General features: G+C 63.9%; 50 protein-coding genes and 1 tRNA gene (1 of these 51 running past the window's edge). 35 read left to right on the forward strand and 16 right to left on the reverse strand.

Going from position 1 to position 57356, the window contains the following annotated elements:
- Window positions 1–184: 184 nt before the first annotated feature.
- Window positions 185–838: an ABC transporter ATP-binding protein gene (locus RLN94_RS01040; protein ID WP_350168365.1), complete on the reverse strand. Its 654-nt coding sequence runs from the start codon at window positions 836–838 to the stop codon at window positions 185–187.
- Window positions 839–846: 8 nt separating this feature from the next.
- Window positions 847–2316, reverse strand: coding sequence for a sugar transporter (locus tag RLN94_RS01045; protein ID WP_350168367.1), 1470 nt, complete (start codon window positions 2314–2316; stop codon window positions 847–849).
- A gap of 83 nt (window positions 2317–2399) precedes the next feature.
- On the opposite strand from RLN94_RS01045, the gene RLN94_RS01050 reads away from it, so the two are divergent.
- On the forward strand, window positions 2400–3221 hold the full coding sequence (locus RLN94_RS01050) for an ABC transporter permease (protein WP_350168369.1): 822 nt from the start codon (window positions 2400–2402) through the stop codon (window positions 3219–3221).
- Here RLN94_RS01050 and RLN94_RS01055 read toward each other — a convergent pair.
- Window positions 3211–4227 (reverse strand): glycosyltransferase, encoded by a 1017-nt coding sequence (locus tag RLN94_RS01055; RefSeq protein WP_350168371.1) that lies wholly within the window; start codon window positions 4225–4227, stop codon window positions 3211–3213. The genes RLN94_RS01050 and RLN94_RS01055 overlap by 11 nt on opposite strands.
- Before the next feature lie 268 nt (window positions 4228–4495).
- Here RLN94_RS01055 and RLN94_RS01060 point away from each other — a divergent pair, with 268 nt between their 5' ends.
- Both RLN94_RS01060 and RLN94_RS01065 read left to right on the forward strand, forming a co-directional pair.
- Complete coding sequence (locus RLN94_RS01060) at window positions 4496–5941, forward strand: site-specific integrase (RefSeq protein WP_350168373.1); 1446 nt, start codon at window positions 4496–4498, stop codon at window positions 5939–5941.
- A 60-nt stretch (window positions 5942–6001) separates the two neighbouring features.
- Window positions 6002–6172 (forward strand): hypothetical protein, encoded by a 171-nt coding sequence (locus RLN94_RS01065; protein WP_350168375.1) that lies wholly within the window; start codon window positions 6002–6004, stop codon window positions 6170–6172.
- Window positions 6173–6950: 778 nt separating this feature from the next.
- On the opposite strand, the gene RLN94_RS01070 is transcribed toward RLN94_RS01065, so the two are convergent.
- The 4 genes from RLN94_RS01070 to RLN94_RS01085 form a co-directional block, all read right to left on the reverse strand.
- On the reverse strand, window positions 6951–7490 hold the full coding sequence (locus RLN94_RS01070; RefSeq protein WP_350168377.1) for an ImmA/IrrE family metallo-endopeptidase: 540 nt from the start codon (window positions 7488–7490) through the stop codon (window positions 6951–6953).
- The gene (locus RLN94_RS01075; protein WP_350168379.1) at window positions 7487–7843 is read right to left on the reverse strand and encodes a hypothetical protein; all 357 of its coding nucleotides are present in this window, start codon (window positions 7841–7843) and stop codon (window positions 7487–7489) included. The genes RLN94_RS01070 and RLN94_RS01075 overlap by 4 nt, the downstream gene beginning before the upstream one ends.
- A 274-nt stretch (window positions 7844–8117) precedes the next feature.
- On the reverse strand, window positions 8118–10796 hold the full coding sequence (locus RLN94_RS01080; RefSeq protein WP_350168380.1) for a DEAD/DEAH box helicase: 2679 nt from the start codon (window positions 10794–10796) through the stop codon (window positions 8118–8120).
- Between the two features lie 2 nt (window positions 10797–10798).
- Window positions 10799–12367, reverse strand: coding sequence for a site-specific DNA-methyltransferase (locus RLN94_RS01085; RefSeq protein ID WP_350168382.1), 1569 nt, complete (start codon window positions 12365–12367; stop codon window positions 10799–10801).
- Window positions 12368–12566: 199 nt separating this feature from the next.
- Here RLN94_RS01085 and RLN94_RS01090 point away from each other — a divergent pair, with 199 nt between their 5' ends.
- The gene (locus tag RLN94_RS01090; protein WP_350168384.1) at window positions 12567–13355 is read left to right on the forward strand and encodes a hypothetical protein; all 789 of its coding nucleotides are present in this window, start codon (window positions 12567–12569) and stop codon (window positions 13353–13355) included.
- Window positions 13356–13740: 385 nt separating this feature from the next.
- The gene (locus RLN94_RS01095; protein WP_350168386.1) at window positions 13741–14607 is read left to right on the forward strand and encodes a hypothetical protein; all 867 of its coding nucleotides are present in this window, start codon (window positions 13741–13743) and stop codon (window positions 14605–14607) included.
- Window positions 14608–14627: 20 nt separating this feature from the next.
- On the opposite strand, the gene RLN94_RS01100 is transcribed toward RLN94_RS01095, so the two are convergent.
- Entirely contained in the window at window positions 14628–14966 is a 339-nt protein-coding gene (locus tag RLN94_RS01100) for a hypothetical protein (RefSeq protein WP_350168388.1), read from the reverse strand.
- 214 nt (window positions 14967–15180) lie between these two features.
- Here RLN94_RS01100 and RLN94_RS01105 point away from each other — a divergent pair, with 214 nt between their 5' ends.
- From RLN94_RS01105 to RLN94_RS01115, 3 genes are all read left to right on the forward strand, one after another.
- Window positions 15181–16464 (forward strand): MobA/MobL family protein, encoded by a 1284-nt coding sequence (locus RLN94_RS01105; protein WP_350168390.1) that lies wholly within the window; start codon window positions 15181–15183, stop codon window positions 16462–16464.
- A 192-nt stretch (window positions 16465–16656) separates the two neighbouring features.
- Window positions 16657–17049, forward strand: coding sequence for a DUF7673 family protein (locus RLN94_RS01110; RefSeq protein WP_350168392.1), 393 nt, complete (start codon window positions 16657–16659; stop codon window positions 17047–17049).
- Window positions 17050–17564: 515 nt separating this feature from the next.
- Complete coding sequence (locus tag RLN94_RS01115; protein WP_350168394.1) at window positions 17565–17933, forward strand: hypothetical protein; 369 nt, start codon at window positions 17565–17567, stop codon at window positions 17931–17933.
- A 153-nt stretch (window positions 17934–18086) separates the two neighbouring features.
- Here RLN94_RS01115 and RLN94_RS01120 read toward each other — a convergent pair.
- Window positions 18087–18173 (reverse strand) — tRNA-Leu (locus RLN94_RS01120).
- A gap of 148 nt (window positions 18174–18321) precedes the next feature.
- Between RLN94_RS01120 and RLN94_RS01125 the strand changes: the two genes are divergently transcribed.
- Window positions 18322–19311 (forward strand): complex I NDUFA9 subunit family protein, encoded by a 990-nt coding sequence (locus RLN94_RS01125; RefSeq protein ID WP_350168396.1) that lies wholly within the window; start codon window positions 18322–18324, stop codon window positions 19309–19311.
- Here the strand turns inward: RLN94_RS01125 and RLN94_RS01130 are convergent.
- Window positions 19308–20111, reverse strand: a complete 804-nt coding sequence (locus RLN94_RS01130) for an undecaprenyl-diphosphate phosphatase (protein ID WP_350168398.1) — start codon at window positions 20109–20111, stop codon at window positions 19308–19310. The two genes, RLN94_RS01125 and RLN94_RS01130, sit on opposite strands and share 4 nt — an antisense overlap.
- 228 nt (window positions 20112–20339) lie before the next feature.
- On the opposite strand from RLN94_RS01130, the gene RLN94_RS01135 reads away from it, so the two are divergent.
- The 14 genes from RLN94_RS01135 to RLN94_RS01200 all read left to right on the forward strand — a co-directional run bounded on the left by RLN94_RS01135 (window position 20340) and on the right by RLN94_RS01200 (window position 39286).
- Window positions 20340–21776: an NAD(P)-dependent oxidoreductase gene (locus RLN94_RS01135; RefSeq protein ID WP_350168399.1), complete on the forward strand. Its 1437-nt coding sequence runs from the start codon at window positions 20340–20342 to the stop codon at window positions 21774–21776.
- A gap of 115 nt (window positions 21777–21891) precedes the next feature.
- Window positions 21892–22641, forward strand: a complete 750-nt coding sequence (locus RLN94_RS01140) for a hypothetical protein (RefSeq protein ID WP_350168401.1) — start codon at window positions 21892–21894, stop codon at window positions 22639–22641.
- Between the two features lie 4 nt (window positions 22642–22645).
- Window positions 22646–27178 carry a glutamate synthase large subunit gene (gene gltB / locus RLN94_RS01145; protein ID WP_350168403.1) on the forward strand — a complete coding sequence of 1511 codons (4533 nt, stop codon included), beginning with the start codon at window positions 22646–22648 and terminating at the stop codon, window positions 27176–27178.
- 233 nt (window positions 27179–27411) lie between these two features.
- Entirely contained in the window at window positions 27412–27783 is a 372-nt protein-coding gene (locus RLN94_RS01150; protein WP_350168405.1) for a DUF4189 domain-containing protein, read from the forward strand.
- A 60-nt stretch (window positions 27784–27843) separates the two neighbouring features.
- Entirely contained in the window at window positions 27844–28575 is a 732-nt protein-coding gene (mtgA, locus tag RLN94_RS01155; protein WP_350168407.1) for a monofunctional biosynthetic peptidoglycan transglycosylase, read from the forward strand.
- Window positions 28576–28634: 59 nt separating this feature from the next.
- The gene (gene fzlA, locus RLN94_RS01160) at window positions 28635–29300 is read left to right on the forward strand and encodes an FtsZ-binding protein FzlA (protein WP_300893793.1); all 666 of its coding nucleotides are present in this window, start codon (window positions 28635–28637) and stop codon (window positions 29298–29300) included.
- An 81-nt stretch (window positions 29301–29381) separates the two neighbouring features.
- The gene (gene queG / locus RLN94_RS01165) at window positions 29382–30440 is read left to right on the forward strand and encodes a tRNA epoxyqueuosine(34) reductase QueG (RefSeq protein ID WP_350159184.1); all 1059 of its coding nucleotides are present in this window, start codon (window positions 29382–29384) and stop codon (window positions 30438–30440) included.
- 44 nt (window positions 30441–30484) lie between these two features.
- Window positions 30485–32482 (forward strand): hydantoinase/oxoprolinase N-terminal domain-containing protein, encoded by a 1998-nt coding sequence (locus RLN94_RS01170; protein ID WP_350168409.1) that lies wholly within the window; start codon window positions 30485–30487, stop codon window positions 32480–32482.
- A gap of 55 nt (window positions 32483–32537) precedes the next feature.
- A complete protein-coding gene (locus RLN94_RS01175; protein ID WP_350158532.1) occupies window positions 32538–33656 on the forward strand; it encodes an HPP family protein in 1119 nt (372 codons plus the stop codon).
- 153 nt (window positions 33657–33809) lie between these two features.
- On the forward strand, window positions 33810–35006 hold the full coding sequence (locus tag RLN94_RS01180) for a glycine C-acetyltransferase (protein ID WP_350158531.1): 1197 nt from the start codon (window positions 33810–33812) through the stop codon (window positions 35004–35006).
- Window positions 35003–35926: a PLP-dependent cysteine synthase family protein gene (locus tag RLN94_RS01185; protein WP_350158530.1), complete on the forward strand. Its 924-nt coding sequence runs from the start codon at window positions 35003–35005 to the stop codon at window positions 35924–35926. The genes RLN94_RS01180 and RLN94_RS01185 overlap by 4 nt, the downstream gene beginning before the upstream one ends.
- A 16-nt stretch (window positions 35927–35942) precedes the next feature.
- Window positions 35943–36965 (forward strand): L-threonine 3-dehydrogenase, encoded by a 1023-nt coding sequence (tdh, locus tag RLN94_RS01190; RefSeq protein ID WP_350158534.1) that lies wholly within the window; start codon window positions 35943–35945, stop codon window positions 36963–36965.
- Between the two features lie 13 nt (window positions 36966–36978).
- Window positions 36979–37971, forward strand: coding sequence for a GlxA family transcriptional regulator (locus RLN94_RS01195; RefSeq protein ID WP_350129764.1), 993 nt, complete (start codon window positions 36979–36981; stop codon window positions 37969–37971).
- Between the two features lie 364 nt (window positions 37972–38335).
- Window positions 38336–39286 (forward strand): DMT family transporter, encoded by a 951-nt coding sequence (locus RLN94_RS01200; RefSeq protein WP_350129761.1) that lies wholly within the window; start codon window positions 38336–38338, stop codon window positions 39284–39286.
- A gap of 8 nt (window positions 39287–39294) precedes the next feature.
- On the opposite strand, the gene RLN94_RS01205 is transcribed toward RLN94_RS01200, so the two are convergent.
- The 5 genes from RLN94_RS01205 to RLN94_RS01225 form a co-directional block, all read right to left on the reverse strand.
- Window positions 39295–40632 carry an NAD(P)/FAD-dependent oxidoreductase gene (locus RLN94_RS01205; protein WP_350129758.1) on the reverse strand — a complete coding sequence of 446 codons (1338 nt, stop codon included), beginning with the start codon at window positions 40630–40632 and terminating at the stop codon, window positions 39295–39297.
- Window positions 40629–41444: an ABC transporter permease gene (locus tag RLN94_RS01210; RefSeq protein WP_350129755.1), complete on the reverse strand. Its 816-nt coding sequence runs from the start codon at window positions 41442–41444 to the stop codon at window positions 40629–40631. The genes RLN94_RS01205 and RLN94_RS01210 overlap by 4 nt, the downstream gene beginning before the upstream one ends.
- Window positions 41445–41550: 106 nt before the next feature.
- A complete protein-coding gene (locus tag RLN94_RS01215; RefSeq protein ID WP_350129752.1) occupies window positions 41551–42441 on the reverse strand; it encodes an ABC transporter permease subunit in 891 nt (296 codons plus the stop codon).
- 3 nt (window positions 42442–42444) lie between these two features.
- Entirely contained in the window at window positions 42445–43569 is a 1125-nt protein-coding gene (locus tag RLN94_RS01220) for an ABC transporter ATP-binding protein (RefSeq protein WP_350129749.1), read from the reverse strand.
- Between the two features lie 69 nt (window positions 43570–43638).
- Window positions 43639–44724, reverse strand: a complete 1086-nt coding sequence (locus tag RLN94_RS01225) for a polyamine ABC transporter substrate-binding protein (RefSeq protein ID WP_350129746.1) — start codon at window positions 44722–44724, stop codon at window positions 43639–43641.
- Window positions 44725–44870: 146 nt separating this feature from the next.
- Here RLN94_RS01225 and RLN94_RS01230 point away from each other — a divergent pair, with 146 nt between their 5' ends.
- The 4 genes from RLN94_RS01230 (at window position 44871) to RLN94_RS01245 (ending at window position 47802) form a co-directional block, all read left to right on the forward strand.
- Window positions 44871–45578: a GntR family transcriptional regulator gene (locus RLN94_RS01230; protein WP_350129743.1), complete on the forward strand. Its 708-nt coding sequence runs from the start codon at window positions 44871–44873 to the stop codon at window positions 45576–45578.
- A 90-nt stretch (window positions 45579–45668) separates the two neighbouring features.
- Entirely contained in the window at window positions 45669–47066 is a 1398-nt protein-coding gene (locus RLN94_RS01235; RefSeq protein ID WP_350129740.1) for an aspartate aminotransferase family protein, read from the forward strand.
- 158 nt (window positions 47067–47224) lie between these two features.
- Window positions 47225–47470, forward strand: coding sequence for a ribbon-helix-helix domain-containing protein (locus tag RLN94_RS01240; RefSeq protein WP_350129737.1), 246 nt, complete (start codon window positions 47225–47227; stop codon window positions 47468–47470).
- Window positions 47467–47802 carry a type II toxin-antitoxin system RelE/ParE family toxin gene (locus tag RLN94_RS01245; protein WP_350129733.1) on the forward strand — a complete coding sequence of 112 codons (336 nt, stop codon included), beginning with the start codon at window positions 47467–47469 and terminating at the stop codon, window positions 47800–47802. The genes RLN94_RS01240 and RLN94_RS01245 overlap by 4 nt, the downstream gene beginning before the upstream one ends.
- Before the next feature lie 52 nt (window positions 47803–47854).
- Here RLN94_RS01245 and RLN94_RS01250 read toward each other — a convergent pair whose 3' ends face one another.
- Window positions 47855–49039, reverse strand: coding sequence for a M24 family metallopeptidase (locus tag RLN94_RS01250; RefSeq protein ID WP_350129730.1), 1185 nt, complete (start codon window positions 49037–49039; stop codon window positions 47855–47857).
- A 179-nt stretch (window positions 49040–49218) separates the two neighbouring features.
- Here RLN94_RS01250 and eutB point away from each other — a divergent pair, with 179 nt between their 5' ends.
- The 8 genes from eutB to RLN94_RS01290 form a co-directional block, all read left to right on the forward strand.
- Entirely contained in the window at window positions 49219–50226 is a 1008-nt protein-coding gene (gene eutB, locus RLN94_RS01255; RefSeq protein WP_350129727.1) for a hydroxyectoine utilization dehydratase EutB, read from the forward strand.
- Window positions 50223–50801, forward strand: coding sequence for a flavodoxin family protein (locus RLN94_RS01260; RefSeq protein WP_350129724.1), 579 nt, complete (start codon window positions 50223–50225; stop codon window positions 50799–50801). Before eutB ends, RLN94_RS01260 begins: the two co-directional genes overlap by 4 nt.
- Window positions 50791–51783, forward strand: coding sequence for a cyclodeaminase (locus tag RLN94_RS01265; protein ID WP_350129721.1), 993 nt, complete (start codon window positions 50791–50793; stop codon window positions 51781–51783). The genes RLN94_RS01260 and RLN94_RS01265 overlap by 11 nt, the downstream gene beginning before the upstream one ends.
- The gene (locus RLN94_RS01270; RefSeq protein WP_350129718.1) at window positions 51780–52538 is read left to right on the forward strand and encodes a nitrilase-related carbon-nitrogen hydrolase; all 759 of its coding nucleotides are present in this window, start codon (window positions 51780–51782) and stop codon (window positions 52536–52538) included. The genes RLN94_RS01265 and RLN94_RS01270 overlap by 4 nt, the downstream gene beginning before the upstream one ends.
- A gap of 6 nt (window positions 52539–52544) precedes the next feature.
- Window positions 52545–53036 carry an Lrp/AsnC family transcriptional regulator gene (locus RLN94_RS01275; RefSeq protein ID WP_350129767.1) on the forward strand — a complete coding sequence of 164 codons (492 nt, stop codon included), beginning with the start codon at window positions 52545–52547 and terminating at the stop codon, window positions 53034–53036.
- Window positions 53037–53160: 124 nt separating this feature from the next.
- Entirely contained in the window at window positions 53161–54636 is a 1476-nt protein-coding gene (locus tag RLN94_RS01280; RefSeq protein WP_350129715.1) for an NAD-dependent succinate-semialdehyde dehydrogenase, read from the forward strand.
- A 78-nt stretch (window positions 54637–54714) separates the two neighbouring features.
- The gene (locus RLN94_RS01285) at window positions 54715–56085 is read left to right on the forward strand and encodes an aspartate aminotransferase family protein (protein ID WP_350129712.1); all 1371 of its coding nucleotides are present in this window, start codon (window positions 54715–54717) and stop codon (window positions 56083–56085) included.
- Between the two features lie 231 nt (window positions 56086–56316).
- Window positions 56317–57356 carry the 5' portion of an ABC transporter ATP-binding protein gene (locus RLN94_RS01290; RefSeq protein ID WP_350158529.1) on the forward strand. It continues 64 nt past the right edge of the window, so only the first 1040 of its 1104 coding nucleotides appear in the window; the start codon lies at window positions 56317–56319; its stop codon lies off the right edge, out of view.

The following is a 57356-nucleotide window of genomic DNA, read 5'->3' on the forward strand; positions in this document are numbered from 1 at the left end:
CCTCGATATACTGCTGAAACCGCGCACGAAGCGCCTTCGGCAAAGGTGCTGACATGATCCGATCCTCCCAGGGAGAGGGAAGCACAATCAGCGTCTTCTGGGAATCCCCGGCGATTCAGGTTTTCATAGAAACGCTCTAAACGTGAAAGGCCGGCTGGCGCAACCCGCGGGCGGGTTTGCCGGGTCACTTCATCGTTTCGGTATGATACTCGATCGCTTCCTCGAGATCTTCGAAATAGGTGACGCTTCCGTTCTCGAGCACGAGGCCCGAATCGCAGAAGCGACGGAGCCCCGGCATCGAGTGGTTCACGACGATGGCGCTGGAATGGGACATCCGGGCCTGGAAGACCTGCGCGCTCTTGGCCTTGAAGCGGGCATCGCCCACGGCGGTGACCTCGTCGACAAGGTAGGTGTCGAAATGAATGCCCATGGAGGCGCCGAAGGCGAGGCGCGCGCGCATGCCGGAAGAGTAGCTGCGCACCGGCATGTTGAAGAAATCGCCGAGTTCGGAAAACTCCTCGACGAAATCCATCAGCTCTTCGGTGTCGACACCGTAGATGCGGGCGAGGAACTTGACGTTCTCGGCACCGCTGAGCTCGCGGTGGATGGAGTTGGCCTGGCCCACGGGCCAGGATATCGACCCGTCGGTGACGATGCGCCCGCTATCGGCGCTCATCGTGCCGGCGATGATCTGCAGGAGGGTCGACTTGCCGGCCCCGTTGCGCCCCAGTAGGCCGAGGGAGCGGCCGCTGGGAAGCGTCAGGTTGAGGTTGTCTATGACGACCTTCTGCTTCCCCTTGATCCAGAAGCTCTTGCTCAGGTTCTCGAAGCGGATCATGGCGGCGCTCAGGACCGGTCCCGGATGGAGTAGTAGACCAGCGCGAGGATTGACCAGAAGAGCAGCAGGAAGAGCGCGGCCAGCCCCGTCAGTATCAGCCTTTGCGGGTATTCGGACGCCTGTGCCAGCGTCGGCTTGATATAGGTGGCGAGGTAGCGGCTCTGGCGGTTGGCCTCGTCGCGGGCGGTCTCGAGCGCGGTCAGCGCGGCGGTATAGGCCTGCTCGGCATACTGGCGGTCGACCGTCAGCCTTTCGAACTCGGCGATCAGCGAGGGATAATCCTGGCTGACGCCGCCGGTCTCGGTGCTGGAGGAGGCGAAGTTGCGCCGTTCGGTGGCGATCCGGTCGCGGATCACCTCGATGCGTTGCTGGGCTTCGCGGAGCCTCGGGTCGTTCTCGCTCGAGGTGCCGCGCAGCAGATCGTGTTCCACGAGCACCGAGGCCAGTTGCTGTTGCAGGCTGGTCATCACGCCCATGCGGGTCTGGATGTCGGTCTCGGGGTCGACGATCTGCGACCTTGTGCGGAACTCGGTCATGGCTTCGCGGGCGTTCTTGAGGCGTTCGAGCGCATCGTCGAGGTCGTCCTGGGCATATCCCATGGCATCTTCGCGAGCCTGCAGGTTCAACTCGTTGATGCGGGCCTGGCTGATTTCGACGATCTCGCGCGAGATTGTCTGGGCCATCTGGGAATCGAACGCCTTGACCTGAACCTCGATCAGGCCGGTCGATGAATCGTAGGAAATTCCGACCATGCGGTTCCAGTACCAGATCAGGTCTTCCTGCGTGGCGTCGTTCCAGATGGCGAAGACCCAGTCGTTGGGCCAATGTTGCGAGTAGTGCGCGCGTAGGTCGACGTCTTCGTTGACGGCCTGCACCATCTCCTGGCTCTGGATGAACTCGTAGAGGATATCGCTGTCGGAGGCGGTGGAGGCGCCGGCGAAATCGGCCAGACCGCCAAGCAGTTCGTTGGCGCCGCCCTGCTCCTGGCTGCGGACGGTGAAGCCGGCGATCGAATGATACTGGTCCTCCGCCACGGTGTAGAGATAGGCCACGGTGGCCACGAAGGGGATGACCGCCAGGAACAGGAAGGACGTGATCAGGCCCCAGTGCCGCTTCTTCAGCTTGGCGGGCCCGGCCACGGGGCGGACCTTTGGCTGGGGCTGCTCTGCGGACTTGTCGGGGGCGGGCTTGGCGTTCTTGCGGCCGGACGGAGCAGATTTCGGGTTACCCTTTCCGGCCGCGGGTTTCGACCTGCCCTGCGCGGGGCCGGACGCGTCGGCGGTCACCGGACGGCGGATCGGAGCGGGATCGTCGGCGGGTTCCGGCTCGGCCCCGCGGCGGGTCGCGAAGGGCATGGCATCGCCATCCGCGCCGCCGCCGCCCGATTGCGCATCGCCTGCGGTGTTCGGGTCGTCGGACTTGCCCGGCTGGCCCTCTTTTGCGGCCGCATCACGGGCCGCTGAGCTGCGATTTGTCATTATTGTATGATCCAGGCCTCAAGCCGTTTGCCTCGTGTCTAGCATACTAATCGCCGAAATCACCAGAGCAACCGTGGTCCCAGATGGCGTTTACAGGCTCGGCGGGTCAGCCGGAGAACAAGGAAATCGGGCGGAGCCATGTGCGCTACTCGGTGATCCGCAATATTCTTGCGCTCATGCTGCGGGAAATGTCCACGCGTTATGGACGCACGCCGGGCGGGTATATCTGGGGTGTGGTCGAGCCGTTGGCCGCGATCATGTTTCTTGCGATCGGCTTTTCGCTGTTGTTGCGGACACCGTCACTCGGGACAAGCTTTATCCTGTTCTACGCGACCGGATACGTGGTCTTCAACCTGTACCAGGTGATCTCGAAAAGCACGTCGATGGCGATCAACTTTTCGAAGGCGCTGCTGAGGTTCCCGGCGGTGAACTGGTTCGACGCGATCGTGGCGCGGTTCGTGCTCAACAGCCTGACAGGCATCATGACGAGCATTATCCTGTTGACCATCATCCTCAACATCGTGGAGAACCGGACGGTTCTCGAATTGGGGCCGATCGTCGAGGCGTTCGCGCTGGCGATGTTGCTCGGTCTGGGGGTGGGGGTTCTGAATTGTACGCTGATCGGGCTGTTCCCGGTCTGGGACATGATCTGGGGTATCATCACACGTCCCTTGTTCCTCGCGTCCGGGATCATCTACATCTACGAGGACCTGCCGAAGCTGGCGCAGGATATCCTGTGGTACAACCCGCTGGTGCATATCACCGGCCTGACGCGGACCGGGTTCTACACGACCTATTCGCCGACCTATATCGACACGGTCTACGTGTTCTACGTGAGCATCACGCTGCTGTTCTTCGGGCTCTTGCTGACGCGGCGGTACAGCCGGGAGATCCTCAACCGCTAGGCCCGTCGCCCTGGTCGCCTTCCGGCCCCGTCATCCGGAGGATCGTTTCGTGGCTGACATCGAGGTGATTGAACAGGCCGTCGGCGATCGCCCGGCCCATTAGGCGCAAGAAGGCGCGGCGGGAGCCGGAATGGTGGCGGACCTTGGAGAACCATTTTGGCAACACGATCAGCAGGACCGGCCAGAACAGCCAGCCGGCGGCCATGCGGTAGAGCAGGAGCAGGTTGCGGTGGTGGTAGTAGACCTTCCAGAGCGGGCGGAACCTTTGCCCCTTGGCCGCGCCGGAACCGCCGAAGGTGGTGAAGTCGTGTTCGAAGGCGATCTGCGGCAGGAAGGCGATGCGCCCGCCCGCGCGGGTGAGGCCGAGGGTATAGAGACCGTCGTCGCCGTAGAGGAAGAGGCGGCCATCGGGATAGCCGGCCATGCCCAGTGCCCGGCGGGAGACGAAGAAGCCGACGAAGGAGGTCACGTCGATCTCGCAGCCGTCCTTGGCGTACTCGTCGTGCGCGATATGGAAGCCGTTCCGCCCCTTGCGAAAGGTCCGCAGGAACAGGCGCCAGTGCCAGAACGGGTTGCGCGAGGGGCGGTTCATCTCGCAGATCCGGCCATCGGGGAAGTAGACCGCCGCGGCGATGGCATCCCAGTTTTCGGGCGGCAGGGCGTGAAAGGCCGCAAGCGCGCCGGGCAGCGGTCGGGCGTCGTCGTCCATCACCACGAGCCAGTCGGGATCGTGCCGCGCGACGGCATGCCGCATGCCAGTCTCGAACCCGCCGGCGCCGCCGAGATTCACCTTGCTGGTGACGATATCGAGCCGCGGATTCGTCTGGGTCGCGAGCCAGTCGGCGGTGTCGTCGGTCGAGGCGTTGTCGACGATGACGATGGCGGAGAGGTGCGAAGGCCCGGAGGCGAGCAGGCGGTCGATGGTCGGTCCGAGCTTGTCGAGCCGGTTGTGGGTGACCACGACGGCGACCAGTCGGCGGGATGTAGGCGGTGTCTGGTCCGGCACTTGGTTCTGAAACCCTTGCATTGCTGGGTCGGGGAAAGCCCACACTTGACGCGTGATGTCAAACCGTTTGGCGGCAGCGGGGCCCGTCCAGGCCAGAGTTTGCAAGTTTTGGGGAATGGTGCCCAGGAGAGAACTCTTGGCGGCGGAGACGCGATTTCCGCCGCCCTGAAAAAGTTCCCAACTTGTAGATACTTGGAGCCTGAACGGGTCGGAAGAACAAAAGCCACCCGCGGCTCCGTTGTGTGGCAACCTGTGGAGCACCTATTCTATGAACCTATCTAAATGCGTCGCCGGCGTCGAGCCCCGCGGCAATGTCTACTATCTCCGTTGGAGGGTCCCTGCGCAGTTTCGCGCTGTAGAGTCGCGGACCGAGATCAACCAGTCCCTGAAGACTTGCGATCTGGAAGAGGCAAGGGCTCTTGCCCTCCTGAAAAAGAAAGCATTCCAAAAGCTCTGGAAGGCTCGCCTGTTGAGGAAAGACCGAGGGCCGTCAGTCGAGGCATTCGAAGCTGCTGTGTCATTGCTCGACGACCTCCAGCTACCCTACGTGCCGATCCAGGGCCTCTTGGCCGGACCTCTCGAGGACCTCGTGGCCCGGATCGAGAAGCTCGCCGCCGTCCCGGTGGACTCCCCCGCGATACCTGCCGCACTCGGTGTTTGCGATGTCCCGCACATCAAGATCCTCGACATGCCAAAGGTCATGGAAGAGCGCGCGCAGCACAAGTTGAAGGGGAAACACAAGGATCAGAAGCGCCAGTGGCGAAATCGCTACAGGCATGCCGCTCGCGTATTCGCCGGAGTCGTCTCGAACAAGAACGTTCATGAGATCACCGAGGACGACGCGCGGCGATACTACAACCACTGGCAGGAGAGGGTAAATTCCGGGAGTATCTCCGATGACCAGGCAATCAAGCGTCTTCGCTACCTGAGACAAATGATTGCCGAATATCATAAGCTCGCAGGGGCTCTTCCAAGCCAGACCTTCAACCCTGTCGCTGGCTTCAAGATAGAGCCGCGACCCAAGAAGGATAAGTCCTCTAACCAGGGAGGGAAGCCAGCGTTGCCTGTAGGATGGGTCAGAGACCTCGCAAGGGGGAAGCTGACCGACGGGATTGAAGTCGATGAGCGCGTCGACATCGGGATCGTCGTCGCCGAAACGGGATGTCGTCAGACGGAGATCGTTCACCTTCCGCCCGAGGACATCATCCTAAACCATCCGATCCCGCATCTCCGGATCAGGTATGTCGAAGAGGGAGAGCACGTCCGCGACATCAAGAATCTCGCTTCGATCAGGCTTGTACCCCTACTCGGCGCGGCACTTGAGGCAATTCGCCGCCATCCTACTGGCTTCTCCCGATATCGGGCGAAGGGTAGCTTCTCCGGCGACATCAACAAATTCATGAGAGATCACGGTCTCTTCCCGGCGCACCCTGAAGGTGGAAAACCCTATACCTTCGGCGGCACGAGGCACACCTGGGAGGAACGCGCTCGAGCTGCAGGCATGACAAACGAGGAACGGGCATTCCTCCTCGGCCATTCCGTCGGAAAGCTTCGCGGACGCCCGGTCTATGGCGACGGACCAGAGCTCAAGCTTCGCGCCCTCTATGCCGAGCTGGTCAGCTTCCCCACGGACACATGGCAACCGCGCCCAAACGCGGAGGTCAGGAACCTCATCGAGGCCGAACTCGAGGCCCTCGGATATCGCGTCGGGTAAGCTTTTCCGTCCATTTCGAAACGATCCGACCTTCTCCGCAGGAAAGAGGAGTATCGTTTCATGAACCCGGAAAAGCTGGAAGGCGCATACAAGCGCATCTTGGAAATCCTGCGCGCCCGCCCCGAGGATGGTCGCAAATTCGTCCCCATCGCTCAGCATCTGGAACGGGAGCTTCAAGCGCTTCGGAGCCAGGAGGATGACTACGAGCGCTACACAAAGATGGAGGCATGACAATTGGGAGTTCCGCGTGTCGCGCTGCGCCCCCATCTCTTGGTCAGGACCCGTTAGGCTCCGACAGACAGCCGCCGGACAGGCGGTTCGAAGATGTACAAGCGAAAGACGACGGGAAAAGATACATGCCAGTCGTCCAAGCGCTTGAGCAACTTATCTCTGAAAGGCGCGGGCAAAGCGATGATCTTGCCCAGATCCTGGCTGAGTTGGTCTGAGTTATCTCAAAGATTCGTGGGGCTGCTTCTGGAGATCGTCTTCCAGAAGCAGCCCGTTCGGCGCTTACTTCGGACGCCGGATGGTTTCGACAACGTGCGTCGACTTCTTCGTCTGGGCAGTCTTCACCGTCGTGAACCGTCCGGTCTTGGCGCTGCGCCCGATTTTCGTGGTCTTCTTTGCCATGTTGTAACCTCATGAGTTGGCAAGCTTCGATAGGATGAGCGGCGGAACCGCTCATCCAGAGTCACGGCTCCCTTAATCGGGAACCAAAATCGGCCAGGCGCGCAGGCCAAACGCTCTCGCGTAGAGGCGCTGCCCGGTCTTCGGACACGTGCGCCAAGGGCGGAACACGTACCGATAACCCGGCGGAGGGGGTGTGTGCTTCTTAGCCATTCCCTCGTTCTCCTTCGGGGCGTATCTTGCCATTTGACCCGAAAAGCGCTATATCGGCCCTTGTCACGGAAGCTGATTTGCGTTTCGGGAGGCTCTGCATCGTCAAGCCCCTGATGCACGATTCAGATTTTCATTTGGAGGCTCAGGCGCCAACCTGAGCCTTCATTCGTTAGAGCCTCCCGTTCTTGCGAAGGTAGCGGAGGCGGTTGCGGGCGGCGCTGAACGAGACGCCGAAGCGCTCCATCAGGTCATTTTCGTCATCCCATGCGTTAATAAATCCTTCGGGCATCAACAGCTCTGCGGCGAACTGATCCGCCTGCGGCTCCGCCAAGCGGTAGGTGGGGGTTCCATCGCCCCGGCGAGCCCGGGCCATGGAGATGTTCGTATGCAAGGCCCAGTGGCCCAACTCATGGGCAGTCGTGAAGCGGGCGCGACGGTCGCCCGCCCAAACCCCGTTGTACACGTCCTCCCGCAGCATGATGAACTCGCCATTGGGGCAGGTCAGCCCCTCTGCACCGTCCATTTCGTGCCGGTCGCCCACCTCCAAGCGGACGAGCCCGAGTTTCTGATCTAACACCCGCTCGATCAGCTCGATCACCGGCAGGTGGGGCTCCTCCGCCAGCCCGAGGCGATGGCGGAGGTTATTCGCAATGCCGCCGATTTCAGCCCAGCGGCGCGGCGGTACGATGAAATCGCTGCCAGAGGTCATTTTGCGTCCTTCTTATTGAGGATTTGGAAGATGCTTTTGAGCTCCTCATCGGACAGGCTGTCCATGCGCCGGGCCATGAGCCCGGCAGTGTCTCGGGCCAGTGGGGTGTCGGCCTCGATAGTGAAGGCTTTCCGGGACCGATCAGCGGCGCGGCGCAATGTGTCCGCTGTTTCCCCGGCGAGCCGGTAGGCTTTGATGACGAGTTCTTCAAAGCCCGATGGCGGGCTTTTCGTGCCGCGCTCCACGGCGGAAATGAAGGCAGAGGACTTGCTCAGGCGCTGGGACATGTCCAGAAGTCGTTCGTCCTCATCAATTCGCAGTTTCCGCAGCTCCTTTCCGATTTCTGTGGTCATGGTCGTTGCTCCTCACGGTGGTTCTTTCCCACAATATCAAGACTCGCGCGGGGATTCAACCTGAATGGTTAATTTTTTGCACCTCAAGAGATTACACGTTGATCCTGCGCAGACACTTGAGATCACGCGCATGAGCGAAGGGGACTGATGCTCAGGTCGTCACGTCACACGTGATTTTCACCAACGATCTGCACAGGGGTGCGAAACTCACGTCCTGAGCCGAAGTTGGCCCTTTTTTCGATTATGTCGGCGCGTAAGCTTAAGACGAGTGTCACTATCTCATTACGACATTTCTCATCTGATCCGCCATCTCGACACCATGGGCTACCTTGCGCACCATTAGGAATACGTTTCCTGTCGTGCGGGCCCAGATCCTGCCGATCGCGTCCTTCTCGCGTGCCTCTGGTGCGCCGATCAGGTGTTCGCCCTTGTATTCAACAACGAAGACGCGACCATCGCGGAGCTTCGCGACGAAGTCCGGGTAAAACCGACGACCGACCCGGGGCAGCGAGAATGAGTCCGAGTGCCGCGCCACGTTTCGGACCCAGACCTCGACCTCATCAAGGCTGTCGAGGCTCCAGGCACACTGGAATTCCTCCCCGTTCAGGTCACCATCGATGAGCGGGGCCCGGTCGGCACCGAGCAGGTGACGGTTGAACCGGAAGGCTCCGATCGTCTGAGTAGGCACATTCTGGTAGATTGTGTCGTCGAAACGGACCACGCTGCTGTCGGACCAGGTTGGTTTCGCCTGATCATCAAACAGCGCCATCTGGTGCGCTCGGGTCTTTTCCTCTTCCCGGATTGCCTGGATTTTCCATCGGATTCGCGCCGCGATCTGGTGCTGCCAGTCGATCAGCGTGCGGATGCTGACCTCCCTGTTGGTAACCAGGTCTGCGACCATGGCGGCGATCCACGGCAGCATCTCGGCCTGGGGAATGTCCGGAACTCGGCATTCCCGCTCCAGCCATTGCACCAGAGATGCCTCGAGATCCGCTTCCGATGGGGCATGCAGGCCGGACAGGATCGGCTGCTCTTCCGTCATCCGGCTGTAGACCAGCTTCTCTCCCTCGAGGTCGATCTCGATAACGTCCTGAGACCGGTGGAAGCTCAGCTCCTGTTCGGTCAGCCGCGCCGGATGGCGATCCAGGGACCAGTCGACGCGCTCCATGATCGCATCGGTTTCGGCAAGGAAGGTCTCGCCCTCCATCTCCACCAGGAGCTGGGGGATCTCTATGACATGACCGTTCTGGGCCAGCGTGCGGCTGGCCTCGACAGTTGCCCGATGCTTTTCGAGCTGTGCATCGAAATGGGCGTGATCCTCCTCCCGAGTGATCTCGCGGACTCCCTGGGCGATCTCGTCGGTCACGTCGCCCTTCACGCCGACGACCAATGTGCCGTCATCGCGCTGGATGTAGTCAACACCCTCGTCCTGCCATCCATTCAGGCGCTCACGGGCATCCTCGCTGTCTGGCACGGTGAACTGGAGGACCGGCTTCGGACGAACAGGATCAGGATCGAAAAGCTCCCCCTGGTCATTTTGCTCCACCCCGCGCGGCTTCAGGGACTCCCGGACCTCCTCGTCCGTGAACCCCATGTCTATCAGCTTGTCGGTCAGGGCCTGCGCGGCCTCCTGGAACGAGGGCTCGGAGACGTGGGCGTAGGCGCAGTTCAGGGCCGCGTCCTTCCTTCGGGACGCATAGGGCATGCGCAGGACACGCCCCAGGAGCTGCTCTACGGCTCCTCGGCTCTGGAGCCGCTGGGTGGCGCAGAGGACATAAGCCGAGGGGCAATCCCAGCCCTCCTTCAGCGCGTCCACCGTGATTACGTGGCGGGTCTGCTCTGCAGGGTCGCGCAGGTTCACCGCATCCAGCTCGCGCTGCTCCCCGGTGGCGATCTTAATCCGGTCTTCCGGGATCAGCTTCTCTTCGATCAGGTATTTCTTAAGCTCCGCGACCGTCGGGTGACCGTTCTTCGCCTGCGCTTGATAGAGCACCACCGGCCGGATATGATCGCGGTCCCGCTTCGCCTTCTCCTCAAGCATGTTTCGTGTCGCCACGGCACCCGTGACCGCCTCCCTCCAGTCGTCATGCGGACGGACACGGATCGGGAGCTTGATCATCTCTTCGTCCTTGAGGGCGCTCGCCGTGACCGAATGCAGGATGTTGTTGCGCCCGCGCGGGGTCGCGGTGAACTCGACAATGGCGGCCGGCCGGATCCTGGCCTGCACCTCGCGTGTCAGGCCCGAGACAGCGTTGTGCGCCTCGTCGACGATCATCAGGGGCCGCTGATGGTAGAGCAGGTTGGCGAAGGAGAATTTCACCGCCCCCTCGGTCAGCATGTCGTTCTCCGCCGCCTCTTCGGGCGACACGACCTCCATCCCGTCGGTGGGCACGCCGGAGAAATGCGGCTCCAGCTCCTCGTGGTGGGAATAAACCTTGCGGCCGCTGGTGTTCGCCACCCGGAATGCCTGGATCGTCGAGACGACGACGCAGGCCGACCGCGTCAGATCCTGCGGGCGCAGCATCTCGAACTCGGCGATGTCGAAGACGCGGACATGCCCGCCGAAATTCTCGTCGAGCCTGCGGCGGTAGGGATGCGTGCGGTCCTTGAGCGCCTCCAGCGTCTGCGTCTTGATCGCGTCAGAGGGCACGAACCAGAGCGTCAGGGGCCATGTACGGCGCAGGTAGCTGCGCGCGGCCAGGCGGATCGTCTCGGCCGCCAGCAAAGTCTTGCCGCCGCCGGTGGGCAGGCGCAGGCAGACGTAAGACACCTCGGACAGCGCCTCGAGGGGCTGGTAGGTGCGTGGCTCCGGTTTCCGTCCCTCGAGGCGGGCAAACTTCTCCTGCTCCTCCACGGCGTGCTGGAAAGCCTCAGCGGGACCTTTGGCGAGGGCGCGGGCGAAGAAGGCGTCGAGCGTCTCCAGCGTGGCCTTCTGATAGCTCTTGAGCTGCATGGTCACGTCCTCGCCGAGATGTCGTAGGGGGTCTGGCGGAACAGGATGCCTTGTTCCTTCAGCGTGGCCTCGGACAGGCGGCAGGCGGCGCCGTAGACCACCAGATCGCCCGCGAAGTCCGGCGCGGCTGCTGCAAGGTCGTCGCGGACCAGCTTCAGCACCGCGCGGGTCAGCACGTTGCCGCCCCCGGCGCTGCGGTCTTTCAGGATGCCATTGTAGAGCAGGGCGACGGCGCGCTCACCATGCACGCCGAGGAGCGGGCCCGAGGGCGCGTCGGTCATGGGTTGGCGAGTCTCGGAGAACCAGACATGGCGGGCGAGGTCGGCAAAGCGGATCGCTGGGTCGATCCGCCCATCCTCGTCGAAAACCGCGGGGCCGAGGGTGCAGAAACGGAAGCCGCCGCCACCCTCCCAGCCGACATCCTTCGAGATGCCGCCCTGTTCGCCCTCTATGACCTTCTGTAGACGCAGGGCGCAGTGGGTGCGGGCATGCTCGCCCATTTCAACCCCGATCCACCGGCGGCCCATCTTATGCGCGACGGCCGCCGTGGTGCCTGAGCCCAAAAAGCTGTCGAGAACGAGGTCGCCGGGAGTGGTGGCGATGTGGAGAATCCGGGAGATCAGCTTCTCTGGTTTTATTGTGTCGATGGGCTGAACACTTGGGAGGAGTTCTCTTGCATGAGCCTTCGCTTGCCTGGTGGTGTGTTCATTTGTCCATATTGTCTCGTTAGGACGTTTGGGGTCGTTGCTCGCGAATTCTCGGCTGTATGGGACCCAGACTATTTCGCCCAGTCTTTCTCGCTGCTTCCAGATAAGACGGCCTTCTTTGCGCAGTTGTTCGATGCCTTTCTTGCCGAAGGCCCAGTTGGCTTCACGTCCGTCGTCATGTATCGGCCATGCATCCGTTCCATCTGGAGCTTCAATCGGGAAGAACATTGTCGGCCTGTCATCCCGCAAAGAGTTCTTTCCATTCTTCTTAATCAGTCGATCACGGTGGGGGCGCGGCTCTTCGTCGGTCATGCGATAAGATTCGAGGAGGCCTTCGTCGCTCTTCTGTCGAAAGCCCGCCTGTTCAGAGTTCTTCTCGTAGACGAGAATGAACTCGTGATCTGGCGTAATTGGGACTTTGTTATCGTTCGGACTGTCCACTTTCCTCCATATGAAGGTGCACCGAAAATTCCTCCGGCCGAATATCTCGTCCATGACGACCTTGAGGTAGTGACCTTCGCGATCATCGATCGACACCCAGACCGAGCCGTCCTCGCTCAGGAACTCGCGCAGCAGAATCAAGCGGGGCACGATCATCGCCAGCCACTTCGCGTGTTCGAGGCTGTCGTCGTAATGCTCGAAGGCCGACCGGGTGTTGTAGGGCGGGTCGATGTAGATGCACTTCACCCGGCCCGCGTAGAAGGGCAGGAGCGCCTTCAGCGCCTCGAGGTTGTCCCCCTGCACCAGCAGCCCCTCGTCGCCCTCTCCGGCGCTCAGGTCGGGCACCTCGTCGAGCAGCCGATACGGCACCCGATCCGCCGCCCGCAGATCCTCATCCCTCGTCAACCAGTGCAGAAGCGGCATGCCCGTCCCTCGTTCTTGCCACCGGATCTTCGCGGCCCGGCTTGCCCCGAAGACCGTAAAGGACCGAAGTTGTGAAGGAAAGTGGTCGCAATCTGCGAGATGATGCCAGGCATTTTCGGTTGATACCCGAAACAAACCTTGGTTTCCCGGGCTCCGTGAAACTTCTATCAATGAGGAAACTTTGAGCCGACGGAATTGGTTGATCGCCCCCGAAACGATTTTCGGCGTTCTCTTCTGGGCCGCAGTCGGATGGTATGGGTATTCGAAATACGTTGAAAATAACCCGTCGGTCGATCTGGCCGGGCCACGGTCGGATGCGTGCGAGGCGATGACCCAAATCGGCGCGCTGGACGAGCAGGGCGGCGCACAATGCCTGACGGATGACGCAGTCTATCTCTCGGGTCTACGCGACGCCCTCGAAACACGCGCTGACCGGTTCCAGAAGAACATGAATGAGATCGTAGCCGAGGTGTCCGAGACTGCGAGTCGTCTTGACGATTCGGTCTTCACGTCCATGCAGGCGCGACACGCCTTCGACAACCAAGAGCGCTTCCCGATAGATGACGAGGCGAACAGCGACCTGAAAAGGGTTCAGGTTGATGTTTCCAACATCACAATAAGCGCCCCGTTTGAGGAAGACCCAGATGGTCTACCGACGATGCAAATTCGGCTGGATGGCATCGCAGAGGACGACGTTGTCTATGGCTTTGACCTGAATGATCTCGTGTTCGAGGTGATGGAATATCCCTTCGTGTTCGGATGCGACGATATCGTTGGGATGGATGGCGGGTGTCGCGGGACTGTATTCGTCGATCTCAGGTCGGACGGCATCATGGGCGCGACACCGGTGATCGTCGGGTTCGACATGGCACCGTTGACCGAGAGGCAGGCGATAGAAATAGCCTTCGGGCTGTCAGCGCCGCAATTCTCCGACACCAGTGAGGAATACGACGCAGCCAGGATGAAAGAAGTGGCCGAGCTTATCTGACCCTTCACTGCAGGGGGACCGCCGTTTGGCAAACCTATCGGTATCGACGTTCTGCGAATTTACCACTCTGCATGGGGGTTCCACTACGTTCCCGACGTTCCACTACGTTCTTTAGTCAGGTTTTCGTTGAAACTCAGACCATTAAGGTCTCGGACAAGCCATCGGTACGTCAACCAAGTCCTTGAGAACGTGGATCTGCGCCACTTGAGCGGACAACAAGTCCCGATACGTGGGCGAAAGGCCGGGCGCGAACATGTATTGGCCATTCATCCGGGCCGTTTGGCTATCTGTGCGGGGTGTCTGGCTATCTGTACGGGCAAGGTATCTCGTTTTCTTTTCGTTGACTTCAGACCCAACTTCTTTGGGCAGGACAAGGAGATGCCCCATGCATATAAATCGAAAATACGAGCTTCCGAACCGCACAGTCGAAATTCTCTCGACCAGGCTGACATCTCTGCATGCGGCTCGGTTTGTTCATGGCCTTTTGGGCCAGCTTGATTGGATGTACGGCAGCGTGTCAGGCGCCGGCCCGGTCCTTATCAAACCGCAAACGATCTGGTGCGATGGAATCGCGCAACTTACTGCCGCCCGGGGGTGCAAGGATCGGCGATGGATGCAAAGGGGTATCGCAGATCTCAAGGGCACCGACCTCTTCGATGAACTGGAACAACCAGACCCGAAGCGCGTCACCTTCCTGATCAGTAATCGGTTCCGCACGAGTTTACTCTCGAAGAAGACCGAGCATGGATTCGCGAAATTGCAGTCGGATGACTATGCGGAATCGGTCTCGATCGAAGAGGCGATTTTCGTCATGCTTGTTCGCCTCTATGAAGGACGGGATTGGCCGGTCTTCAACCTCCCATACCGACCTGTTTCTCAGAAGAGCAGGTGCCTCAATTATAAAGCCAGCGCCACCTCTGGAGAGGCGGCTAACGATGTGGACTTGCAGACCCGCGAAGCTCAGGTGTGCGAATGGGCGGCAGCCAAGAAACGGTGGTGCCGTGCAGCCGAGCGGGTGGCTGATCGACTGGGACATTCCTACCTGATCGCGCCATACTGCGGTCCTCTCGATCCGGGCATCTCGCAGGTCCGCGTGAAGATCCAGCATGAGAAAACGAAGTGGCAACCGGAACGCCTCTACAAGTTTCAGGTCGGGTCCGGCCGAGTGATCCAGGTGATGCCTGGCAAACGGCATCGCAGCCTCAGCCAGCAAGAACTCCGTGAACGGCTCTGGGATACGGTCATCCGGTAGAGCGCCACTTACATGTCGAGCTACGACGACGGGTGACTTTTGCCGTATCTTGCTCCTGATGCGGCAGTTCGCGCATCTTCTGCCTCGGGCTTTTTCTGTTCCTGCAATGTCGGCAGGCCAAGGAATGCGCGGTCTTTTTCATTCCGGATATGTTGGTGAAGCTTTTCCAGGGTATCGCGTTTCTTCTCTGCAGGCAGCTTCTCCATGAGTGACAGGATCGCAGCGCCGTAGAGGATCTTCCGACGCGTGTCGTCCCTGCGCTTCTGAGCCGTCTCGCGTGCTTTTAGGTCGCGCAACTGCTGTCGTTCCTGCTCGATCTTCTTTTCGATCTTCGCAATCTTGTCCGCGTATTTTGGCATGGCTTGCCTCCCGTTGATTTCATTTCGAAGAGGAGATGGTGCCTGAGCCTGAAGCCGGGCAGTTGATTTCGCGTATCTCGCAAGAGAACGGGCCGGGTGTCATCGACCCGCGGCCGGACAGGCAAGGGCGCAATTACGCAAACTTCGTTTGCAGCGCGCCTGCCGCGGGCTTTTGGAAGGTGCGGTCCCGCATCGAGGGCACGACTTACCTGGAATGATACATCCAGCCAGTCACTGCCCGCTCCTTGTCATCTCCCGCGGAAACGGCCGCTCCGCTGTGGGCGCGGCCGCCTATATAGCGCGCTGCGACATGGCCGATGCGCGTATCGGCCGGTCGTTCAACTACCGTCAAACGACCGGCCTCCTTGCGCATTGCATGGTGAATTGGCAGGGGACGGCGGAAGACCTCTGGAACGCGGCCGAAGCCGCGGAAAATCGGTGCAACGCGCGCGTCGCTCGAGAACTGCGCCCGGCGCTGCCCGCTGAGCTACGGCTCGACGATCAGCGCAGGCTTGTTCATGGATTTTCCCTCTGGCTTCGGGATAGGTTCGGTGTGGCGGTGCATTACGCTCTGCATGCCCCCTCGTTTCACGACAAGGACGAGGAGCGACGATTGTCGCGGGAGCGAACGTCCGAAAAAGGCAACGATGCGTATCTGGCGGCACTGGCAGACCCTGCGCAGACCAACCTGAATTTCCACGCCCACATCTTGTTTACGACCCGGCGGGTTGACCGTGAAACCGGAGCTTTCGGCGAAAAGACCTGGGAGTTGGATCGTAGAAAGCCAGGCCCGGAAAATCTGCTCGCGATCAGGCAGGAATGGGAGAAGCGCACAAATGCGGCGCTGGCCCGAACGGGATCACGGGCTCGTATCGACCTTCGCTCTTACGAGGAAATGGCGGCAGATGGCGATGCGCCTGACGGTCTCGTCGCGCAACCCCACATGGGCCCGCGCGAGACCGCCAAGGCGCGCAAGCGAGCGAGCGAGACGAGCCTGGCATCGAAGTCTCGCATCGCGGCCGAGCGTGAACGTGTCAAAAGCGACAACGAGGCCCGTTGGTCATGCTGGATGCAGCTTCGAGCGCTACACCGGGAGAAAGCTCGCCTTGAGGAATCCGCTCGGATCGCCGAGGAGCGCGAGCGTGAGCGACGGCAGCGCGCAGAAGACGAGAAACGACGTATTGCAGAAGCGGAATCTGTAGCTGCGAAGCGTCAGGCCGTCGAAGACGCGACAACGCTCGAGGTCCCACGCGGCGGCAAAGACAATACCTACACTCGGGCCATTGCCGCAGTCCTGTCCGAGGGAGTGATCGTGCCGGATGATCAGGGCATTTCAGAGTACGAAAGCGAACCTGATGCAGCAGAAGAGTTCGATAAAGAGATCGACCCGGAAACCTTCACGCCCCCGGATCTCGGTGAAGGCGATAATTTCGATCCGATCGTCAAGCCGGTCAAAAGGAAACCGCCGCCCGGGAATTTCCAGCGAACAAGAGGCTGATGCGCGCCCTTTTGAACCAATGCCATTCGACCGAACAGTGTCTTGCATCCTTGCGGACGAGAGCAGATCGGGTCCATCGCCAAAAAATCACGTATCTCGTTTTGTCGGACCCCCAGAGGAACCCACGTTCGGAGCGGCGAGAGGTAGAACCTCACGCATGAACATCTAATCACCACTTTCGAAAGGCCCGACATGTCCGAACCCAAAGAAGACACAAACCCTCCTGAAGATGGGCTGGATGCGATCCGTAGGTCGCTTGCCGTTCACAAACAAAACCGGGCTCGTTTTTGCGTCCTGCCCGGCAAAGTCAAGCCGGACCACCCGGAACTCGTTTCGGCTGCAAACACGCTGATGAAACTGGCGCGATCCGGCAGTGGCGCGAGCGCGGGCGCGGCACGTTTACTCCATGCCTGCTTTTCGGGTGTGACCGCCTTCAACATCGACGACTTCCGGAAGCTTGACCCTCACAACTTTCACGCCGCGATGATCGTTCTCAATTTTGCGCTCTTCGAGGGCTGTGAAAGGATCCTGGAGGATGAGGAAATGGAATGGCTCAGGCGGAACTTCGAGTTCGCGAATCCATGACCTAACTACCTCGTCGCGCCTCTCTATCTCGCCTCAATCATTGATTCCAGGGTCCGCTTCATTCGTGAAACGGACCCTTTCTTTTTCATGAGGGCCGGAGGGGATCATATGGCCGCCGGCTACCTGTAAAAACGACGCAGGAGGCCCTCCCTGAACCCCAAAGGTGCTAAAGGTCAGCGATGAGCGGCCTCCCGGGAGTTCGAGGCACGTGCGTGCCGTAGAGCGGTCAGACGCACGAAAGAATATCGCCATCCTAATGTGGAGACGCGCCTTCTCAGTGAGACGCGTCTCCACATTAGGATGGCGTCTCATCCGGTGAGGATTTGACCCTTTCCGGTGTTTTCGAGAACTCTAATACGTGGATGCTGCTGCCGCGAGGGTTCTTCGAACAGGGGCGACGTGCAATCCCGCACAGCGATCCCGCACCGCCGTGTACTCTCCATGCGACGGTGTCTGACCGCGCCAGTTTCAGAAACCTCTGCACACGCCGGGGGCTGGACGCGTGAGGTTCCGATATGAACCAACTCACGATCATTCCCACATTCGCAGCTCTTCGATCCACAGTTCTGGATCGTCTTCGGGACTACCTCGACGATCACGGCGACAGCCTCGATGGGCTGATCCGTCAGGGCCGGGCAGACCCCGGCGTCGACGAGAAAGCGGCCCTGCGAGAGATCGCAGACCAGGTCCACGCGACCAGAGATGCCCGAACCCTCGTCCTGCGTATGCGGACTATCATGGGCGAGCTACTCTGCCTAATTGGTGAGCCTCTCACAGAGATCGAAGGAGGTTACTCTGGCCCAGAATTCGACGGGGCACTCAGCTGGCACGCTGCTCGGCTCACCGATCTGGAACGAGACATCAAGTTCGCATTTCGGGTGTGACCGCCCGCTTCCATCACCAGCATAAAAGAAAACCTGTCTCGTCGGCTTTCATGTCGGCGGGGCGCGTGTGGAGCAAGTTGTGGGGCAAATCCTTCCAATCATTCGCCCGAAACCTCAGAAAACCAACAAATTCTGGATTTAAGGCTTGACGAATGGTGCCCAGGAGAGGACTCGAACCTCCACGTCCATACGGACACTAGCACCTGAAGCTAGCGCGTCTACCAATTCCGCCACCTGGGCCGGTGTCGTGAGGACGCCGTTTAGCCGGGGGCCGGGGCGCTGTCAACGGCGATTTTCCGGTGGGCCGGCAATCGGGCATCACGCCTTGTCGAAGCCCGCGCGGGAGGCTAGGAAGAGGGGTGAACGGCAAGACTGCGGAGGCCAGCATATGCCCAAGTCAAAACTCGTCACGATCTTCGGGGGCTCCGGTTTCCTGGGGCGGTATATCGCGCGGCGGATGGCCAAGGCGGGCTGGCGGGTCAGGGTGGCCGTGCGGCGCCCGAACGAGGCGGTGTATGTGCGGACCTACGGGGTCGTCGGCCAGGTCGAGCCGGTGCTGTGCAATATCCGCGATGACGAGAGCGTGCGGTCGGTGCTGCGCGGGGCGGATGCCGCGGTGAATTGCGTGGGCACGTTCGACAAGGGCGGCAAGAACAATTTCGATGCGGTGCAGAACAAGGGTGCTGCGCGAATCGGCCGGATCGCCAAGGAAGAGGGCGTGGCGCGGCTGGTGCATATCTCGGCCATCGGGGCCGATGCGGAGGCCGAGACGCTTTATGGCCGGAGCAAGGGGCAGGGCGAGGCGGCGATCCTCGAGTCGTTCCCCGATGCCGTGATCCTGCGGCCGTCGGTGATGTTCGGGGCGGAGGATTCGTTCTTCAACCGCTTTGCCGGGATGAGCCGGCTGGGGCCGATCCTGCCGGTTGTCGGGGGCTCGACGAAGTTCCAGACCGTGTGGGTCGACGACGTGGCCGCCGCCGCGGAGATGGGCGTGAAGGGCACGGCCGCGCCGGGCATTTACGAGCTGGGCGGACCGGATGTGAACACGTTCCGCGAGCTGATGCAGCAGATGCTCGGGGTGATCCATCGCCGGCGGATGATCATCAACATCCCGTTCTGGATCGCCTCGATCATGGCCGGGGTGATGGAGTTCGTGCAGACCATCACCTTCGGCCTCGTGCCGCCGCAGATCACCCGCGACCAGGTGCAGACGCTGAAGGACGATAACGTGGTGTCGGTGGGGGTGAAGACCTTTGCCGATCTCGGGATCGACCCGGTTGCGATGGAGGCGGTGCTGCCGGATTATCTGTGGCGGTTCCGGCCGGACGGGCAGTATGACGACATCAAGCGCTCGGCCTCGAACCTGCGGGGCGCCTAGCTGTAGGCGATAAATAGCAGGACGATGCCGAGGATCACCCGGTAGATCACGTAGGGCGTGAAGCTGACGGTGCGCAGGAGGCGCATCATTATGGTAAGCGCCAGCAGGGCCGCGACGAAGGCCAGCGCGGCGGCGATGCCGCAGTCTTTCAGAAGCGCGAGATCGGCATTGAGCAGCGCCTCGCCCGAGAGCAGGGCGCCGCTGGCGACGATGGTCGGCACGGACATCAGCATCGAGAGTTTCGCCGCGTCGTGGCGGTTGTAGCCGAGAAAGCGGGCGCCGGTGATGGTGATGCCAGAGCGGGAGGTGCCGGGGATCAGGGCGATGGCCTGCCAGACACCGACGACCATGGCGTCGGTCAGGGTCCAGTCCTTCTGCGAGCGGGTGGTCTCGCCGAACTGGTCGGCCCAGTAGAGCAGGATGCCGAAGATCAGCATCGCCCATGCGATCACCGCGACCGAACGCAGGTAGAGGTCGAGCCCGGTGAGCTTGAGGATCAGGCCGAAGGCGATGACCGGCACGGCGGAGACGAGCAGGAGCAGGGCGAGTTTCGCCCCCTCGGTATCGGCGCGGCCCATGAGGAGGCGGGGCAGGCCGAGCATCGCCTTGCGCATGTCGGACCAGAAGTAGAGCAGGACGGCGAAGAGGGTGCCCACGTGGACGGCGACGTCGATGGCCTGGCCCTGGTCCTGGAGACCGGTGAGGTGGGGGAGGAGAATCAGGTGGCCGGAGGAGGAGATCGGCAGAAACTCGGTAAGCCCCTGAATCAGGGCGATGATGACGAGGTGGAAGAGGGGCATCAGCGGAGGTCCCGGCGGGGCGGAGGGGTGTTGGCCCAGCTATAAACAACTGAGTTCCGGGGGAAAGATTTGATTTAGGTCCGGAGCGGACTTAATTTATGACCAAAAGATAAAGAAAAAGCGCGAGTTGTAGCTATTTATTTCGTATTAGGTCAGTCTTTCTGACTTTATTTCCCGATTACCATAAAGTAAACAAGCGCGGTATTTCGGAAATTCGGAGACGACCCCGTGGCAAAGCAGCCCATGTTGAAATTCGTGACTGTAGAACGGTCCATGCCAGAAAAGCGTTCAGCCACCGAACGCAACCAGGACTTTCACGAGATCTATGCCGAGTATGCCGCCGAGAAGGCGAAGGAGCAGTCAGGCCGCTGCAGCCAGTGCGGCGTGCCCTATTGCCAGACCCATTGCCCGCTGCACAACAACATCCCCGACTGGCTGCGCCTGACGGCGGAGGGACGGGTGAAGGAAGCCTATGAGCTGAGCCAGCTGACCAATACCTTCCCGGAGATCTGTGGCCGCATCTGTCCGCAGGACCGTCTGTGCGAGGGCAACTGCGTGATCGAGCAGTCGGGCCACGGCACGGTGACGATCGGGCAGGTGGAGAAATACCTGACCGATACCGCCTTCGAGGAAGGCTGGGTCGAGGATATCACGCCCGGCGAGGAGCGCCCCGAGTCGGTGGGGATCATCGGCGCCGGGCCCGGCGGGCTGGCGGCGGCGGACATGCTGCGGCGGGCCGGTGTGCAGGTGACGATCTATGATCGGTACGACCGCTCGGGCGGGCTGATGATCTATGGCATTCCCGGCTTCAAGCTGGAGAAGGACATCGTGATGCGCCGCAACGCGCAGCTCGAGAAGGGCGGCGTGGAGTTCGTGATGAATTGCGACGTGGGCAAGGATATCGGCTTCGAGGAGATCCGCGAAAAGCACGATGCGGTGCTGATCGCGACGGGGGTTTACAAGAGCCGTGACCTTCCCGGCCCGGGGTCGGGGGCGAGTGGCATCGTGCGGGCGATCGATTACCTGACGGCGAGCAACCGGAAGAGTTTCGGCGACGATGTGCCGGAATTCGAGAGCGGCGAGCTGAACGCCGAGGGCAAGCGCGTGGTGGTGATCGGCGGTGGCGATACCGCGATGGACTGCGTGCGCACGGCGGTGCGGCAGGGGGCGACCTCGGTCAAGTGCCTGTACCGGCGCGACCGGCAGAACATGCCGGGCAGCCAGCGCGAGGTGGACAATGCCGAGGAAGAGGGCGTGGTGTTCGAATGGCTGAGCGCGCCCAAGGGGTTCGTGGGCGACCCGGTGACGGCGGTGAAGGTGCAGCAGATGCGCCTTGGCGCGCCGGATGCGACCGGGCGGCAGACGCCGGAGGAGATCGAGGGGGCCGATTATGACGAGCCTGCGGACCTCGTGATCAAGGCGCTGGGCTTCGAGCCGGAAGAGCTGCCGACGCTGTGGGGCGTGGAGGAGCTTGCGGTGACCCGCTGGGGCACGGTCAAGGCGGAATTCACCACCGGCCGCACGGCGATGGACGGGGTCTATGCCGTGGGCGATATCGTGCGGGGCGCCAGCCTTGTTGTCTGGGCGATCCGCGACGGGCGCGACGCGGCGGAGGCGATCCTGAAGGATCTCGACGGTGGCCGGCAGGCCATCGCGGCGGAGTGACATGCGACGTCGGTCTAACGTCGGTATTTTGTCGGTATTGCGTCGGTGCCGAGAGCGGCGCCCGGCGGCAGACGGGTCAGGTGGCCTGACCCATCGGATGAAGGAACGGTTAACAGTGAAGACGGGGATCAACAGGGCATGGTGCCGGATTGCGGCCGGTCTCGTGGCGGTTTCTGCCGCGCCGTCGCTTGGCCACGCCGATTTTGCCATGTGGCAGGATATGCCGCTGGAGGCCTGTAACCCGGTTTACGCTGTGCAGAAGCGGGGTTGCCAGCTTGAGAAGGTCTATACCTGTTCGGTTGGTGGCGAAGACTTCCTGCTTTACCGGGAGATTGATGAAGACCTGTTCGTCTCGACTGAAGTCACCGATCTTGAAGGCGGGTCCGTCGTTTACTGGAACGCCGAGGGTGATTTCAACCTGATCGACATTGCGGAGGACCGCGACCCTGTATCCGTCAGTGAACTGATGGAAACAGGCCGCGACGTGTTCGATCATACCGCGCTGATGATTGTCGCCCCATTCATCGACCCCATTCCTGCACGTTTCACAGGCGAAATGCGTTTAACGGACGAAACCTTGGTTCTTGAGCGTACCGTTTTCACGAAGCTCTCGTCCGAATACCGCTTTACGCTGAACTCCTTGGATCTCTTCTGGACAGGCGAACAATATCTGGATCGAGACAGCCATGCGATTATTGCTGGCAGTGGGACAGGTCGCATCGACGGTTCAGAAGTGCCGGAAATCGCAGAGCCAGTCGAGATCATCTATCCCGATGAACTGGGGTTCACGAGCGATCAGCCACAATACGACTGTGAGGCAATCAGCAGCATTGCCACGCCGAACAGCCTATCCGCGAAAGGATAATGCCATGACCAAATTCGACACCAACTGGGCCAAGAACGAGGAAGCCAAGCGCAAGTGGCTGGCCGAGAACGGCATGTATTCCGAGGAGGAGGAGCATTCCTCCTGTGGCGTCGGGCTTGTCGTGTCGGTGGATGGATCCCCCAGCCGCAAGGTGGTGGATGCCGGGATCAACGCGCTGAAGGCGATCTGGCACCGGGGCGCGGTGGATGCCGATGGCAAGACCGGGGACGGTGCCGGCATTCACATCCAGATCCCCGTGCCGTTCTTCTATGACCAGGTGCGGCGCACCGGGCACGAGCCGCGGGAAGACCAGTTGATGGCCGTGGGGCAGGTGTTCCTGCCGCGGACGGATTTCGGCGCGCAGGAGACCTGCCGGACGATCGTGGAGACGGAAGTCATCCGCATGGGGCATTACATTTATGGCTGGCGGCACGTGCCGGTGGATGTGAGCGTTCTGGGCGAGAAGGCCAACGCGACGCGGCCCGAGATCGAGCAGATCCTGATTTCCAACGCCAAGGGGATCGACGAGGAGGATTTCGAGCGGGAGCTTTACGTCATTCGCCGCCGGATCGAGAAGGCGGTGGCCGAGGCGGGGATTCACGGGCTTTATATCGCGAGCCTGTCGTGCCGGAGCATCATCTACAAGGGCATGATGCTGGCCGAGCAGGTGGCGGATTTCTATCCCGACCTGCAGGACGAGCGGTTCATCAGCGCGTTTGCGATCTATCACCAGCGCTATTCGACCAACACCTTCCCGCAATGGTGGCTGGCGCAGCCGTTCCGGATGCTGGCGCATAACGGCGAGATCAACACGCTGAAGGGCAACACCAACTGGATGAAGAGCCACGAGATCCGGATGGCGAGCGCGTCCTTCGGGGATCACGCCGAGGATATCAAGCCGATCATCGCGGGCGGGTCTTCGGATTCGGCGGCGTTGGATTCGGTTTTCGAGGTTCTGGTGCGGGCCGGGCGGAGCGCGCCGATGGCCAAGACGATGCTGGTGCCGGAAAGCTGGTCGAAGCAGGCCGAGGAGCTGCCCGAGGCGTGGCGGGACATGTATTCCTACTGCAACTCGGTGATGGAGCCGTGGGACGGGCCGGCGGCGCTGGCGATGACCGATGGCCGCTGGGTCTGCGCGGGCATGGACCGGAACGGGCTGCGGCCGATGCGCTACGTGGTGACGGGTGACGGGCTGGTGATTGCCGGGTCCGAAGCCGGGATGGTGCCGATCGACGAGGCCACGGTGCGGGAGAAGGGCGCGCTTGGGCCGGGGCAGATGCTGGCCGTCGACATGCAGAAGGGGCAGCTTTACCACGACACCGAGATCAAGGACAAACTGGCGCGCGCCCTGCCGTTCGGCGAGTGGGTCGGCAAGATCAACGACATGGACGAGGTGCTGGCCGGGGTGACGGAGAAGCCGCTTTACACCGGGGCCGAGCTGCGCCGGCGGCAGATCGCGGCGGGCTACACGATCGAGGAGCTGGAAAGCGTGCTGTCACCGATGGCGGAGGACGGCAAGGAGATGGTCGCCTCGATGGGGGATGACACGCCGAGCGCGGTGCTGTCGAAGAGCTATCGGCCGCTGAGCCACTTCTTCCGGCAGAATTTCAGCCAGGTGACCAACCCGCCGATCGACAGCTTGCGCGAGTTCCGGGTGATGAGCCTGAAGACGCGGTTCGGGAACCTGAAGAACGTGCTGGACGAGAGCGGCGCGCAGACCGAGATCGTGGTGCTGGAAAGCCCGTTCATCGGCAATGCGCAATGGGCCGCGCTGATGCGCGAGTTCGAGGGGGAGGTGACGCAGATCGATTGTACCTTCGCGCCGGGCGAGAACGCGCTGCGCGACGGGCTGGCGCGGATCCGGGCCGAGGCGGAGGATGCGGTGCGCTCGGGTGCCGGGCATATCGTGCTGTCGGATACCGGGGTGAGCGAGGAGCGGATCGGGATGCCGATGATCCTGGCCACCAGCGCGGTGCATTCGCATTTGACGCGGAAGGGTCTTCGGACCTTCTGTAGCCTGAACGTGCGGTCGGCGGAGTGCATGGATCCGCATTATTTTGCCGTGCTGATCGGGGCGGGCGCGACGGTGGTGAACGCCTATCTGGCCGAGGACAGCCTGGCCGACCGGATCGAGCGGGGGCTGCTGGATGGCGGGCTGACCGAGAACGTGGCGCGGTATCGCGAGGCAATCGACCAGGGCTTGCTGAAGATCATGTCGAAGATGGGGATCTCGGTGATCTCGTCCTATCGCGGTGGTCTGAACTTCGAGGCGGTGGGGCTGTCACGCGCGATGTGCGCGGAGTATTTCCCGGGCCTGACCAGCCGGATTTCCGGTATCGGGGTCAGCGGGATCCAGGCGAAGCTGCAGGACGTGCACAAGCAGGCGTTCCGGGGCGGCAAGGATATCCTGCCGATCGGGGGGTTCTACAAGGCGCGGAAATCGGGCGAGACCCATGCCTGGGGCGCGCAGACGATGCACATGATGCAGATGGCGTGCAACAAGGCGAGTTTCGAGCTTTGGAAGCGGTACAGCCAGGCGATGCAGGCGAACCCGCCGATCCATTTGCGCGACCTGATGGCGATCAAGCCGCTGGGCAAGGCGATTCCGCTGGAAGAGGTGGAAAGCGTGACCGCGATTCGGAAGCGGTTCGTGACGCCGGGGATGTCCCTAGGCGCGCTTAGCCCGGAGGCGCACAAGACGCTGAACGTGGCGATGAACCGGATCGGCGCGCGCTCGGACAGTGGCGAGGGCGGCGAGGACCCGGCGCATTTCACGCCGGAGCCCAATGGTGACAACCCGTCGGCGAAGATCAAGCAGGTGGCGTCTGGCCGGTTCGGCGTGACCGCCGAGTACCTGAACCAGTGCGAGGAGCTGGAGATCAAGGTGGCGCAGGGCGCGAAGCCCGGCGAGGGCGGGCAGCTGCCCGGCATGAAGGTGACCAAGCTGATCGCGCGGCTGCGGCATTCAACGCCGGGCGTGACGCTGATTTCGCCGCCGCCGCACCACGATATCTATTCGATCGAGGATCTTGCGCAGCTGATCTATGACCTCAAGCAGATCAACCCGACGGTGAAGGTCTGTGTGAAGCTGGTGGCGCAGTCGGGCGTGGGCACGATTGCCGCGGGCGTGGCCAAGGCCAAGGCCGACGTGATCCTGATCTCGGGGCACAATGGCGGCACCGGGGCGAGCCCGGCGACCAGCATCAAGTATGTGGGCCTGCCGTGGGAGATGGGGCTGACCGAGGCGCACCAGGTTCTGTCGATGAACCATTTGCGCGACCGGATCACCCTGCGGACCGACGGGGGGTTGCGGACGGGCCGCGATATCGTGATGGCGGCGATGATGGGGGCCGAGGAATACGGCATCGGCACCGCCGCGCTGATCGCGATGGGGTGCATCATGGTGCGGCAGTGCCAGTCGAACACCTGCCCTGTCGGTGTCTGTACGCAGGACGAGAGCCTGCGGGAGAAGTTCACCGGCAACGCGGACAAGGTGGTGAACCTCATCACCTTCTACGCGCAGGAGGTGCGGGAGATCCTGGCCAGCATCGGCGCGCGGTCGCTGGACGAGGTGATCGGGCGGGCCGACCTGCTGACGCAGGTCAGCCGGGGCTCGGCGCACCTGGACGACCTTGACCTGAACCCGATGCTGATCACCGTGGATGGGGCCAAGGACATCGTCTATGACCGCAACAAGCCGCGGAACGAGGTGCTGGATACGCTGGATGCCGAGATCGTGCGGGATGCGGCGCGGTTCCTCAACGATGGCGAGAAGATGCAGCTGCATTACGCGGTGCAGAACACCGACCGAACGGTGGGCACGCGGGTGTCGAGCCATATCGTGCGGAATTTCGGGATGCGCAACGCGCTGCAGCCCAACCACCTGACGGTGAAGCTGACCGGCAGCGCGGGTCAGAGCCTTGGGGCGTTTGCCGCGCCGGGGCTGAAGATCGAGGTGTCGGGCGATGCCAACGACTATGTCGGCAAGGGCCTGTCGGGGGGCACGATCGTGGTGCGCCCGCCGCAAATGAGCCCGCTGGTGGCGGCGGACAACACGATCATCGGCAACACGGTGCTTTACGGGGCGACGGCAGGGTATCTCTTTGCCAGTGGCCGGGCCGGGGAGCGGTTTGCGGTACGGAACTCGGGCGCGCACGTGGTCGTGGAGGGCTGCGGCTCGAACGGGTGCGAGTACATGACCGGGGGCATTGCCGTGATCCTTGGCGAGGTGGGCGCGAACTTTGCCGCCGGGATGACGGGGGGCATGGCCTATCTCTACGACCCGGACGGCAAGGCGCGGAACCTGATCAACGCGACTTCGGTGGTGGTCTGTCCGGTGACGGAGGACCATTGGCTAACCGAGCTGGAAGGGCTGATCCAGCGGCATGCCGAGGAGACCGGCAGCCGGCGGGCGCAGGACATCCTGCAGTACTGGGAGCTTGAGAAGGGCAACTTCCTTCAGATCTGCCCGACCGAGATGCTCGACAAGCTGGACTATCCGCTGGGGATCGAGGACGAGGCGATTCCGGCGGAATAGGGTCGATTTTCGACAGGTTTACCGGGCCGTGAGCGCATGATTTGCGCCGCTCGCGGCCCGACGCCCTGTCGGATGCCTCCGGCGGGGATATTTCCGGCCAGAAGAAGCGAGGGTGCCCGCCCTGGGCCGGGATGGCTCGGCGGGCCGGGCAATCTGACCTGCCCAAGCTGTTGAAGTTTGGCGAAAATCCGGAAATGGCTGATACTGACCCCGGGTAACCGGGAGAATCACTTATGAAATTTCGTTTGTTCATTTCCGGCGCCGTTGCGGCGCTTGGCCTTGCGGCCGGGCCGGTGGCGGCCGGGCAGTGCGGGTACCAGTATTGCTGGGGTGCGGTGGGTTTTGGGCCGGGGGGCGCGTATGGCTGGTCGAACAACTACCCGTCACAGCAGGAGGCCTTCAACCGCGTCAACCAGGAATGCGGGGGAGGATGCACCCAGATCAAGACCTTCTACAACAGTTGCGGGGCGATGGCCGTGGGGGCCAATAACGGCTGGGGCTGGGGTCACAGCCCGAGCCGGGCGGGGGCCGAGAACATCGCCATGGGGTACTGCAACCAGTACGATTACGGTTGTTCGATCCGGGTCTGGGCCTGTTCGTTCTGACGCATCGGCGCCGGCACGCCGGTATTGAAAGACACCTGCGGGCGCTGTAGCGGACACGGGATGGCAAAGCGCAAACCGGCAAAATCGAAGAAGACGGGCGGGCGGGCGAAGCGGAAGTTTCGCCCGGTTGCCTTTGCGTGGCGCTGGGGTATCCGGCTGATCCTTGTGGTGGCGGTGGTTGCCGCCTGCATGATCATCGCGCACCGGGTGCTGAACCCGCCGAAGACGATCTACATGCGGCAGGAAGAGGCGCGGCTGGGCAGGATCGAGCATGTGTGGGTGCCGCTGACGAACGTGGCGCCGGTGATGGCGCGGGCCGCGGTGGCGGCGGAGGATGCGGAGTTCTGCAACCACTGGGGGTTCGACATGTCGGCGATCCGCAGTGCGATCGAGGAAGGCAGCGGCCGCGGCGCCTCGACCATCAGCCAGCAGACGGTGAAGAACGTGTACCTGTGGCACGGGCGGAACTGGCTTCGGAAGGCGCTGGAGGCGATGATCACGCCGGTGGTCGAGATCGTCTGGCCGAAGCGGCGGATCATCGAGGTCTACCTAAACGTGGCGGAGTTCGACGAGGGGGTGTTCGGGGTCGAGGCGGCGGCACGGCATTACTTTGGCGTGGGGCCGGACAAGCTTACGCCTACGCAGGCGGCGCGGCTGGCGGCGGTGCTTCCGGACCCGAAAGGACGGTCGGCCGCGAACCCCTCGGCCTATGTGCGCAAACGCGCGGCCTCGATCCTTGACGGGGCGGCCACGATCCGCCGCGACGGCAGATCGGCCTGTTTCGAGGATTGAATTACATCGATATTCCGGGCATGGAGAAACGCAGCCCGGCGCAGAACAGCAAGACGGACATGGCAAAGCTATATCACGTTCCCCTTTCCCCCTTTTGCCGCAAGGTGCGGCTCGTACTTGCCGAGAAGCGGATCGAGTGCGAGCTGGTGGAGGAGAAATACTGGGAGCAGAGCCCGGATTTCCTGCGGCGCAACCCGGCGGGCAAGGTGCCGGTGCTGAAGCTCGACGACCGGATGATGGCGGAGAGCACGCCGATCTGTGAATACATCGAGGAGAAGTATCCCGAGCCGCCGTTGATGCCGAAATCGGCCGAGGCGCGGTTCGAGGTGCGGCGGCTGGTGAACTGGTTCGACGACAAGTTTCACAGCGAGGTCACCTCGAACCTGCTGTACGAGCGGGTGAACAAGAAGGTGATGAAGCAGGGGTTTCCGGACAGCTCTAACGTGAAGGCCGGGGCGAAGGCGATCAAGTTCCACCTCGATTACATGACATGGCTGCTGGACCAGCGGCGGTGGCTGGCCGGGGACGTGATGACGCTGGCGGATTTCACGGCGGCGGCGCATCTGAGCTCGCTGGATTACATCCGGGACGTGGACTGGAACCGGTCGGAGATCGTCAAGGACTGGTATGCGAAGATCAAGTCGCGGCCGGCCTTCCGGGGGATTCTGGCGGACCAGATCCCGGGGTTTCCGCAGCCGGCGCATTATGCGGACCTGGATTTCTGAAAAGGGCGGTTGCGCAGGGGCGCTGCCCCTCTTGACCCGGACGTTGTCCGGGCCAATTCACCCCGGAATATTTTTGGCAAGATGAAGAACGGGCTGAAACAGAGACTGGTTTCGCAGGCTCTGGCCGAGGGGTTTGACGCCTGCCGGGTGTGCCGGCCGTGGGATGTGCCGCAGGTGCCGGGACGGCTGGCGGAGTTTCTCGAGAAGGGGCGGCACGGGCAGATGGGGTGGCTGGCGGAGCGCAGCCACTGGCGCGGGGCGCCGCAGGTTCTGTGGCCCGAGGCAAGGTCGGTGATCGTGCTGGGGGAGAGTTACACGCCGGACGTGGACCCGATGGCGACGCTTGATGAGCCGGAGGTCGGCACGGTGTCGGTTTACGCGCGGAACAAGGATTATCACGACACGGTCAAGAAGCGGTTGAAGCGGCTGGCGAGGTGGTTGATTGCCGAGGGCGGCGGTGAGGTGAAAGTGTTCGTGGATACCGCGCCCGTGCCGGAGAAGCCGTTGGGGCAGGCGGCGGGGCTGGGATGGCAGGGCAAGCATACAAACCTGCTGAGCCGGGAGCTGGGCAACTGGTTCTTCATCGGATCGGTGTTCACGACGCTGGAATTAGAGACTGATCCCGCCGAAAGCGACCATTGCGGGTCGTGCCGGGCGTGCCTCGACATCTGTCCGACGGAGGCGTTTCCGGCGCCCTACCAGCTCGATGCGCGACGGTGCATTTCCTACCTGACGATCGAGCACAAGGGGCCGGTGGACGAGGAGTTGCGGGCGAAGATGGGCAACCGGATCTATGGCTGCGACGACTGTCTTGCAGTGTGCCCGTGGAACAAGTTCGCGGTCGAGGCGCGGGAGGTGAAGTATCACGCGCGGGACGACCTGACGGCGCCGGGGCTGGCGGAGCTGGCGGCGCTGGACGATGCGGGGTTTCGCGAGCGGTTCTCGGGCAGTCCAATCAAGCGGATCGGGCGGGACCGGTTCGTGCGGAACGTGCTGTATGCGATCGGCAATTCGGGGGTGCCGGCGCTACGGCCGGTGGCACAGGGATTGTGCGACGATCCGGACGCCACGGTGGCGGATGCGGCGCGCTGGGCGGTTGGACGACTGGATGATGCCGCAAACGGGATGGACCGGGGCTGAAAAGCCGGTAAACCGCTGACAACGAAGTACAAGGAGACGAGCGCATGGCGCTTTTGCTGGGGGTCGATACCGGCGGGACCTATACGGATGCCGTTCTGATCAGGGATGAGCGCGAGGTGGTGGCGAGCGCCAAAGCGCTGACCACGCGGCATGACCTGGCCGAGGGGATCGGCAAGGCGGTGGCGGCCGTGTTGAAGGAGAGCGGTGCGGATGTGGGGGAGATCGGGCTGGCCTCTCTCTCGACGACGCTGGCGACCAATGCGCTGGTCGAGGGGCAGGGCGGGCGCGTGGGGCTTGTCTATATCGGGTTCCGGGAGCGCGACCTTGACGGGCACGGGCTGCGCGAGGCGCTGGGGGGTGATCCGGCGCTGGTGATCGCGGGGGGGCATTCCCATGCAGGCGGAGAGGCCGCGAAGCTGGATGAAGCGGCGCTTTCGGCATGGTTAGAGACTGATATGGGCGTTTCCGGCTTTGCCGTGGCGAGCCAGTTCGCGACGCGGAACCCGGCGCATGAGCTGCGCGCGGCGGAGATGATCCGGGCTGCGACGGGCAAGCCGGTGTCGTGCTCGCATCACCTGTCGGCGCGGCTGAACGGGCCGAAGCGGGCGCTGACGGCGGTGCTGAACGCGCGGCTGATCGGGATGATCGCGCAGCTGATCGAGAAGGCGGAGGGCAAGCTGGTCGAGCTCGGAATCCATGCGCCGCTGATGGTGGTGCGGGGCGATGGCGCGCTGATCTCGGCGGGGCAGGCGAAGGAGCGGCCGATCGAGACGATCCTGAGCGGGCCGGCGGCGAGTATCGTGGGCGCGTGCTGGATGACCGGGGAGACCGAGGCGCTGGTATCCGACATCGGCGGGACGACGACGGATGTGGCGGTTCTGCGGGGTGGCAAGCCGGCGATCGACCCGGGCGCAAGGGTCGGCCCGTGGCGGACGATGGTCGAAGCCGTGGCGATGCGGACGACGGGGCTGGGCGGGGACAGCGAAGTTCACGTGATGGACGAGGGTCTTGTGGGCGGTGTGAGCCTCGGGCCGAGGCGGGTGGTGCCGGTGAGCCTGATCGCGACGGAGGCGCCGGAGCTGGTGCACCGGGTGCTGGACGAGCAGTTGCGGAGCGAGACGCCCGGCGAGCATGACGCGCGGTTCGTGCGGGCGGTGCCGGGGGTGGAGGCCGGGGGCTTGCAGCCCAAGGATGCGGCGCTGCTGGAGCGGATCGGCGTCGGGGTGCAGCCGCTGGGGGCGGTGCTGAAGACGCGGCTGGAGGTGGCCGGGCTGATGCGGCTGGTCAAGCGGGGCCTGGTGCAGGTTGCGGGCGTGACGCCGTCGGACGCGGCGCATGTGCTGGGGCGGCAGGCGCAGTGGGATGGCGAGGCGGCCGAGAAGGCGGTGGCGCTGATCGGGCGGAAGCGGACGGGGAGCGGCAACCGGCTGAACCCCGAGCCCCTGGCGATGGCGCAGATGATTATCGACCAGCTGACGCATCAGACGAGTTTGGCCTTGTTAGAGAGTGCTTTTGCCGAGGAAGAGGTGGATTTCGGGCTGTCGCCGGAGGTGTTGGCCCGGCACGTGCTGTTGCAGAAGGGGCTGGACCATCACCGGGGGCTGATGCGGCTGGAAGCGGGGCTGAACCTTCCGGTTGTGGGGCTGGGGGCCTCGGCGCCGGCCTATTACGGGGCGGTGGGCGAACGGCTGTCCTGCCGGATGGTGCTTCCGGAGCATGCGGGGGTGGCGAATGCGATCGGCGCGGTGGTGGGGCGCGTGACGATCCGGCGGAGCGGGACGGTCACGAGCCCGGCCGAGGGGCGGTTCCGGGTCCACCTGGAGCGCGGGCCGGAGGATTTCACGGAGGCGGAGGCGGCGATGGCCGCGTTGCAGGAGGTGCTGGAGGGGGAGGCGCGGGCCGAGGCCGAGCGGGCCGGGGCGCAGGACATCCATGTAAGCGCCGCGCGGGAGATGAAGGTGGCGCAGGCGGAGGCGCGGGAGGTGTTCCTCGAGGCGGAGATTACCGTGGAGGCGTCTGGCCGGCCGCGGATTGCGGGGTGAGGGAGGCCGTGACAGAGAGGGGCCACGGGCAAGGCGGGGAAAGGACGGACCCAACATGATCAGGGCGGGGTTTCTGCGGCATCTGACGCCTGCGATGCGCCGGGAAAGCGCGGCCGAGACGGTGCGGGCCGGGGTCGGTGCGCTTGCGGGGCTGCTGCTTTGCGGCGCGTTTGTCGCTTTCGTGCCGGGGCCGGCGGGAGGCTCGCTGTATCTCTTCGCGCCGCTGGGGGCGAGCGCGGTGCTGATCTTTGCCGTGCCGAACAGCCCGTTGGCGCAGCCCTTCTCGGCGATCGCGGGAAACATGGTGTCGGCCCTCGTGGCAGTGGCGGTGTTGCAGGTGGTCCCGCTGCAATGGGCGGCGGTGGCGGTGGCCGTGGGGGCGGCGATCGCGGCGATGATGCTGGTGCGGGCGTTGCATCCGCCGGGCGGGGCGGTGGCGCTTCTGGCCGCGCTCGACCCGAAGGCGGCGCTGGCGGCGAGCTGGCTGTTTCCGGTGGTGCCGGTGGGCGCGTGCACCGCCGTGCTGGTGCTGGGCGGGGTCGTGTACAACCGGCTGAGCGGCCGGGTTTATCCGTTCCGCCATGCCCCGGGCCCGCCTGCGCCGGAGGCGGCGCCGCGGCTGGGCCTGTCGACGGAGGAGCTCGAGGGGCTCTTGCACCGGTTTCACCAGTCGGCCAACCTTGGTGCGGTTGATCTCGGGCGCCTGCTGGCCGCTGCCGAGGCGGAGGCGGCGCGACACCGGTTCGAGGGGGTGACGTGCGGGGATCTTGCGACGGAGGCGCTGATCACGGTCGGGCCCGAAACGTCGGTGAAGGAGGTGGCGCGGCTGTTTCGGGCGCACGCGATCAAGAGCCTGCCGGTGATCGACGGGGACGGGGTGTTTGCCGGGATCGTGCAGCAGGCCGACCTGATGCCGGTGCTGGCGAAGGGCGGGCTGGGTGCCGGGCGGGCCAGGGCGCGGGAGGTGATGCGCGCGCCGGAGAACGCGGTTGCCCATGATATGCCGGTTGGACATCTGCTGAACCGGATGGCGCGGCAGGAGGTCCAGGTGGTGCCGGTCCTGCGGGCGGGGCGGCTGATCGGGATACTGACGCGGTCGGATATCATCCGGCTGCTGTTGCGGGGCGCCGAGCGGCGGGGCGTGGACCTGCCGGCTTCGACGGCTTGCGGTTGACGGCGGGCGGATTGCGCGGGAAGCCTGTGGCAGGGGCGGTGGGCCGCCCTTGGACCGAGTCAGGGGGCGCTGCCCCCATCGCCGCGGGGCGGCGATTCCCCCGGGTTATTTCCGGCCAGAAGAAGCCCGGGGACTGGAAAAGGAGAGTGAGCGATGCGTGCGGGCGAGAGGTTTGACGGGGATCTGGGAGAGCGGCTGGAGGAGTTGAAGGCCGAGGGGCTTTACAAGACCGAGCGTGTGATCACGTCGATGCAGGCGGGGGAGGTGACGCTGGCGGGCGGCAGGGAGGTGGTGAACCTTTGTGCCAACAATTACCTCGGGCTGGCGGATGATGTGCGGGTGATCGGGGCGGCGCATGACGCGCTGGATCGCTACGGGTTCGGGATGGCGAGCGTGCGGTTCATCTGCGGGACGCAGGAGGAGCACAAGGCGCTCGAGGCAAGGGTGGCGGCGTATCTGGGGATGGAGGATGCCATTCTCTATGCCGCGGCGTTCGACGCGAATGCGGGTTTGTTCGAGACGATTCTCGGGGCGGAGGACGCGATCATCTCGGATGCGTTGAACCATGCGAGCATCATAGACGGGGTGCGGCTGTGCAAGGCGCAGCGGTATCGGTATGCGAATTCGGACATGGCCGATTTGGAGCGGTGTCTGAAGGAGGCGCAGGGGGCACGGCATCGGCTGATTGCGACGGATGGCGTGTTCTCGATGGACGGGTATTACGCGAAGCTGGCGGAGATCTGTGACCTGGCGGAAAAGTACGACGCGATGGTGATGATCGACGATTGCCATGCGACGGGGTTCGTGGGCGAGACCGGCCGGGGCACGCATGAGCATTGCGGGGTGATGGGCCGGGTGGACATTATCACCGGGACGCTGGGCAAGGCGCTGGGCGGTGCCTCGGGCGGGTTTACGGCGGCTAGTCGAGAGGTGGTGGATTGGCTGCGGCAGCGGTCGCGGCCTTACCTGTTTTCCAACACGCTGGCGCCGGTGATTGCCGGGGCGTCTTTGAAGGTGTTCGACCTGTTGGAGGATGGGGCGGCGCTCAGGGCGCAGCTGTGGGAGAACGCGGCGTATTTCCGGGAGCGGATGGGTGCGCTGGGGTTCGAGCTGCTGCCGGGGGAGCATGCGATCATTCCGGTGATGCTGCGCGATCCGAAGCTGGCGCAGGAGATGGCGGCGAAGTTGAACGAGAAGGGGGTGTATGTGACCGCGTTCAGCTTCCCTGTGGTGCCGAAGGGGCAGGACCGGATCCGGACGCAGATGAGCGCGGCTTTGACGAGGGAGATGCTGGACCGGGCGATCGATGCGTTCGAGGAGGTCGGGGGCGAGTTGGGGGTGATCTCGTGAGTGGGGTTTTGCCGTCCGTCATCGGGGCGATGGGGGGGACGCCGCTGGTCGAGTTGAGCCGGGTCAGAGACGCATTGGGGCTTGAAGGGCGGCTGCTGGCGAAGCTGGATTACCTGTTGCCGGGATTCTCGAAGAAGGATCGGGCGGCGAAGGCGATTGTCGAGGCGGCGCGGGAGAGCGGGGAGCTGGCCCCCGGGCAGTCGGTGGTGGAGCTGACCTCGGGCAACATGGGGACCGGGCTTTCGATCGTGTGCGGGGTGCTGGGGCATCCGTTCGTGGCGGTGATGAGCGAGGGGAATTCCGAGGAGCGGACAAGGATGATGCGGGCGCTGGGGGCCGAGGTTGTCCTGGTGCCACAGGCGGAAGGCTCGAAACGGGGCGAGGTTTCGGGGGCGGACCTGGCGCTGGTGGAAGAGGCGGCACAGCGGATCACGGCGGAGCGCGGGGCGTTTCGGGCGGATCAGTTTGCGCGCGAAGGCAATCCGCGGGCGCATGAGACCGGGACGGCGCCGGAGATATGGGGGCAGTCGGAAGGGGCGGTGACGGCGTTTTGCGATTTTGTCGGATCGGGGGGCACGCTGGGTGGCGCGGCGAGGTTCTTCGGGGAGAAGGGCGTGCGCTGTTACGCGGTGGAGCCGGACCGGGCGGCGCATCCGATCCAGGGCGGCGGGTATTCGATGCCCGACCTTGTGCACCTGGAGGGCGTGAGTTTGGCCGGAACAGAGACTGTTTCCGGCGCGGAGGCCGCGGAGCATGCGAGGTTGCTGGCGCGGATGGAAGGGATCTTCGGCGGGTATTCGGCCGGGGCGAACCTGGCCGCGGCGGTACGGCTTCTGAAGGGCAAGGAAAGCGGTGGCTGTGTCGCCTTCGTGGTGTGCGACAGCGGGCTCAAGTATCTCAGCACGGATTTGTGGGAGTAGCGCGATGCAGAACGAGATGAAGGCGCTGGTGAAGGCGAAGCCCGAGCCGGGGCTGTGGATGGAATACGTGCCGGTGCCGGAGCCGGGGCCGGCGGATGTGCTGATCAAGGTGAAGAAATCGGCCATTTGCGGGACCGACGTGCATATATGGAAATGGGACGAGTTCAGCGCGAAGACGGTGCCGGTGCCGATGGTGGTGGGGCATGAATTCGTGGGCGAGATCGTCGATACCGGGGCGGCGGCGGTGAAATACCGGATCGGCCAGCGGGTGTCGGGCGAGGGGCATATCGTGTGCGGGGCCTGCCGGAATTGCCGGGCGGGGCGGGGGCATCTGTGCCGGAACACCAAGGGGGTCGGCGTGAACCGGCCGGGGAGTTTCGCCGAGTACCTGTGCATTCCGGAGAGCAACGTGGTGCCGATTCCGGAGGACGTGCCGGACGAGATCGCGGCAATCTTCGATCCGTTCGGGAACGCGGTGCATACGACGCTGAGCTTTGACCTTGTGGGCGAAGATGTTCTGGTGACGGGCGCCGGGCCGATCGGGATCATGGGGGCGCTGGTGGCGCAGAAGGTGGGCGCGCGGAAGGTGGTGATCACGGATATCAATCCCTACCGGCTCAACCTCGCGCGGGAGATGGGGGTGCAATATGTCGTCGACGTCTCGAAGGAGCAGCTGCGCGACGTGATGGACGAGATCGGCATGACCGAGGGGTTCGACGTGGGGCTCGAGATGTCGGGGGCGAGTGCCGCCATGCAGCAGATGATCTCGCGGATGAACAATGGCGGGAAGGTCGCGTTGCTGGGCATTGCGCCGACGGAGTTTCCGGTGGACTGGAACACGGTGATCTTCCGGATGCTGCATATCAAGGGCATCTACGGGCGCGAGATGTACGAGACGTGGTACAAGATGATCGCGCTGGTGCAGTCGGGGCTGGATGTGAGCGGGCTGATCACGCACCGGATTTCCATCGACGATTTCGAGGCGGGGTTTGCCGCGATGATCTCGGGGAATTCCGGCAAGGTGGTGATGGATTGGTAGGACGGGGCCGGGCATGACCGCCGCCGAGGAGAGGCCGAAGCGTTATGTGTTCCTGCTGATCCCCGGCTTCTCGATGCTGGGGTTCACCTGTGCGCTGGAGGCGCTGACGCTGGCCAACCGGCACGCGGGCGGGCGGACGTACTATACCTGGAAGCTGCTGAGTGCCGATGGCGGGGCGGCGGCGGCGTGGAACGGGGTGACGGTGCAGGTGGATGACGGGCTGTGCGAGCTGCGGCGGGACGACACGCTGGTGGTCTGTGCCGGGGAGGACGTGGCGGCGGGGAGCACGAAGCCGGTTCTGGCGTGGCTCAGGCGGGAGACGCGGAAGGGGCTGAGCTTCGGGTCGCTGTCGAGCGGGGCCTATACGCTGGCGCTGGCCGGGCTGATCGCGGGGAAGCGGATATCGACCCATTGGGAGTACAAGACCGCGCTGGTCGAGGCGCTGCCGCGGGTGAGCATCGAGGACAAGATCTTCTCGGTCGACGGGCGGGTGTTCTCCTGCGCCGGGGGCGCGTCGTCGATGGATTTGATGCTGCATCTCATTCACGAGGATTACGGGCAGGAGATTTCCGACTGGGTGGCGGAGCAGATGGTCTATACCGCGCCGCGCGATCACAGCCAGTCGCAGCGCATTCCGGTGCAGGACCGGACCGGTGTGCGCGACCGCAAGCTGGCGCTGGCGGTGGAGACGATGCGCAACAATGTCGAGGAGCCACTGGGCCCGGACGAGGTGGCGGAGGCGGTGGGGGTGTCGACGCGGCAGCTCGAGCGGTTGTTCGCGAAGCACCTCGGGACCTCGCCGGGGAAATACTACCTGTCGCTGCGGCTGGAGCGGGCAAGGCAGGTGTTGCGGCAGACCGAGCTTTCCGTGGCGGAGGTGAGCGTGCTGTGCGGGTTCGTCAGCCCCTCGCATTTCTCGCGCAGCTACAAGGCGGCGTTCGGCGTGACGCCCGGCAAGGAGGCGGGCGGGCGCAAGCTGTTGTGGGCGGCGGAGGGCGGCGGTTAGGTGGCGCGCCTTCCGGGCGCATCCGGTTGGTTTGCGTTCGGGCCACGCAGGCCTTGGGGGGCCAGCCGCCTTTCCTGGGCTCCGCCCGTTCGCAGGCGAAACTCTCCACTGGAGAGTTTCCGGGAAGCCTGCGAACCCCCTGGGATATTTCGGGCCAGAAGAAACTGGCACGTGCCCCGCTTCTTCTTGGTCTGGGCTCCGCCCGTTCACGGACGAAACTCTCCACTGGAGAGTTTCCGGGAAGTCCGCGAACTCCCCGCCGGAGGCATCCGACAGTGAGGCAGGCGGCGCATGGCAGGGTTGCGCGCGGCGGAGTTGACCTTTGGCCGGCGGCGGGTCAATCAAGGGGCAAGGAGATGCGCCGATGGCCCCGTTCAAGGGCATTGCCCTCAAGCTTTGTGCCGTGTTGCTGTTCATCGTCATGTCGGCGCTGATCAAGGCGACGGCGGATCATGTGCCCCCGGGCGAGGCGGTGTTCTTTCGCTCGCTTTTTGCCATTCCGGTGATCCTGATCTGGCTGGCGGTCAGGCGGGACCTGTCGACCGGGCTGAAGGTGAAATCGCCCATGGGCCATTTCTGGCGCGGGGTGGTGGGGACCACGGCGATGGCGCTGATGTTCGCCGGGCTGGGGATGTTGCCGCTGCCGGAGGTGACGGCGCTGGGCTATACCGCGCCGCTGCTGGTGGTGGTGTTCGCAGCGATGTTTCTTGACGAGAAGGTGGGCGTGTTCCGGATCGGGGCCGTGGCGCTGGGCCTTGTCGGCGTGCTGATCGTGCTGGCGCCAAGGCTGACGACGCTCTCCGGGCCGACGGTGCAGACGGCGGAGGCGGTGGGCGCGGTGCTGGTGCTGTTGGGGGCGACCTGTGCGGCGCTGGCGCAGATCTACATTCGCAAGCTGGTGCAGACCGAGCAGACCAGTGCGATCGTGTTCTACTTCTCGATGACCTCGACCATCCTGTCGCTGCTGACCATGCTGATCGGGTTCGCCATGCCCGGCACGCCCTTCGCGTGGGTCATGCCCGGGGGGCGGGAGGCGCTGCTGCTGGTGCTGGCGGGGCTGATCGGGGGGTTGGCGCAGATCTTCATCACCTCGGCCTATCGGTTTGCGGATGCGAGCGTGATCGCGCCGTTCGATTATGCCTCGATGCTGTTCGCCATCGTGATCGGCTATGTCATTTTCGACGAGGTGCCGACGCGGCCGATGCTGCTGGGGGCGGCGCTGGTGATCCTGGCGGGGCTGATCATCATCCTGCGGGAGCGGCACCTGGGGATCCAGCGCGGCAAGGCGCGGCAGGCGAAGACGCCGCAGGGCTGAGCCCCGGATCAGATGTCGGACAGGGCGTATTTCACGTAGGCGGGGCGCATCAGCAGGCGGCGGAAGCGCCCGAGCGGGAAGCGGCGCGGCGTGTGGCGCATCGGCGCCGGGTAGGGGGTGGACGGTGTCTTGCCCTGCACGAGGTCGGCGAGGAGCGTGCCCGAGTAGCTGCCCATCGAGACGCCGTTGCCGTGATAGGCGAAGGCGGCGAAGCCGCCGTCCATGCCGGGGATCGGGCCGGCATAGGGCAGCAGGTCGCGCGAGAGGCAGACGAAGCCGGACCAGTAATGCGGGGTTTCGACGTGGCGCCAGGCGGGGAACATGGTGTCGAAATCGGCGCGGATCTTCTTGCGGATGGCGGTTTCGGTGGCGTCGGTGTGGCTGAGCCCGCCGCGCATGCCGAAGAGCATCCGGTTGTCGGGCATCAGGCGGAAATAGTGGAGCAGGTGGCGGCTGTCGAAGCACATCTGGTGGCTGGTCCAGCCCTGGGCCGTCAATTCCTCCTGCGTCATGGGGCGGGTGACGATGACGCTGGACTGGGTGGGCAGGTAGCGCGAGGCCATCCAGGCGGGCAGGTTGTCGGAGCTGTAGCCGTTGGTGGCGATGATGAATTTCTTTGCCCGGACGGTGCCGGAGGCGGTGTGGAGGCGATAGCCGTCGGCGCGGGGTTCGATGGCGGTGACGGCGGAGTGGCCGTGGATCGCCGCGCCGGCGTCGCGGGCCGCGTGGGCGAGGCCGCGCGCGTATTTGCGAGGATTGAGGGCAAAGCCGAGCGGGTTGGTCACGGCGCCGTGGAAAGGGCCGTTGAGGCCGGACTGGGCCAGTTCCTCGGGCGGGATGACGGTGGGGTCGACGCCGTAGAGCTGCTTGATGTGACCGGCGCGGGCGCGCATGGCGGCGAAGTCCTTGGGGCGGTGAGCGAGCTGGGTTTCGCCGTCGGAATGGCGATCGACATCGAGGCCGAGCCGGTCGACGAGCTGGCCCACGGTTTCGACGGCGGCGCGCTCCGCCTTGGCATAGTCGAGCATTTCGGACTGGCCGAATTTCCTGGCGATCTCGTCATGGCTGGCCTTGGCGCCGCCGAGGCAGTTGAAGCCGCCATTGCGGCCCGAGGCGCCCCAGAACGGGTGCTGGGCGTCGAGCACGGTGACGCCGATCCCGGCCTCGGCCAAGTGGAGGGCGGCGGAAAGGCCGGTGAAGCCCGCACCGACGATGGCGACGTCGGTGGTGGTGTCGCCGTCGAGCGCGGGCCAGTCGCCGGGCGCCACGGTATCGGCCCACCAGCAATCGCGGATCGGCGAGGGCCCGTAGGCCTTGGGTTCCCAGATGCGGGCGAGATCGGTCATGTTCGTATGGCTGCCTGTTCGTCGGCCCGCTGGCGCAGGGTGGCGCGCTTGGAGATCAGCGAGGCGGTGATGACGCCGACCGTGACGATGGCGATCAGGATGGTGGACAGCGCGTTGATTTCCGGGCTGACCCCAAGCCGGATCGACGACCAGATCTTGATCGGCAAGGTGGTGGAGGAGGGGCCGGCGGTGAAGGAGGCGATCACAAGGTCGTCGAGCGACAGGGTGAAGGCCAAGAGCCAGCCGGAGATGACGGCGGGGGCGATGATCGGCAGGGTGACGAGGCGGAACGCCTCGGCCGCGGTGCAGCCGAGGTCGAGCGCGGCCTCTTCGAGCGAGCGGTCGAAGCTGACCAGGCGCGAGGAGACGACGACCGAGACGTAGCACATCGAGAAGGTGGTATGGGCGAGGATGATGGTGAACACCCCGCGGTCGAGCCCGATACCGATGAAGAGCAGGAGGAGGGAGAGGCCGGTGATCACCTCGGGCATGACGAGGGGGGCGTAGATCATGCCGGAGAAGAGGGTACGCCCGGCAAAGCGGCCGGCGCGGACGAGCACGTAGGCCGCCATGGTGCCGAGAATGGTGGCGATGGTGGAGCTGACCACGGCGACCTGAAGCGTGACCCAGGCGGCGTCGAGGAAGGCCTCGTTGCCGAGGAGTTCGACGTACCAGCGGGTCGAGAAGCCGGCCCAGACGGTGACGAGCTTGGAGGCGTTGAAGCTATAGATCACGAGGATGACCATCGGCAGGTAGAGGAAGGCGAAGCCGAGGGTCAGGGAGGTGGCGTTGAACCAGGTGAGGCGTCTCATGTGGTGGCCTTCCCGCCCCGGACCTGATCCGGGGCCTCGTGGTACATGGCGTTCGGGCGCGGCGGGGCGAGGTCCCGGCTCGGGGGCCGGAACGGGTGAGTGCACGTCATTGCTCGGCCTCCCGCTGTTTCTGTTCGTTGCGCTGGAAGAGGATGATCGGGATGATCAGGATCAGCAGCAGGATGACGGCGACGGCGGAGGCGACCGGCCAGTCGCGGTTGTTGAAGAACTCCTCCCACAGGACCTTGCCGATCATCAGCGTGCGCGAGCCGCCGAGCAGCGAGGGGATGACGAATTCGCCGATCGTGGGGATGAAGACGAGGAAACAGCCGGCGATGATGCCGTTCTTCGACAGCGGCACGGTGACCAGCCAGAAGGCCGAGATGCGGGAACAGCCGAGGTCTTCGGCCGCTTCGAGGAGCGAGCCGTCGAGCCGTTCGAGCGCCGCGTAGATCGGCAGGATCATGAAGGGCAGGTAGGTGTAGACGATGCCGATATAGACGGCGGTGTTGGTGTTGAGGATGGTCAGCGGGCTCGAGATCACGCCGATGCCGAGGAGGAACTGGTTGAGGTAACCCTCGGTCGACAGAATCCCCATCCAGGAATAGACGCGGATGAGGAAGCTGGTCCAGAAGGGCAGGATCACCAGCATCATCAGCGTGGCGCGCCAGTGTTCGGGGGCGTTGGCCATGCCGTAGGCGATGGGATAGCCGACGCAGAGGGTGAGGAAGGTGGCGATGGCGGCGATCTTGACGGAGGAGAGGTAGGCCTTCCAGTAGAGATCGTCGGTGGTGAGGAATTCGAAGTTCTCGAAGTCGAGTTCGGCGAAGAAGTCCTTAATGCCCTGCCAGCCTTCGGAGAGGTCGAGCGTCGGGGTGTAGGGCGGAATTGCGAGGGCGATGTCCGAGAGGCTGATCTTGAGCACGATCAGGAAGGGCACGAGGAACAGCGCCAGCAGCCAGAGATAGGGGACGAGGATGAGGATTGCGCGGCGCATCTCTCAGCGCTCCAGCAGGACGCCGGCGGTGTCGGACCAGCTCAGGTAGACTTCGTCTTCCCAGGTGAAGGGGCGGTGCGCGAGGCGGCGGGTGTTGGCGGTTTGCGCCTTGACGATTTTGCCGTTGGCCAGCTTGACGTGGTAGGTGGAGATGTTGCCGAGATAGGCGATGTCGTGGATCTTGCCCTGCAGGATGTTGCGGCGGTCGGCGGGCTTTTCGGCTGAAATAGAGACTTTCTCGGGCCGGATGGCGATATGGCAGGACTGGCCGTTGGCGAGTTGCTTGTCGGTCTGGCAGAAGAGTTTCGGCTGGCCTTCGGCGAAGTCGATCTCGTAGCCGTTCTCGGCCTTGGTGGCGGTGCCGTTGAGAATGGTGACGTCGCCGATGAAGTCGGCCACGTAGACGGAATTGGGCTGTTCGTAGATCTTGGCGGGGATGTCGGCCTGGATGATCTTGCCGTGATCCATCACCGCGACGCGGGAGGCGACGGTCATCGCCTCTTCCTGGTCGTGGGTGACGATGACGAAGGTCGTGCCGGTCTTCTCCTGGATGTCCATCAGTTCGAACTGGGTGTCTTGGCGCAGCTTGGCGTCGAGGGCGCCGAGGGGTTCGTCGAGCAGGAGGAGTTTCGGCGCTTTGGCGAGGGAGCGGGCGAGGGCGACGCGCTGGCGCTGGCCGCCGGAAATCTGGTGGGGTTTGCGGCGGGCGAATTGTTCGAGCCTTGTGAGCTTGAGCATTTCGGCGACGCGGGAGTCGATCTCGTCCTTCGGGCGCCGGTCGCGCTTGAGGCCGAAGGCGATGTTTTCCCAGACGGTGAGGTGGGGGAAGAGCGCGTAGGACTGGAACATCATGTTCACGGCGCGCTTGTTGGGCGGGATGGGCGCGATGTCCTGCCCGCCGAGGAGGATGGTGCCTTCGGTCGGGGTCTCGAACCCGGCGAGCATGCGCATCATCGTGGTCTTGCCACAGCCCGAGGGGCCGAGAAGGGCGAAGAATTCACGCTCGTAGATATCGAAGGACTGGTTGTCGATGGCGGTGAAATCGCCGAAGCGCTTGCTGACGTTCCTGAACTGGATCAGCGGTTTGGCGTCCGGGTCGTTCCACGGCTCGAAAACGGTCTGCCCCATGCCTGTTCCCCGATTTTGCATGTGGAAAGGGGCCCGCGCGGGTGATCGCGCGGGCCGGAAAGGCGGGTCTTAGGTGCCCGACTTGATCTTGGTCCAGAGGCGGGTGACGACCCGCTGCACCTTCGCCGGGTAGGGCGTGGTGGTGTAGAGGTTTTCGAGCGTTTCCTCATCCGGGTAGATCGCCGGGTCGCCGATCACGTCCTCGACCAGGTGTTCCTGCGAGGCCTTGTTGCCGTTGGCGTAGTAGACGTAGTTCGATGCCGCGGCGATGTTCTCGGGATCCATGATGAAGTTGAGGAAGGTGTGGGCGCCCTCGGGGTTGGGGGCGTCGACCGGGATGGCCATCTGGTCGAACCACATCAGCGCGCCTTCCTTGGGCGCGTTATAGGCGATGGTCACGCCGTTGTCGGCCTCGTCGGCGCGGTCGCGGGCCTGGAGGATGTCGCCGGACCAGCCAAAGGCGACGCAGATGTCACCGTTGGCGAGCGCGTTGATGTATTCGGAGCTGTGGAACTTGAGGATATGCGGGCGGACCGCTTCCAGCACCGGTTCGACCTTGGCGATCACGTCGGGATCGTGGCTGTCGGGGTCTTCGCCGATATAGGCGAGCGCCGCCGGGATCAGCTCGGTCGGGGCGTCAAGGACGTGGACGCCGCAGGAGGCCAGCTTTTCCATGTTGGCGGGGTCGAAGATCAGGTCGAGCGAGCCCATGGGCGCGTCTTCGCCCAGCGCTTCCTTGACCTTGTCGACATTCACGCCGAGGCCGGTGGTGCCCCACATGTAGTTGATCGAGTATTCCCCGCCCGGGTCATAGGCGTCGGTGCGTTCCTGGATGGTGTCCCACATATGCTCGAGGTTGGGGAGCTGTTCCTTGTCGAGCTTCTGGAAGGCGCCGGCCTGGATCTGGCGCTGCAGGAAGGTGCCGGAGGGGACGACCACGTCGTAGCCCGAACCGCCTGCGAGCATCTTGGTTTCGAGCACCTCGTTCGAATCGAACACGTCGTAGACGAGGTCGAGGCCTGTTTCCTCCTCGAACTTGGTGAGCAGGTCCTCGTCGATATAGTCGGACCAGTTGTAGACGCGCACCTCCTGGGCCGAGGCGGCGACCGCACCCAGGGCAAGTGTGGCGGCGGTCGTCAGTATCAGCGATCTCATGTCATTCTCCCGTTGGATCGGCGTTGGATCGGCATCGTGTCATGCCTTGCCGCGGATTTGATCAAAATTTTCCGGGCATGGCAATATAGTAATGTTTTCACCTTGCCGTTAAACTCGCAAGGACACTCGGGAGGTGGCGGAGAAAGATGAACGAACGGATGAAAATCGCGGCACGAAAAATGGGCAAGCCGGGGGAAGACCCCGGCCGGCTGCCGGCGCATGAACTGATTTACCGGCAGTTGCGCGCGATGGTGCTGTTCGGCGACCTGGCCCCGGGGCAGGCGGTGACCATCCAGGGGCTGACCGACCGGATGGGCGCGGGCATGACGCCGGTGCGCGAGGCGATCCGGCGGCTGATCGCGGAGGGGGCGCTGGAGTTCCAGGGCAACCGGCGGGTGTCGGTGCCGCAGCTGACGGCGAATCACGTGCGCGAATTGATCGTTGCGCGCCAATGGCTTGATCCCTACCTGACCCAATGTGCCGCCGAGCGGGCGAGCGCGGAGGACCTTGACCGGCTGGCGGATCTGGATGCCGAGCTGGACCGGGCGATCGAGACCGGGGACCTGCGGATTTACCTCGAACGGAACTACTCTTTCCACAAGGCGATCTATGATCTGGCGGATCAGCCGATCCTTGCGAACATGGCCGACGGGCTGTGGCTTCGGTTCGGACCGTCGCTTCGGGTGGTGTGCGGGCGGATGGGAACGCAGAACCTGCCGGACAAGCACAAGGAGGTGCTCGACGCGATGCGGGCGGGTGACGGCGAGCGTGCGGCGCAGGCGATTTGCGACGACGTGGTGCAGGGGATGGAGCAGGTGCGGCTGTCTTTCGGCAAACCGGGGCCTGCGACCTGATTCGATTGACATTGATTAATTTGATCATATTCTGGTCGTGACCGCGGCAGAGGCCGCATTCACCGTATTCCTGCCAGAAGAGGTTTTGCCATGACGATGATCACCAATCACATGCCCACGGCTGAACTGCAGGCGCTCGACGCGGCGCATCACCTGCATCCGTTCACCCACGGGAACGCCCTGACCAAGAAGGGCGTGCGCGTCATCACCCGGGCCAAGGGCGTGACGCTGACCGACAGCGACGGCAACGAGATGCTGGACGCGATGGCCGGGCTGTGGTGCGTGAACCTCGGCTATGGCCGCGACGAGCTGGCCGAGGCGGCGGCGCGGCAGATGAAGGAACTGCCCTATTACAACACCTTCTTCCAGACGACCCACGTGCCGGCCATCGCGCTGGCCGAGAAGATCGCGGCGCTAACGCCCTATGACCTGAACCACACGTTCTTTGCCAGCTCGGGGTCGGAGGCGAACGACACGAACCTTCGCCTCGTGCGTACCTACTGGGCCGAGAAGGGCCAGCCGGAGCGCAAGATCGTGATCTCGCGCAAGAATGCCTATCACGGGTCGAGCATGGGCAGCGCCAGCCTTGGCGGCATGGTTCCGATGCACGAGCAGGGCGACCTGCCGATCGAGAATATCCACCATATTAACCAGCCGCACTGGTACGCCGAGGGCGGCGACATGGACCCCGAGGAATTCGGGCTGATGCGGGCGCGCGAGCTGGAGGAGAAGATCGAGGAGCTGGGGCCCGAGAAGGTGGCCGCGTTCATCGGTGAGCCGATCCAGGGCGCCGGGGGCGTGATCATTCCGCCGAAGAGCTACTGGCCCGAGATCCAGCGGATCTGTGACAAGTACGGCATCCTGCTGATCGCCGACGAGGTGATTTGCGGGTTCGGCCGGACGGGCGACTGGTTCGCCTGCGAGAGCTTCGGCATCCGGCCGCATATCATGACGATCGCCAAGGGCCTGAGCTCGGGCTATGCGCCGATCGGCGGGTCTGTCGTGTGTGACGAGGTGGCAGAGGTGCTGAACGGCTGCGAGTTCGCGCATGGCTATACCTATTCGGGGCATCCCGTGGCCTGTGCCGTGGCGCTGGAGAACCTGCGCCTGCTGGACGAGGAAGGAATCGTCGAGCGGGCCGGGAAGGAGACCGCGCCGTATCTCAAGGGCAAGTGGGAGGCGCTGGCCGATCACCCGCTGGTGGGAGAGGCGAAGATCCAGGGCCTGATGGGCTCGATCGCGCTGACGCCGCACAAGGAGAGCCGCGCGGCCTTTGCCGCCGACAAGGGGACGGCCGGGCTGATCTGCCGCGAGCATTGCTTTGCCAACGGGCTGGTGATGCGCCACGTGGGCGACCGGATGGTGATTTCGCCGCCGCTGGTGATCACGAAGGACGAGGTCGACATGCTGGCCGAGCGGGCGTGGAAGGCGCTGGACCTGGCGCATAAGCAGCTTGAGGATGAAGGGCTCATGAAGGCGGCGAGCTGAGGCTTGTTGGGCCGGAACAGGGTCGAAATTTGGGGAAGAGGCAGCCTGCGAGGGCTGCCTTTCTTGTTTGGGGGGCGATTGGGGCCGACGGGGGCGGCGGGCCGGTTCTCGCCGCTGCCAGCCTTGACAAAATTTGCCATGCTGCGCATCTTTTCGACATGGCCACGATGAACATCTCCCTGCCTGACGACATGCGCTCTGCAGTGGACAAGCAGACCGAGGCGCGGGGTTACGGCACGTCGAGCGAGTATGTGCGTGATCTGATCCGTCGTGATCTTGATCGTCAGGCGCTGCGCGCCTTGCTCGATGAGGGTCGGCGAAGTGCGCAGGACGAGCCGATCACGGACAACACGATTCAAGCGCTCAGGGACAGGGCGGTCCGGGCGACGGGTCAAGCCGGGTGACGCAGGCCAACCGGCCGGTCGTGCCACGGCGGGCCGCCAGCAGGGATGTCGAAGAGGCTGTCGATTATCTTGTCCGCGAGGCGGGGTTGGCGGCGGCGCTTCGGTTCATCGATGCCTTCGAGGCCGCATGCGAGCATATATCGACCCACCCCGCGGCGGGATCGTCGCGGTTCGGATGGGAGCTGGACCGGCCCGGGTTGAGGGTGTGGCCGGTGAAGGGTTTCGGCTATCTCGCGTTCTACTGCGAGGACGGGGATTTCATTGATCTCTGGCGCGTGCTGCATGGCGCGCGGGATATTCCCGCCTCGTTGCGGGGCGATCTCGGCGAGTGAGGAAAAAGGCGGCCGGATGGCCGCCCTTTCCTGTGCGGGCCGCGCGGCCGGATCAGTCCTTGATGAACAGCTTGCGGGGCATGTCGCAGAGGGTTTCGGCCTCGCCCGTTTCGGTGATGAGGATGGTTTCGGTAGTTTCCAGCCCCCAGGTTTCCAGCCACAGCGCGGGCATGAAGTGGAAGGTCATGCCGGGTTCGAGCACGGTTTCATCCTCGGGGCGGATGGAGGCGGTGCGCTCGCCCCAGTCGGGCGGGTAGCTGAGGCCGATGGGATAGCCGCAGCGGCCTTCGCGGTGGATGCCGTGTTTCTGCAGCACCCCGATGAAGGCGTTGGCGATGTCGCAGGTGCGGTTGCCGGGGCGGGCGGCGGCGAGGCCGGCCTCGATGCCCTCGAGCTGGGCCTTTTCGGCGTTGAGCACCTCCTTGGGGGGCTTGCCGAGATAAACGGTGCGGCAGAGCGGGGCGTGGTAGCGGCGGTAGCAGCCGGAGAGTTCGAAGAAGGTCGCTTCGCCCTTGCGCATCTCGTCGCCGTTCCATGTCAGGTGGGCGGCGGTGGCGTCGAGGCCGGAGGGGGTGAGCGGCACGATGGCCGGGTAGTCGCCCCAGATGTCATCGACACCGGCGATGCCGGCGCGCATGATCTCGGCCACGAGGTCATTCTTGCGCAGGCCGGGCTCGGCCTTGTCGATGGCGGTCTGCACGACCTTCTCGGAGATTTTCGCGGCCTTGCGGATGAAGGCGATCTCCTCGTCCGACTTGATCAGGCGCTGCCAGTTCACGAGCGCGGTGGCGTCGACGAAGGTGGCGTCGGGCAGCATCTCGGTCAGGACCTCGTGCGCCTTGGCGGAATAGTAGTAGTTCTCCATCTCGACACCGATGCGGACGGAGCCGAGGCCCAGCGCGTAGATGCGGCCGGCGAGATCCTGCATCGCGTGGCGCTCGGTCGATTGCACGAAATGGTCGCCGTAGCCGAGAATCTGTTCCTCGGCCATCCAGCAGGTGCGGCGGGCGCCGAAGGAATCCATGCGCCGGCCCCACCAGATGGGATCACCCTCCATCGGGACCATCACGCCCTGGTGCACGTAGAAGGACCAGCCGTCATAGGCCGTCAGCCAGTTCTGGTTCGAGGGATCGGTGACGAAGAGCAGGTCGATGCCCGCCGCTTCCATCGCCGTGCGGGTCAGGTCGAGCCGCCGGTCGAATTCGGCCTGGGTGAAGGGAAGGTCTTTCTGAAGCATGGGTTATCCTGAATTATCGGTCGTTTCCGGGGTACCGTGGGGGGCAAAGCCCCGGCCTGCCCCAAGAAACCCGCCCTTCGGTGTCGTTTTTGAACCTCCAAGCGGCGGTAGAGTTGACGTAGGCAGGACCGGGGGCAAGAGTGCCCCGAAGTAGAGCCCGGAAGACGAGGGAGTGAACCATGACGCCGACACTGGCCGATATCCATGCCGCCGCGCAAGTCTTGCGGGGGGTGGCCGATGGTACGCCCCTGGTGCCGTCGCCCTTCATGACGGAGGCCGGGGGGCAGGAATTCCTGCTGAAGCTGGAGAACATGCAGCCGATTGGCGCCTTCAAGCTGCGGGGGGCGTTCAACGCGGTGGCGAACGTGATGGATGCGCCGGGGGTGACCTGTTGTTCGACGGGGAATCACGGGCGCGGGGTGGCGTTCGCGGCGCGGGAGAAGGGGATGCGGGCGGTGATCTGCATGTCGGAACTGGTGCCGCAGGCGAAGGTGGATGGCATCCGGGCGCTGGGCGCAGAGGTGCGGATTGCCGGGCGGAGCCAGGACGAGGCGCTGGCGGAGTCGCTGCGGCTGGTGAAGGAGGAAGGGCTGGTGGAAATCTCGCCCTTCGACGATGCGGCGGTGATTTGCGGACAGGGGACGATCGGGCTGGAGATGGTGGCGAAACGGCCTGATTTAGAGACGATTCTGGTGCCTTTGTCGGGCGGCGGTCTGGCCGCCGGGGTGGCGCTGGCGGCGAAGGCGATCAAGCCGCATATCCGGGTGGTGGGAATCACCATGGACCGGGGGGCGGCGATGTACGAGAGCATCAAGGCCGGGCGGCCGGTGGAGGTGGAGGAGGTTGCGTCGCTGGCCGATAGCCTTGGTGGCGGGATCGGGATGGAGAACAAGCTGTCCTTTCCGATGTGCCGCGATCTGCTGGATGACGTGGTGCTGGTGAGCGAGGAGGAGATCTATCACGCGATGCAGGTGCTGTATTACGAGGACCGGATCGTGGCGGAAGGGGCTTGCGTGGTCGGTTTGGCGGCGGTGCTGACCGGGAAAGTGACCCTGAACGGGCCGACGGCGACGATCGTGACGGGGCGGAACCTCGATATGGAGATGTTCACGCGAATCGTGACGGGGCAGGATGTGCAGCTTGGCGATGTGACGGTGACGGGCTGGCCCTATCGGAGGGCGGCATGACGCGGGTTGTCTGCCTGCTGGGGAGCCCGCGGCCGGGCGGGAACAGTGACCAATTGGCGTCGCGGTTCTGCGAGGTGGCAGCGCGGGAGGGGGCGGAGATCGTGACCCATGCGCTGCGCGGGTTGCAGTATTCGGGATACGTGGGTGATGGCAGCGCCGGGCTCGACGGGCCGGAGGATGACCTGACGCCGGTGCTGGAGGATGTGAAGGGCGCCGATGTGCTGGTGCTGGCGACGCCGATCTATTTCTGCAACATGACCGGGCAGATGAAGCTGGCGCTGGACCGGTTTTTCGGCCTGTTCAGACCCGATTACCTGACCAATCCGGAGCCGACGGAGTTCAAGCCGGGCATGGCGCTGGTGCTGGTGCAGGTGCAGGGCGAGGGGCCGGAATTTTATGGCGATCTGCTGGAGCAGTACGGGCCGGCGCTGAACCGGATGGGGTTCGCGCGGCGGGAGTTGATCCGGGCGTGCAACGTGCGGGCGGCGGGGGACGTGATGGACGATGCAGGCGTGTTGGAGCGGGCCGAAAGGCTGGCGGAAGAGTTGGTGCAGGGAGAGAGTGATGGCGAATGATATCCGGATCATGACGGAGGCGGAGCTGCGCGAGGTGGTGGCGCTGGACGTCGAGACGGTGGACGTGATCGAGGCGGCGTTTGCGGCGCTGGCGGGGGGCGAGGTGGTGATGCCGCCGATCCTGTCGATGGACTTGCCGGCGGCGAATGGCGAGGTGGATGTGAAGACCGCCTATATCCCCGGCTTCGAGGGGTTCGCGATCAAGGTGAGCCCGGGGTTCTTCGACAATCCGAAGCTGGGGCTGCCGTCGCTGAACGGGCTGATGATCCTGTTTTCGGCGCAGACGGGGCTGGTGAAGGCCCTGTTCCTGGACAATGGCTACCTGACGGATATCCGCACCGCCGCCGCGGGCGCGGTGGCGGCGAGGCATCTGGCGCCGGAGGTGGTGAAGACCGCCGGGGTGATCGGCACGGGGGTGCAGGCGAGGCTGCAGATGCAGGCGGCACACCTGGTGCGGCCGTTCGAGCGGGTGATCGTCTGGGGGCGCGATGAGCAGAAGGCCGCGGAATGTGCGAAGGACCTGAAGAATTCACTGGGGGTCGAGGCAGAAATCGTCTCTGATCCGGCGCAACTCGTGGCGGAAAGCCAGTTGGTGGTGACGACCACGCCGGCGCGGGAGCCGGTGCTGAAGGCCGAGTGGCTGCATCCGGGGCTGCATGTGACGGCGATGGGGTCGGACCAGGACGGGAAGAACGAGATCGAGGCGGCGGCGCTGGTGAAGGCGGACCTGTATGTGGCCGACCGGGGGAGCCAGACCGAGAAGGTGGGCGAGCTGCGCAGTGCGATCGCGGCGGGGCTTTGGACAGGAGGCACGCCGGTGGAACTGGGCGATGTGATCACGAAGAAGAGTGGCGGTCGTAGGTCTGCCAGCGATATTACGATTGCGGACCTGACCGGGACGGGCGCGCAGGATACGGCGATTGCCAGCCACGTGGCGGCGAAGCTGGCCGGTGGGGATTCCGGGACGGTGATACAGTCATGAAGCTGGGGGTGTATCAGTGCCGCGCGGGGGCGACGCAGGACGAGAAGCTGGCCGGGCTGGAGAAGCACATGGCGGGGCAGCATTGCAACCTCGTGCTGTGCCCGGAGCTGTTTGCCACGGGATATGACCAGAAGGCGGATTACGGGAAGCTGGCCGAGGCGCCGACCGGGCCGTTTGCCAAGCGGATGGCGGGGCTGGCGATCCTGCATGGTACTGCTTTGGCATGGGGTTATGCAGAAAAAGGGCAGGATAGTGTCTATAATTCCGCCGCGCTGATCGGGGCGGAGGGGCAGTTGATTGCCAATCACCGCAAGAGGCTGGCCTCGCCGCAGAGTTTCGAGGTGGAGGCGTTCGGGCTGGGCGAGGCGGTGACGTTTGCCGAGGTTGGCGGCGTAAGGGTGGCGATGATCATCTGTTACGAGGTGGAATTCCCCGAGAGCCTCAGGCAGGCGGCGCAGGGCGGGGCGCAGTTGGTGCTGGTGCCGACGGCGTTGGGCCGGGACTGGGGTATCGTGGCGGAAAAGGTGGTGCCGACGCGGGCCTTCGAGAACGGGATCTATATCGGCTACGCGGATCATGCGGGCGAGCTGCACGGGCTTGGGTTCTATGGCGGCGGGCGGATCGTGGCGCCGGATGGCGAGGTAAGTGCCGTGCCGGTGGGCGAGGAGGGGTTCGTGACCATCGATATCGACCTCGACAGGGTGGCGGCGGCGCAGGCGAGGCTGCCTTACCTTGCCGATTGTCGGAAGCTTTGAGGCATGGTGCGTCTGGACGACCGGGATCTCGCCATCCTGAAGGTGCTGTCGGTCAGGGGGCGGATCACCAAGGCGGAGCTGGCCGAGGAGGTTGGCTTGTCGGCGAGCCCGTGCTGGGAACGGCTGCGCAAGCTTGAGAAGGCGGGGGTGATCGAGGGGTATCGGGCCGAGATCAGCCTGAAGAAGCTGGGGCCCTATGTTCGGGTCTTCGTGGCGGCGGAACTGGCCGATCACACGGCGGCGGCGTTCCGGGTGTTCGAGGATTCGGTGCAGGGTTACGAGGAGATCGTGGGCTGCTGGGCGCTGGGCGGGGGGTTCGATTACCTGCTGGAGATCGTGACGCGGGATATCGACAGTTACCAGCGGCTGATCGATGCGATGCTGGATGCGCGCGTGGGGCTGGCGAAGTACTTTACCTACGTGGTGACGAAGCGGGTGAAGGGCGGGAAGGCGCCGCCTTTGGATATATTGTTGGGGGATGGGGGGGTGCCGGGCTGAAGCCCGGCCTACGGAATACAAGGAGAGGCCGCAGAAGAATCTTCTGCAAGCCCGGCATAGTTCAGTCTCACCTCCCTGGAGGAGCGGATCATACTCCGCCTTAACAAGGAGATGGAGTATGGCAATGCTGGACACGGCAATCACGGCGACGGCGGATATCGGCGACAAGGCCCTTGTTCGCAGCTTTTCCTATATTGGCGGCAAGTGGTGCGCGGCGGGCTCGGGCGAGACGCTGGCGGTGAACGACCCGGCGACGGGCGATTTCATCGGCGAGGTGGCGATGCTGTCGGCCGAGGAAAGCGCCGGGGCGGTCGACGCGGCGCAGGAGGCGTTCGAGAGCTGGTCGATGACCTTGCCGCAGGAGCGGTCGGCCATTCTGCGCCGGTGGTTCGACCTGATGATCAAGCACAAGGAAGACCTTGCGCGGATCATGGTGCTGGAACAGGGCAAGCCGCTGTCGGAAGCGCGGGGCGAGATCGATTATGCCGCCAGTTTCGTCGAGTATTACGCCGAGGAGGCCAAGCGGCCGAATATCGAGGGGGTGACGAGCCATCTTCCCGATGCCGAGGTCGAGCTTTGGCTGGAGCCGGTGGGGGTCGTGGCACTGATCACGCCGTGGAACTTCCCGTCGGCGATGCTGACCCGGAAGGCGGCGGCGGCGATTGCGGCCGGGTGTTCCGTGGTGGCGCATCCGAGCCACGAGACGCCGTTCTCGGCACTGGCGCTGGCGGAGTTGGCCGAGCGCGCGGGCGTGCCGGCGGGGGTGTTCAACGTGGTGACGGGGCGGGCCTCGACCGTGGTGCCGCCGTGGACGGCGGATGCGCGGGTGAGGGCGCTGTCTTTCACCGGGTCGACCGCCGTCGGGCAGCTGCTGTACCGCGATTCGGCGCAGACGGTGAAGAAGCTGGTGATGGAGCTTGGCGGGCATGCGCCGGTGATCGTGTTCAAGAATGCCGATCTGGACCGGGCTGTGGGCGAGGCGATCAAGGCCAAGTTCGCGACCTCGGGACAGGATTGCCTTGGCGCGAACCGGATCTTCGTGGAGCGGCCGGTTTACGAGGAGTTCTGCAAGCGGTTCGCGGAGGCGACGCAGGCGTTGAGCATCGGCCGTGGCATGGATGACCCGGATATCGGCCCGCTGATGAACGAGGGCGCGGTGGCCAAGCAGGAGGAGCACGTGGCGGATGCGCTGGAGAAGGGAGCGAAGCTTCTGTGCGGGGGCAAGCGGCATGAGTTGGGGCCGCTGTTCTACGAGCCCACGGTGCTGGCCGATGTGCCGGACGAGGCGCTGATCATGCGGGACGAGACCTTCGGGCCGGTGGCGCCGATCGCGCCCTTCGACACCGAGGCGGAGGTTGTCGCCAAGGCGAATGCCACGGAATACGGGCTGGTGGCCTATGTGCACAGCCACGATCCGCGGCGGATCTACCGGATGACCCGGGCGCTGCAATTCGGGATGGTGGCGGTGAACCGCACCAAGGTGACCGGCGCGCCGATCCCGTTCGGGGGCGTGAAGCAATCCGGCCTTGGCCGCGAGGGGGCCCGCCGCGGCATGGAAGAGTTCATGGAGATCAAGTACGTCTGCCGCGACTGGGCGTGATGGTTGCGGCCGTGGGATTTTGAGTATTTTTGGAACAATGAAAGCAAGGGTGAGATGCCCCCAAGGAAAGGAAAGAGTATGCTGAGGAACGATCAACTGGACCAGTGGGACCGCGAGAATTTCTTTCACCCTTCGACGCACCTGGCGCAGTTCGCGCGGGGCGAGGCGCCGAACCGGATCGTGAAGGGGGGCAGCGGCAGCCATATCGAGGATCGTGACGGCAACAAGCTGCTCGATGCGTTTGCCGGGCTTTACTGTGTGAACGTGGGTTACGGGCGTACGGAGATTGCCGATGCGATTGCCGAGCAGGCGCGCGAGCTGGCCTATTACCACGCTTATGTGGGGCACGGGACCGAGGCGAGCATCACGTTGTCGAAGATGATCCTCGACCGGGCGCCCAAGCATATGAGCAAGGTTTATTTCGGGCTGGGCGGCAGTGATGCGAACGAGACCAACGTCAAGCTGATCTGGTATTACAACAACATCCTCGGCCGGCCCGAGAAGAAGAAGATCATCAGCCGCTGGCGGGGGTATCACGGGTCTGGCCTGATCACCGGGTCGCTGACCGGGCTGGAGCTGTTCCACAAGAAGTTCGACCTGCCACTGGTGCAGATCAAGCATACCGAGGCGCCCTATTACTATCGCCGCGACAATCTCGACCAGAGCGAGGCGCAGTTCGTGCAGCATTGCGTGGACAAGCTGGAGGAGGTGATCGAGCGGGAGGGGGCCGACACGATTGCTGCCTTCATCGGCGAGCCGGTGCTGGGCACCGGGGGGATCGTGCCGCCGCCCGAGGGGTACTGGGAGGCGATCCAGAAGGTCCTGGACAAGCACGACATCCTGTTCGTGGCCGACGAGGTGGTCACCGGGTTCGGGCGGCTGGGCAGCATGATGGGGTCGGACCATTACGGGCTGAAGCCGGACCTGATCACCATCGCCAAGGGCTTGACCAGTGCCTATGCGCCGCTTTCGGGCAGCATCGTGGGCGAGAAGATGTGGAAGGTGCTGGAACAGGGGACCGACGAGTTCGGCGCGATCGGCCATGGCTGGACCTATTCGGCGCACCCGATCGGGGCGGCGGCCGGGGTGGCGAACCTCAAGCTGCTGGACGACCTGGACCTGATTTCCAACAACCGCGAGGTTGGCGGGTATCTCAAGAAGACCATGCAAGAGGCGCTGGGCGATCACCCGAACGTGGGCGAGGTGCGCGGCGAGGGGATGCTCTGCGCGGTGGAGTTCGTGAAGGACCGCGACAGCCGGACGTTCTTCGATGCCGGTGACAAGATCGGGCCGCAGGTGGCCAGTGCGCTGGCCGAGAGCGGGGTGATCGGGCGGGCGATGCCGCAGGGCGATATCCTTGGGTTTGCGCCGCCCTTCTGCCTGACGAAGGAGGAAGCCGACGAGGTGGTGACCAAGACGGTTGCCGCGACGCAGAAAGTGCTGGGCTGATTCCGGCGCCAAACCCGGGAAGATCACCGGAAAGGTGACACCGGAATGAAGCTTTGACCGGCGCAACGGCGGGAAAATCGACTTAAGTTTGATCAAAAACTGAACGATTGTCCTGCTGCCGGTCGAAGCGATAAAAAAGTTCGCTTGCCTGCTTGCACAGTGGCGGGTTTGTGGTTTTAGTTTGAATGACCGCGGGAGAACACGCGGCGTAACACTGATGGGGAGCCGTTTTTGACTGAATCGCAGAACAGCGATGCGTTCGTTGCGTTCGAACGCGTTCAAAAGAGTTATGACGGGGAAACGCTTGTCGTCAAAGACCTGAACCTGTCGATGCCGAAAGGCGAGTTCCTGACCATGCTTGGGCCGTCGGGGTCGGGCAAGACGACCTGCCTGATGATGCTGGCGGGGTTCGAGACGGCGACGCACGGGAAGATCCTGCTGAACGGCGTGTCGATCAACAACATCCCGCCGCACAAGCGCGGGATCGGCATGGTGTTCCAGAACTACGCCCTGTTCCCGCACATGACCGTGGCCGAGAACCTGAGCTTTCCGCTCGAGGTGCGCAAGCTGTCGAAGTCGGATCGCGAGGAGAAGGTGCGCCGCGCGCTCGACATGGTGCAGATGGGCGCCTTCGGCAACCGGCGCCCGGCGCAGTTGTCGGGCGGGCAGCAGCAGCGGGTCGCGCTGGCAAGGGCGCTGGTGTTCGAGCCGGAGCTGGTGCTGATGGACGAACCGCTGGGCGCGCTGGACAAGCAGCTGCGGGAGCACATGCAGTTCGAGATCACCAACCTGGCGCACGAGCTGGGGATCACCACGGTCTATGTGACCCACGACCAGACCGAGGCGCTGACGATGTCGGACCGGGTGGCGGTGTTCGACGACGGGCGGATTCAGCAGATCGCCGCGCCAGACGTGCTGTATGAAAGCCCCGAGAACAGTTTCGTGGCGCAGTTCATCGGCGAGAACAACACGCTTGAAGGCACGATCAAGGAGATCAAGGGCGATCTTGCGCTGGTCGAGCTGGACGATGGCGAGCTGATCGACGCGAAGCCCGTGAATGTCAGCCAGCCCGGCGAGCGGACCACCATCTCGATCCGGCCCGAGCGGGTCGAGGTCGACGTCAAGAAGCTGGGCGAGACGGCCCATACGCTGAAGGCGGAGGTGGCCGAGTTCATCTATATGGGCGACGTTTTCCGCACCCGGCTGAAGGTGGCGGGCAAGGACGATTTCATCATCAAGACCCGGAATTCCGCCGACCAGCGGCGGCTTCA

The organism is Roseovarius sp., from assembly GCF_040223625.1.
Taxonomy (GTDB): Bacteria; Pseudomonadota; Alphaproteobacteria; order Rhodobacterales; family Rhodobacteraceae; genus Roseovarius.

Bases quoted from the DNA above. Each gene is read 5' to 3' on its own strand.
- RLN94_RS01170 (WP_350168409.1), top strand. From the start codon at position 30,485: ATGGCGCTTTTGCTGGGGGTCGATACCGGCGGGACCTATACGGATGCC.
- RLN94_RS01095 (WP_350168386.1), top strand. From the start codon at position 13,741: ATGCATATAAATCGAAAATACGAGCTTCCGAACCGCACAGTCGAAATT.
- RLN94_RS01195 (WP_350129764.1), top strand. From the start codon at position 36,979: ATGACCGCCGCCGAGGAGAGGCCGAAGCGTTATGTGTTCCTGCTGATC.
- RLN94_RS01180 (WP_350158531.1), top strand. From the start codon at position 33,810: ATGCGTGCGGGCGAGAGGTTTGACGGGGATCTGGGAGAGCGGCTGGAG.
- RLN94_RS01075 (WP_350168379.1), bottom strand. From the start codon at position 7,843: ATGACCACAGAAATCGGAAAGGAGCTGCGGAAACTGCGAATTGATGAG.
- RLN94_RS01260 (WP_350129724.1), top strand. From the start codon at position 50,223: ATGACGCGGGTTGTCTGCCTGCTGGGGAGCCCGCGGCCGGGCGGGAAC.
- eutB (WP_350129727.1), top strand. From the start codon at position 49,219: ATGACGCCGACACTGGCCGATATCCATGCCGCCGCGCAAGTCTTGCGG.
- queG (WP_350159184.1), top strand. From the start codon at position 29,382: ATGAAGAACGGGCTGAAACAGAGACTGGTTTCGCAGGCTCTGGCCGAG.
- RLN94_RS01225 (WP_350129746.1), bottom strand. From the start codon at position 44,724: ATGAGATCGCTGATACTGACGACCGCCGCCACACTTGCCCTGGGTGCG.
- RLN94_RS01265 (WP_350129721.1), top strand. From the start codon at position 50,791: ATGGCGAATGATATCCGGATCATGACGGAGGCGGAGCTGCGCGAGGTG.
- RLN94_RS01280 (WP_350129715.1), top strand. From the start codon at position 53,161: ATGCTGGACACGGCAATCACGGCGACGGCGGATATCGGCGACAAGGCC.
- tdh (WP_350158534.1), top strand. From the start codon at position 35,943: ATGAAGGCGCTGGTGAAGGCGAAGCCCGAGCCGGGGCTGTGGATGGAA.
- mtgA (WP_350168407.1), top strand. From the start codon at position 27,844: ATGGCAAAGCGCAAACCGGCAAAATCGAAGAAGACGGGCGGGCGGGCG.
- RLN94_RS01210 (WP_350129755.1), bottom strand. From the start codon at position 41,444: ATGAGACGCCTCACCTGGTTCAACGCCACCTCCCTGACCCTCGGCTTC.
- RLN94_RS01065 (WP_350168375.1), top strand. From the start codon at position 6,002: ATGAACCCGGAAAAGCTGGAAGGCGCATACAAGCGCATCTTGGAAATC.
- RLN94_RS01220 (WP_350129749.1), bottom strand. From the start codon at position 43,569: ATGGGGCAGACCGTTTTCGAGCCGTGGAACGACCCGGACGCCAAACCG.
- RLN94_RS01285 (WP_350129712.1), top strand. From the start codon at position 54,715: ATGCTGAGGAACGATCAACTGGACCAGTGGGACCGCGAGAATTTCTTT.
- RLN94_RS01110 (WP_350168392.1), top strand. From the start codon at position 16,657: ATGTCCGAACCCAAAGAAGACACAAACCCTCCTGAAGATGGGCTGGAT.
- RLN94_RS01250 (WP_350129730.1), bottom strand. From the start codon at position 49,039: ATGCTTCAGAAAGACCTTCCCTTCACCCAGGCCGAATTCGACCGGCGG.
- RLN94_RS01175 (WP_350158532.1), top strand. From the start codon at position 32,538: ATGATCAGGGCGGGGTTTCTGCGGCATCTGACGCCTGCGATGCGCCGG.
- fzlA (WP_300893793.1), top strand. From the start codon at position 28,635: ATGGCAAAGCTATATCACGTTCCCCTTTCCCCCTTTTGCCGCAAGGTG.
- RLN94_RS01200 (WP_350129761.1), top strand. From the start codon at position 38,336: ATGGCCCCGTTCAAGGGCATTGCCCTCAAGCTTTGTGCCGTGTTGCTG.
- RLN94_RS01235 (WP_350129740.1), top strand. From the start codon at position 45,669: ATGACGATGATCACCAATCACATGCCCACGGCTGAACTGCAGGCGCTC.
- RLN94_RS01115 (WP_350168394.1), top strand. From the start codon at position 17,565: ATGAACCAACTCACGATCATTCCCACATTCGCAGCTCTTCGATCCACA.
- RLN94_RS01205 (WP_350129758.1), bottom strand. From the start codon at position 40,632: ATGACCGATCTCGCCCGCATCTGGGAACCCAAGGCCTACGGGCCCTCG.
- RLN94_RS01060 (WP_350168373.1), top strand. From the start codon at position 4,496: ATGAACCTATCTAAATGCGTCGCCGGCGTCGAGCCCCGCGGCAATGTC.
- RLN94_RS01270 (WP_350129718.1), top strand. From the start codon at position 51,780: ATGAAGCTGGGGGTGTATCAGTGCCGCGCGGGGGCGACGCAGGACGAG.
- RLN94_RS01050 (WP_350168369.1), top strand. From the start codon at position 2,400: ATGGCGTTTACAGGCTCGGCGGGTCAGCCGGAGAACAAGGAAATCGGG.
- RLN94_RS01070 (WP_350168377.1), bottom strand. From the start codon at position 7,490: ATGACCTCTGGCAGCGATTTCATCGTACCGCCGCGCCGCTGGGCTGAA.
- RLN94_RS01215 (WP_350129752.1), bottom strand. From the start codon at position 42,441: ATGCGCCGCGCAATCCTCATCCTCGTCCCCTATCTCTGGCTGCTGGCG.
- RLN94_RS01045 (WP_350168367.1), bottom strand. From the start codon at position 2,316: ATGACAAATCGCAGCTCAGCGGCCCGTGATGCGGCCGCAAAAGAGGGC.
- RLN94_RS01080 (WP_350168380.1), bottom strand. From the start codon at position 10,796: ATGCAGCTCAAGAGCTATCAGAAGGCCACGCTGGAGACGCTCGACGCC.
- RLN94_RS01085 (WP_350168382.1), bottom strand. From the start codon at position 12,367: ATGCCGCTTCTGCACTGGTTGACGAGGGATGAGGATCTGCGGGCGGCG.
- gltB (WP_350168403.1), top strand. From the start codon at position 22,646: ATGACCAAATTCGACACCAACTGGGCCAAGAACGAGGAAGCCAAGCGC.
- RLN94_RS01240 (WP_350129737.1), top strand. From the start codon at position 47,225: ATGGCCACGATGAACATCTCCCTGCCTGACGACATGCGCTCTGCAGTG.
- RLN94_RS01125 (WP_350168396.1), top strand. From the start codon at position 18,322: ATGCCCAAGTCAAAACTCGTCACGATCTTCGGGGGCTCCGGTTTCCTG.
- RLN94_RS01150 (WP_350168405.1), top strand. From the start codon at position 27,412: ATGAAATTTCGTTTGTTCATTTCCGGCGCCGTTGCGGCGCTTGGCCTT.
- RLN94_RS01105 (WP_350168390.1), top strand. From the start codon at position 15,181: ATGATACATCCAGCCAGTCACTGCCCGCTCCTTGTCATCTCCCGCGGA.
- RLN94_RS01100 (WP_350168388.1), bottom strand. From the start codon at position 14,966: ATGCCAAAATACGCGGACAAGATTGCGAAGATCGAAAAGAAGATCGAG.
- RLN94_RS01040 (WP_350168365.1), bottom strand. From the start codon at position 838: ATGATCCGCTTCGAGAACCTGAGCAAGAGCTTCTGGATCAAGGGGAAG.
- RLN94_RS01130 (WP_350168398.1), bottom strand. From the start codon at position 20,111: ATGCCCCTCTTCCACCTCGTCATCATCGCCCTGATTCAGGGGCTTACC.
- RLN94_RS01230 (WP_350129743.1), top strand. From the start codon at position 44,871: ATGAACGAACGGATGAAAATCGCGGCACGAAAAATGGGCAAGCCGGGG.